Below are 57,268 nucleotides of genomic sequence, written 5' to 3' on the forward strand. Positions count from 1 at the left end.
GGACACTTCCCCCTTGGGGCAGTCCTATTTATAATATCATACTCTTCTTGCGCACAAAATGCAAGAGCAAAGAAGGATCAGATAAAGAAAAGAACCGCACGCTGCGGCCCTTTTTTCTTACACACGTGTCCAGTCCAGCGCATCCCACCGGGGCACGAACTGGCTGCAGATGCGGCGCATCTCCGGCTCGTCGGCGGCAGAGGTGCGGTCTGCAATGCCAATGACGTAATACCCGGCCTTGTGGGCGGTGGCGGCGGCGTATACGGCATCCTCGCACACGGCGCAGGCGGCGGGGTCTGCACCGCCCAGACGGCTCATGCACTCAAAGAACACCTCCGGGTGGCTTTTGTGCAGCACGCCCCGCGCTTCCACGATGAAGGAGAAATACTGCGCGATGCCAAGCCGGGTAAGCACGGTGCGGCACTGTTCGGCCCAGGTGTTGGAGCAGATGCACATGCGTGCGCCCTCGGCCTGCAGCTTTGCCAGCATCGTGCGCACGCCGGGTTTCAGCTCCACGGTCTCGTACAATTCGGCGATCACCTCGCGCATCACGGAAAAATAGCTTTCCTCGGTCAGCGGCAGGCCGTACTCCCGGATCAGATACTGTGCGCCCTCCTGCATTCCCATGTTCAGCAGTGTGGCGCGCAGATCCCCCCGCGGGGTGCGGCCATAGCGGCGCAGCAGTGCGTCGGGGGCACCCTCCCACACCACGGTCATGCTGTCGGTCAGGGTGCCGTCCATATCAAAGATCCATTGCTTGCAGTGCATGAGAATGCCTCCTTTTGAGATCCTGACAAGTATACCATGTTTCTTTGCCGGGAGAAAGGCATCAATTTACAAAAAACGGAAGAAATTTCTCTGGAAATATGCTATAATCTGAACAAAACCGGAACCAATCAAAGGAGGCGGATGCAATGGATGAACGCAGTGCTCCGTGCAAAGCTCTGGTGCTGGCGGGCGGCGGAGCCAGGGGCAGCTATCAGGTGGGTGTGTGGCGCGCGCTGATGGAGCTGGACTGGCACCCGCAGATCATTACCGGCACCAGCGTTGGCAGCCTGAACGGTGCCATGTTCGTGCTGGACCAGTACGAGACGGCCCGCGATATGTGGCTGGCCATCCGCAGCAAGGATGTGATGGAGCTGCCGGAGGAGGATGCCGACCTTTCGGCCCTGCACCAGTTCCTGCGCAGCGTGGTGAAAGCCGGCGGCATGGATGTGACCCCGCTGGAAGAGATCGTGGAGCGGGTGCTGGACGAGGATGCCCTGCGCGCGGCTCCCATCCGCTTCGGCCTTGTCACGGTGGAGCAGCGGGGCTTAAAGCCCCGGGAGCTGACGCTGGACGAGATCCCGGCAGGAAAGGTCAAGGACTACCTGATGGCCTCCGCTGCCTGCTTCCCGGCGCTGCGTGCGCGGGAGATCGACGGGGTCAAGTTTCTGGATGGCGGCTACAGCGACAACATGCCCACCGGTCTTGCCAAACGCATGGGCGCGGATGAACTGGTGTGCGTCGATCTGGAAGGCGTGGGCATCACCCGCCCCAACCTCACCGGCCTGCCCACCGTGATGGTGCGCAGCTACTGGGAGCTGGGCGATATCCTGCACTTTGACCCTGACACCGCCCGCCGCAACATCGAGCTGGGCTACTATGATACCCGCCGCGCTATGGGATATCTGCGGGGGTGTGCCTATGCTGTCTCCTGTGATGCCCAGAGCTGCGCGGACGCTGCTGCGTTCCACGCAAAATTTGAGCGGGTGCAAAAGGCCGTGCGGGAGAAATACCCGGTCACCCTGACGGCGGATGCGGCCCTGCTGCTGGCCAAGATGAAGGATGCCGACCTTGCCCCGCTGGAAGCCGCCGCGGAAGATGCCGGTGTGGACCCAGCCCATTACTACACCACCCATACTTTGTGCGATGCATTCCTTGCAAAGTGCGATCAGGCACGGATGCAGAGCTTTGCGCCGCTGTTTGAGGGCAGTGCCGATGCGGCGCGGGCCGCACTGGCCGCGCTGCTGCCCAATACCTTTTTGCAGGCGCTGGTCTGGCGCACCCTGACCACGCCGGAAGCCGAGCTTTTGCCGGAGGTGACCGAACATGAAAGTGTATAAAGGTTCCTGCGCTTCTCCCGGCCTTGTGCTGGGGCAGGTGAGCCGTCTGGAGCACCATGTGGAGACCACGACCGTGGGCCCCTTTAAACCGTCCCGGGAGCTGCAGCTGCTCACCGATGCCATCCGCACCGCACAGGACGAGCTGGAATCCATGGCAGACCGTGCCGCACCCAGCGAGCAGGCCATCTTCCAGTTCCAGAGCATGATGCTGGACGACGAGGGCATGATGAACGAGGTGCGCTTCTGCATCAATGCGGGCATTGGCGCGGCAGCGGCCATGAATCAGGTGGGCCAGCGCTACGCCGACCAGCTGGCCAACATGAAGGATAACCCTTACATGCAGCTGCGCAGTGTGGATATTCTCGACGCAAGCCGCCGGGTCATCAACATCATCACCAACCGCCCCCGCATGTGGCTGGCGCTGGACCACCCGGTGATCCTTGCGGCAGAGCGGCTGATGCCCACCGACCTGTTCAGCGTGCCCTCCGGCATGATCCTTGGCATCATCACGGCAGAGGGCAGCGGCCAGAGCCACGCGGCCATCATTGCCCGGGCAATGAATATCCCGGGCATCGTGCAGGTGGGCCGGGATTTTCTGGACGACTGCGACGGCCGCACCGTCATTCTGGACGCCACCGGGGGCCAGTGCACGCTGGACCCGGACGCTGCCGCCCGCCAGCAGGCCGAGACCCGCATCTGCGAGCTGCAGCGGGAGAACGAAGAGATGGGGCAGCTGCATGCTCTGCCCAACAGGACAAAGGACGGCCAGCCCTTTGAGCTGCTGGCCAACTGCTTTGGGCCGGAGGACATCGACACGGCCATGCAGTCCGGTGCACAGGGCGTGGGCCTGCTGCGCACCGGCTACATGATGCTGCCGGGCCGCATCCTCGATGAGCAGGAACAGTATTTCTTCTACTGCTCCTGTCTTGCTGCCGCCAAGGGCTGCCCGGTAACGGTGCGCACCTTCGACTTTGGCTCAGACCGCACCATTTCCGACGCCTATCAGGGCCTGCAGTCTTCCAAGCTTGGCCTGCGGGGCATCCGCAACAGTCTGCGCCAGCCCCACCAGTTCGAGACGCAGCTCTGTGCGCTGCTGCGCGCCGCCGCCCGCGGCCCGCTGCGGGTGATGTTCCCCATGGTGACGAATGTGGAGGACTGGGACGCAGCCATGCGTGTGGTGGAGCGCTGCCGCGAGCACCTGCGGGAGCGCGGCGTGGCGTTCAACGAAGATACAAAGTTCGGCGTGATGCTCAGCGTACCCGCTGCCTGCCTGACCGCTGAGGAATTTGTAGAGCACGGGGTCGATTTTCTTGTGGTCGGCACCAACGACCTGACCCAGTACACCCACGCGGCAGACCGGGAGCTTGCCAGCGCCGAGCACTACTACCGCCCGGCCAGCAGCGCCATGAAAAAGCTTATCACTATGGTGCTGGATGCCGCAAAGGTGCGCAATGTGCCGGTGACCATCTGCGGCCTTGCGGTGGGCAACCCGGCCAACACGGTGCAGTATCTGCAGCTGGGCCTGCGCAGCTTCTCGGTGAGCCCGCAGAACCTTTTGAATGTGAAGAAAGCCCTGCTGGAGCTCTGACGCTCCAAACCATTTTTGACACAGCAGCCCGGAACGATCTGTGGGTCGTTCCGGGCTGTTTTTCTGCGGCTGCAAAAGTATTTTCTCTTCCGTTTTTGTGCAGAACACACCAAAAAACATGGGGGGGGGGTACAAAAGCTTCGTACAGGATGAAGATTGCACTTTGTTGTGGGAATGTTATACTTTAGGTGTGTGAACTGTGCGGGCGGGCGAAAAAACAGCCTGCCTTCATGAAAAAAGCGAAACATGAGAGGAGTCATAGCATGAAAAAATTTGGCACACGGCTCATCAGCGCGGTACTTGCAGGCTGCATGATGGCTTCTGTCCTTCCGGCAAGTGCATTTGCCGCTGGGGGGACAGGCTCTGAAACCGGCGTGAGTGTGCAGGCAAGCGAGAATCAGGGAAGAATATTGAAAGACGGCGAGGAGATTACTAAATCGGGAACCTATAGCATGAGCGGTCCCTATACACAGACGGTTACCATAAACGTGCCGGATGGAAATGTGGTCATCAATATTACTGGGCCGGTAGAAAATTCTAACCTCGGACCTACCGACAATGCTCTGCTAATCAGCAATGGCACGGTCACAATCAATAATCTGCAGAACAATGAGTTCTCTGTTACCAGCGGAAGGTGCATCCGTGTGCATGTGGATGTGGAACACGGGAGCGAAAGCAACAGTAACTATGAACGGCGGTATATATAAGTCCAGCGGACATGAAACTCTATTCAATTTTTATGGGACAGTATATCTGCACGATGTAACATCGTTCTCTGAATTTGATAATGCGCTTAACAACTGGGGAACGGCATATGTTTACGGTGGAAAATACGAAAGCAAGAGCCCGGGGGCTCCGACAGTGTACAATCGTACTGGTACTTCAAGAATCGAATTGAACGATGACGTAGAAGTAAGCAATGAGAGTGGTTGTCCTGTAACGAACATTGGTACAGCCGATATCAACGGAGGCCGCTACACTTCCCAAAGCACCTCCTTGTGCATAAATACAACAGCAAATAGTACTACAAACATTCATGGTGGTACTTTTGAGGGTAAGGGAACGGTGATTTGTAATCGTGGCAAAATGACGATTGATGAAACCAAGGGTAAAACAGAAATTCGTGTTGCCGGAAATCAAACCGACCTTCCAAGGTCGGGTGTACGAACGGAGGCGAATGCTATTACCGACATCCATAGTGCTACGATTGAAAATGCACAGTATGGCATCTGGAATAAAGAGAATGCATCAAGTGTCACCCTAAAAGATGCGGCTTTCAAGGATAACGAGAACGATGTTTATCTGGAAGCAGGACAATACATTACCATCGAAGATACCTTTACCGACACTGCGACCGTAAAGGTGGCAGACAGCCCCATTGCCACCCCGCGCCAGATCACCACGGCGGATGCGACCGGGCAGGAAAAGCTGAACCTTGTCAGCAACGATAAGGATGCAGAGGGCAAGACCTATTTTGTGGCCTACGATGCGGTCAACAACTACCGCTACCTGACCCCGCGCACCGGCTACACGGTGGATGCCGAGAATGCCAAAGCGACTGTGGACGGCACGACCGTGCTGGATAAGGTCACGCAGGTGCCGGTGGGCACCCCGGTCACCCTGACCGCAGACCCAGCCCCCGATGGACAGAAGTTCGCAGTCTGGTTCGTGAAGGTGAACGGCGTTGTACAGAATGACCTGCGTGACCTTCTGACCTTCCCCAATGAGGAGGACCAGACCAAGGCGATCCTTAAAATGCCCAAAGGCAACGTGACGGTCAGAGCCGTGTACGAAGCCGTGGACCCCGTGGAGCCGCCTGTGGACCCGGTAGACCCGGTGGACCCGGTGGGCCCCGTGGACCCCGTCCTGCCCGGTGTCATCATCGGCGGCGCTGTAATCCTGGGTGCCTATGAGACCGGCACCGGCATCTACCGTATGATGAACATGCAGGGCCTCCCCCTGCCTTCCAACCGCATCGAGCTGGCAGAGCTGGTCTGGGAGCGTGCAGGCAAGCCGGAGCCGCAGAACATGACCGATGAGGACCTGTATGCGGACATTGACGCCGCCGATACCGATGCCCAGAAGGCTGCACACTGGATGGTGGAGCAGGAGCTGATGAAGTTCGACGAGGACAACAACAAGTTCCATCCGTGCTTCCCGGTCAGCAAGCTGCGCGTCTGCCTTACCTGGCAGAATGCAAAGGACAAGGGTCTCATTGACTGATCTGCCCTGCGTCTGCACAGCGGAACAATAAAAAAACAAGGGGCCGCTCCTTTCCGGGAGCGGCCCCTTGTTGCTGTCCGGAAGGCCCGCAGGCGCTGCCGGGCAGCACAAAGCATTATTCCAGATTCCCCGTCAGGGTCATTACCGAAGCAAGCACGGCCAGCGGGGCGGTCTCGCACCGCAGGATGCGGGGGCCAAGGCCCACCGTTCGGGCACCGGCCTTTGCGGCCATCTCGGCTTCCTCGGCGGCAAAGCCGCCCTCGGCTCCGGTCACGATGGCGATTTTCAGTTTTTCACCATCGGCGGGCTTTGCTGCGGCCAGCAGGTCGCGCAGGGGCGCGCCGCCGCACTCGTAGCAGAACAGCACAAGATCGTACTGTGCAAAGGTGCGGCACACGGCACCAAAGTTTGCCAGCGGCAGGGCCACATCCGGCAGAATGCCCCGGCCGCACTGCTTGGCGGCTTCCACCGCAATACGGTTGTAGCGCTCGTTCTTCTGCTCCTCTTTTTTGGGGGCCGCCACGCAGTACCGGCTGAAGAAGGGCACGATGTGGGCTGCGCCCAGCTCCACGCCGTGCTTGATGATCTGCTCCAGCTTGTCCTGCTTGGGGTAGCCGGCCAGCAGAGTGACCTCCACGCTGGGTTCGGCGGCGCTGGGATAGCCCGGCTCCACCCGGAACTCCACACACTCATCGCCAAAGCCGGTGATGGTGGCGGTGTATTCCACGGCATTGCCGTCGCATAGAATGACAGTATCGCCCAGCCTTGCGCGCATCACGCGGGCAAGATGGTGGGCATCGGCCCCGCGCAGGGTGGCGGTGCCGTCAGAGATCTCGGTGGTAAAATAACGGTGCGGCATAGTGGTTCTCCTTAAACGTCCTCGCCCTCTCAGTCGCTAACGCGCCAGCTCTCCCAAGGGGAGAGCCCTTGGCATGGCGGCAAAGTTTACGGTTTTGCCAAAGGCTCCCTCTTTGAGGGAGCTGGCGCACGAAGTGCGGCTGAAGGAGTATTTCAGTTACGGACTCCTTCCGTCAAGCCCTGACGGGCTTGCCACCTCCCTCATGGAGGGAGGCTTTTGGCAGTGCGGCAGACTTTCCGGTTTTGCCAAAGCGACGGAGAGGGCAAGCCAGCTGAAAGAAATCATGAAAGCTTCTGTAATTACGCCTTCTTGCAGACGATGCACTCCCAGCCGCGCTTCTCCTTGACTTCCACAACGGCAAGGCCGGCTTTTTCCAGCCCGGCGATCACTTCGTCCTTGCGGCTGTCGATGATGCCGCTGGCAATAAAGGTGGCACCCTCCGCCATCAGGCCGGGCACAGCCGGTGCCAGACTGAGAATGGCGTTGGCCACGATGTTGGCGGTGATGATGTCGTATTTGCCGCTGGCCTTATCGGAAAGGTCGCCCACCAGCACGGTCAGCTTGTCCTGCACGCCGTTCAACGCGGCGTTCTCGCCTGCGGTGCGCACGGCCACAGGGTCGATGTCCACGCCCTCGGCCACGGCAGCGCCCAGCTTCAGCGCCGCAATGGCAAGGATGCCGCTGCCGGTGCCGATGTCCAGCACCCGCTCGCCGCCGGTCACCCGCTCGTCCAGCGCTTCCATGCACAGGCTGGTGGTCTCGTGGCCGCCGGTGCCGAAGGCAAGGCCCGGGTCAAGGATCAGCTTTACCCGGTCGGTGTCGTACTGCTGCCACGAGGGCACCACGGCCAGCCGTTTTCCGATCTCCAGGGGGTGATAATACTTGCGCCAGCCGTTCTGCCAGTCCTCCTGCTCCACGCCCTCGGTCTCTACGGTGTAGGCGATGTTTGCAGCTTCCATGCGGGCAGCAATGAGGGCCAGCGTTTCCACGGGGGAAGCGCCCGGCTCCAGATACATATGGATGATAACGGTATCGCGGGGCTTGTCCAGCAGCTCCTGCTCGATCAGATCCACATGGGCGATCTCGGCCACCTGCTGCTCGATGTCGCTGTAGTCTTCGATATAGATGCCGCCCTCGGCGATCATGGTGGCAACGGCTTCGGCGTTGTCGGCATCGGCCTTGGCCACGGTCAGGCGGATATCAGTCCATTCCATAATGCTGTCTCCTTTTATTTTGCATCCTCGCCCTCTCCGTCATTGCTTGCGCAATGCCACCTCCCCCAAAGTGGGAGGCTTTGGCAGTCCATGCAAAGTTTGCGGTTTTGCCAAGGGCTCTCCCTTTGGGAGAGCTGGACGCGAAGCGGCCTGAGAGGGCGCATGTTCTTTATAATAGTATAGTACCCGATTCGGCTGTGGGATGCAAGCCTTTGGGCAAAATGTACGTAAAAAGAAAAGAATTTTCAACACAAAGACGACCCTTGTGCGGAAAACCCAAAAATTATCGACTGAAAAACTGCCAAATGAGGACTTTTGATGCATTTTGATAGAAAAAAGGCGAAAGGGACTTTCTTTTTTTGCGGAAATATGTTACTATTCTATTACGGAATTATGGACGGCCTGCAACCAGAGGCGTCTGTAAACACAAACATTTCTTAAGGAGGAATGTGCTTTATGATGAAGTATCTCCAGAAACTGGGCAAAGCTTTGATGCTTCCCGTCGCGGTCCTGCCGATCTGCGGCATCCTGATGGGTCTTGGTTATGCCCTTGCTCCGGGCGTTATGGGCGTTCCCGGTGCAGCAACCTCCGGCGCAGCTTACACCGTTGGCTTCCTGCTGGTCAAGGCAGGCGGCGCTCTGATCGATAACATGGCATGGCTGTTTGCCATTGGTGCCGCTGTCGGCCTTGCTGACAACGACGGCACCGCAGGTCTGGCCGGTCTGGTCAGCTTCCTGATGATGCAGCAGCTGCTGAACCCCGGTGTGGTCGGCATGGTCCGTCACCTGGAAGAAGGCACCGCTACCTACATCGCCTTCCAGAAGGTCGCCGGCAACTCCTTCATCGGCATTCTGGCCGCTGTTGTGGGCGCTGCCTGCTACAACAAGTTCAAGGATATCCAGCTGCCTGACTGGCTGGCATTCTTCTCCGGCAAGCGCTTCGTTGCAATCGCTACCGGTCTGATCTCCATTCTGGTGTCCGTTGTTCTGCTGTTCGTCTGGCCCGTCATCTTCGACGCTCTGGTCGCAATCGGCAACGGCATCGCAGGCATGGGCGGCATCGGCGCTGGCATCTACGCCTTCCTGAACCGTCTGCTGATCCCCACCGGCCTGCACCACGCTCTGAACAACGTGTTCTGGTTCGATACCATCGGTCTGGGCGACCTGTCCCACTTCTGGGCTGGCGAGACCTCTGCTGATGTGGGCTGGAGCCTTGGTATGTACATGTCCGGCTTCTTCCCCTGCATGATGTTCGGTGTCCTGGGCGCTGCTCTGGCTATGGTCAAGACCGCTAAGAACAAGAAGGCTGCCATCGGCCTGGTTCTGTCCGCTGCAATCTGCGCCTTCGTCTGCGGCGTTACCGAGCCCTTCGAGTTCGGCTTCATGTTCCTGTGCTTCCCCCTGTACGTTGTGTACGCTGCTCTGTACGGCATCTTTACCGTCATCACCTACTACTCCGGTTTCCGTGCCGGCTTCTGCTTCTCCGCAGGTGCCACCGACCTGGTGTTCTCCGCTTCCCTGCCCGCAGCTGCCAAGACTTGGATGATCATTCCTCTGGGCATCGCAGCCTTCGTGGTGTTCTACGCAGTGTTCTACTTTGCCATCACCAAGTTCGACCTGAAGACCCCCGGCCGTGAGGACGAGGACGAAGAGGCCGAGAAGAAGGTCGTTCTGGCAAACAACAACTATACCGAAGTCGCTTCCGCTGTTCTGGCTGCTGTCGGCGGCAAGGAGAACGTGAAGGAAGTTGGTTACTGCGCAACCCGTCTGCGCTTTGAGGTCAAGGATAACGCCAAGGTGGACGAGAAGGCTGTCAAGGCCGCTGGTGCTGCCGGTGTCATCCGCCCCAGCAAGAACGCTTGCCAGGTGATCATCGGCACCAAGGTCCAGTTCGTGTACGACGAGCTGAAGAAGATGCTGTAACGCACACAGCATTCTGAACGGAGTTTGTGCGGGAGACTGGTTGCTCCTGCATTCCCATAAAAGCCGCCGGGAGAAGGGCAGAACCTGCCGCTCCCGGCGGCTTTTTGCGTTCCCGCGCGGAGTGTGTTATACTGGTTCAAAAGGCAGATACGGGAGGAAAAACCATGAGCAAAGTGTACAGCTGGCGGAAACTGAACGAAAAAGAACTGACGCGGGTCTATCTGGACGAAATGCGGCGGGACTTTCCGCCCACGGAGCTAAAGCCCCTGAGCATGATCCTGAACAGCGAAGCGGACGGCACCGCCCACACATGGGGCGTGTTCGACGGCGAAACACTGGCGGCGTACCTGCTCATGGTGCGCCCGGCAGGCAGCAGGGTGAGCCAGCTGGATTACTTTGCCGTGCTGCCGGAATACCGTTCTGCAGGGCTGGGCGCGCAGCTGCTGGCCGACCTGCCGCAGCACGAGCGCGGTGCGCAGGCCATCCTCATTGAGGCCGAATGCCCGGATAAGGCGGAGGACGAAGCTATGGCTGTGCGGCGGCTGGGCTTTTACTCCCGGTGCGGCGCGCGGGACACCGGCTTCACCGAGCACCTGTTTGATGCATGGTTCCGCATTCTGGTGCTGGACTGCCCGGGTGCCGGTACCTTTGCGGACCGGCAGGCCGTGGATGCCCTGGTGGACTGCTACCGCCGCACCATCAGCGAGACCGAGTGGCAGAAGTACGTGCAGTTCTACTGCCCGGACGGAACAAAATACTGCTGAGCAGAAGGCGCTCTGTGCAAATTATGTGTACAGAGCGCCTTTTTGTCATATTTTTGTTGACAGACTCCCAAAAAGTGGTACGCTAAAAGCACAGAAAAACGCTTTTAGAGGAGGGCAATATTATGGCAGAAAAAATGACCCGGCGTACCTTTATGAAGAGCGCAGCAGCAGCGGCTGCAGCAATCTCTTTGTCCGGCGTGCTGACCGGCTGCGGCGGCAGCGGTCAGCTGGCAGACGACGAGGTCCAGATCGGACCCTTCACCGTGAAGGTCTTTGGTCTGGATGTGGATCTGGGCACGGAATCCGGCACGGACAAGGGTGCCATCACCGGCAAGGTGAGACTGCGCTATGACGCCGGCGGCGGCAGCTGGCAGGGCGGACAGTACGGCGACATGTTCCAAGCTTCCGTGGGCGAAGCAAAGCTGAAGCAGGTATCCCCCGCCGGGACTTTCTTTGTCTCCGACACGCTGTTGGGTAAGCCCTTTGCCACAGAGGAAAAAGATCTGAGGCTGAACTTCCCCGATGCAGAAATCAAGGAAGCTTACCGGAATGGTCAGCCTGCGGTGCTGAAGATCGTCATCAACGGCATCAGCGAGACGTTGTTCCTTGTCAAGAAGAATGGCGGCTATGCAGCCACCAAGACTCTGCCTTCCCTTACCACGGTTTGACCCGCAGACCCTTTTGCCCCGAGCATTCTTTGAAAGAGTGCCCGGGGCTTTTTGTCGTTTTGCCCAGCCGGAAAATGGCATTTTCGGCATATTTATCCTGTTTGTAAAATTTGAGTACAGGCTTTTCATGCCGGCTTTACGCAGGCTTGACACAGCCGCCGGAGCCTGTGCAAAAGCTTTACCTCCATTTTGCGCGTACATGGTCGCAGCGCGCACGGCGGTGCGGTACAATTAGGCCGTTCCCAAGGAAAACACAAGAAAACATCGGCCGGAACGGCGTTCCGGCATTTATTGGAGGAAAAGGGTTATGAAAAAGATCACTCGTCGTTCGTTTATCACTGTCTGCGGCGCTGCTGCTGCAGCGATGGCTCTGACCGCCTGCGGCGGTGCAGCCTCTTCCACTGTGGCATCCTCTGCTGCGGAGTCCACCTCTTCTTCTGCCGCTGCTGAGACCGCTGCAGGCACCCTGTCCGGCAATGTGGCTACCGGCGGTTCTACCTCTATGAAGAACGTCATCGCAGCCCTGACCGAGGGCTTTGCCGAGGTGGAGCCGGGGGTCACCGTCAGCTACGACCCCACCGGTTCCGGCGCAGGCATCACCGGTGCTACCGATAAGACGCTGGACATCGGCCTGTCCTCCCGCGCCCTGAAGGACGACGAGAAGAACGACGTGGACGGCACCACCGTGGCTCTGGACGGCATCGCCATCGTTGTCAACAAGGCCAGCAAGGTGGCAGACTTGACCGTGGACCAGCTGAAGCAGATGTTCACCGGCGAGATCACCAACTGGAAGGATGTGGGCGGCGACGACGGCGAGATCGTTCTGGTGGGCCGCGAGGCCGGTTCCGGCACCCGCGATGGCTTTGAGAGCATCGTGGACGTGAAGGACAGCTGCAAGTACGCACAGGAGCTGACCGCTACCGGCGCTGTCATCAGCGCTGTGGAGGCCAATCCTCTGGCCGTCGGCTACGCTTCCCTGTCCGCTGTGGGCGACACCGTCGCCATGGTCACCGTGGAGGGTGTGGAGTGCAGCGAGGATACCGTCAAGGACGGCAGCTACAAGATCCAGCGTCCCTTCGTGTTCGTCACCAACAAGAGCGTGACCCTGTCTGAGCAGGCACAGGCCTTTGTGGACTTTGCCACCAGCAAGGACGCTGCCGACCTCATCCGCACCGCAGGCGCTGTGCCGGTGAACGAGTAATTACCGGGTGGTTTGCCGGGGAAAACTCCCCGGTGAACCGCCTGCCCCGCATCTGAACAAGAAAACTGCCGCGTCGGGCTGCCGTTTCTGCGGGCCGACGCGGCTTTTATAAAGGATTTCAGCTATGAACAAAAAATCCTATCTGAGCCGGGTGCGGCTGCCCCGCACACCCGCCGAATGGCTGGAAGCGGTGATGAACTTCATCTTCTTCCTGTGCGGTATGCTGGCGGTGGGCTGCGTGGTGCTCATCTCGGTGTACATGGTGATCTCCGGCGTGCCGGCCATCCACAAGATCGGCCTGTTCCAATTCCTGCTCGGCACAAAGTGGGCCTCCACGGCAGCCCAGCCGCTGTTCGGCATCCTGCCGTTCATCCTTTCCAGCATCTACGGCACGCTGGGCGCTGCCATCATCGGTGTGCCCATCGGCCTGCTGACGGCGGTGTTCCTCTCCAAGGCCGCCGACCCCAAGCTGCGCACCGTGGTGGTTACTGCCATCGAGCTGCTGTCCGGCATCCCCAGCGTGGTGTTCGGCCTGCTGGGCATGCAGGTGCTGGTGCCCGCCGTGGCAAAGACCTTCGGCAAGGCTTCCGGTGCCTGCCTGCTGAGCGCAATCGTGGTGCTTTCCATCATGATCTTGCCCAGCATCGTGTCCGTGTCGGTCACGGCGCTGAACGCCGTGCCGCCGGAGTATGAGCAGGGCAGTTTGGCACTGGGTGCCACCGACACCGAAACATGGTTCAAGATCAGCATTCCGGCAGCCAAAAGCGGCATTGCCGCAGGCATTGTGCTGGGCATCGGCCGTGCCATCGGCGAGGCCATGGCGGTGATGATGGTGGCAGGCAACAGCCCCAACATGCCGGACAGTCCCTTCCGCAGCGTCACCTTCCTGACCACCGCCATCGCCAAGGAGATGAGCTATGCCGGCGGTCTGCAGCGGCAGGCGCTGTTCAGCATCGCGCTGGTGCTGTTCGTCTTTATCATGATCATCAATGTTGTGCTGAACGTTGTGCTGAAGGGAGGAAGCCGGGATGAATAAGGGCCTTTCGCCTTCCCGTCAGATGTGGAACCGGGTCATGACCGCACTGGTCTGGGCCAGCGCCGTTCTGGTGATGGTTCTGGTGGCCGGTATCATCGGCATGGTGCTGGTGCGGGGCATCCCCCACATCAGCTGGAAGTTCCTTTCCACCACCGCCAGTGTGCTGAAAAAGACCGACGGCATCCTGCCTGCCATCCTCAACACACTGTATGTCATTGTGCTGACATTACTGATCGTACTGCCTCTGGGCGTGGGCGCGGCGGTCTACCTGACCGAGTATGCCTCCAACCGGCGGCTCATCGAGGTCATCGAGTTCACCAACGAAACGCTGGCGGGCATCCCCAGCATCATCTACGGTCTGGTGGGTATGCTGGTGTTCAGTCAGGCGCTGGGCTTCCAGACCTGTCTGCTGTCCGGTTCACTCACGCTGGTGGTCATGAACCTGCCCACCATCATCCGAACCACGCAGGAATCCCTCAAGACGGTGCCGCAGGGCTACCGGGAGGGTGCCATGGGCTTGGGTGCAGGCAAGTGGCACATCATCCGCACCATCGTGCTGCCCTGCAGCATCGACGGCATCGTGACCGGCTGCATTCTGGCTGTGGGCCGCATCGTGGGCGAAAGTGCCGCCCTGCTCTTCACCGCCGGTGCCGCAGAGGTCATTGCCAAGAGCGTGGCCAAAGCCTACACCTCCAACGGTGCCACCCTGTCGGTGCTGCTGTACCTGCGTGCCTTTGAGGACGGCGATTTCGCTTCCGCATGGGGCATCGGTGCGGTGCTGCTGGTGCTGGTGCTGGTCATCAACCTTGCGGCGCGGCTGGCAAAGACCAAGCTGAAACAGAAACAGTAAAAAGAGAAGAAACCCTCTCAGTCATTGCTGCGCAATGCCAGCTCCCCCAAAGGAGGAGCTAGAGTGGTGCTGACCGGCAGATGATCAAAAGCTCCCCCTTCGGGGGAGCTGGCACGCCATCAGGCGTGACTGAGAGGGTTCGTTCCAATTCAACAATGAGGTACTCTATGGAAAACACGAACATGCCGGTGATATCGGCAAAAGACCTGAACCTCTGGTACGGCGACTTCAAGGCGCTGAAAGGCATCTCGCTGGACGTGGGCGAGCGGGAGATCACCGCGCTCATCGGCCCTTCCGGCTGCGGAAAGTCCACCTTTTAAAGACCCTCAACCGCATGAACGACCTTGTGCCGAATGTGCGCATCGAGGGCGATGTGCGGCTGAAGGGCGAGGACATCTTTGCCCGGGAAATGCAGCTTACCGACCTGCGCCGCCGGGTGGGCATGGTGTTCCAGAAGGCCAATCCCTTCCCCATGAGCATTTACGACAATATCACCTACGGCCCCAAGCTGCACGGCGTGCGCAATAAGGCTGAGCTGGACGAGCTGGTGGAAAGCAGCCTGCGGGGCGCGGCCCTGTGGGACGAGGTGAAGGATCGCCTGAAAAAGAGCGCGCTGGGCCTTTCCGGCGGCCAGCAGCAGCGTTTATGCATCGCCCGTGCACTGGCGGTGAAGCCCGAAGTGCTGCTGATGGACGAGCCCACCAGCGCATTGGACCCCGGCTCCACCATGAAGGTGGAGGAGCTGATGAGTGAGCTGAAGAAGAACTACACGGTGGTCATCGTTACCCACAACATGCAGCAGGCGGCCCGTATCAGCGACCGCACCGCCTTCTTCCTGCTGGGCGAGCTGGTGGAAGTGGGCCCCACGGCCCAGATCTTCAGCGCACCGCAGGATAAACGCACCGAGGACTACATTTCCGGTCGGTTCGGTTAAAGGAGGAAACAGCTATGAGTATCCGTAAACAGTACGACACCGATCTGGAATCGCTGAAAAATTCGCTGACCGAAATGGGCCGCAACTCTGCCGATGCCGTGGAGAACGCTCTGGAAGCGCTCTGCGTTGCTGATGCCGATGCGGCTGCGGCCATCGTGAAGGAGGATGCCCGCATCAACAATATGGAGCGGGATATCGAGCACCGCTGCATGACATTGCTGCTGCGTCAGCAGCCGGTGGCAGGCGATCTGCGCCGCATCTCCACTGCCATGAAGGTGGTCACGGACATCGAGCGCATCGGCGACCATGCCGCCGACATCGCCGAGATCATCCCCCACCTTGTCACCGTCCGCAAAGAGGGCGACGCGGCGGTAAGTCAGGCCATTGCCATGGGCAAAAAGGCTCACCAGATGATCCTGAATGCCCTCGATGCCCTGACGGCAGAGGACGAAAATGCCGCCCGCAGGGTGATCGCCGCAGACGACGAGGTGGATTACGACTTCAACGCCATCAAGCATCAGCTGGCGCAGGAGATCGCCGAAGATCCCGGCAAGGTGGATGCAGCGCTGGACCTGCTGATGGTCATCAAGTATCTGGAGCGCATCGGCGACCACGCCGTGAATGTGGCCGAGTGGGTGCAGTTCGTGCGCACCGGCCGCTATAAGGACGAGAGCATGTTCTGAGTATTTCCCTTCCTCATTTTTTGAGGGTTCGTGTTTTCTTTATTTCTCCTGAAAAAGGCCGTTTCTGCCCGGTGCGGAAGCGGTCTTTTTCTGTAAGACGAAAACCCTCTCAGGCTCACTGCGTTCGCCAGCTCCCCCGAAGGGGGAGCTTTTAAGCATCTACCGGTTCGTGCCGATAAAGCTCCCCCTTCGGGGGAGCTGGCACGCCGTTAGGCGTGACTGAGAGGGGTCTGACTCCTACAACGAAAATTGACTAAAAATTTTTTAGCTTTCTGCAATATTCCGGTGCGTCGGTTCGTATCTGAGGTGTAGGGCGGCAGGAGCCGCCATTCCCTGTGCGGCGGGCGTCCGACATCCCCCAGTCCCCGCCCGCCGCACCCTTTACGGAGGAAACGCAGATGACACAGACGAATCCTATCCTGCCGGAAGTCAGGGCCGGAACGGTCAGCCGCGAAGCACTGGTGCAGGCAGCACTCAAAGAGATCACCCAGAATTACCGCGAAGCAAGCCTTTCCAACGTGGCACGGGAGTACGGCGTTTCGCTGGCATATGTCAGCGAGTGCGTGCGTGCCCAGACCGGACGCACCTATAAGGAATTGCTGCAAAAGCACCGTATGGAGACCGCTGCCCGCATGCTGCGCCGCAGCGACATGAACATCCAGCAGATCATTTCTCTGGTGGGCTACGAGAACACCAGCTATTTCTACCGCCTGTTCCACGAGCGGTATGGTCTCAGCCCGCGGGAATACCGGCTGGTGCGCACCGGCCATGGCCGCGCCAGCGCATAAGGTACTTGCTCTAACAGCAGGGACTGCTGCACATCGTTTTAGCCGAAAGTGCAGCAGCCCCTGCTTTTTGCCGTTTTGGAGCATTTTAAGGTACTTTGGTGCGGGAACTGGATTTTTATGGTAATTTGTAGTACAATAAGAACAATTCTCAAAGTACTGTGCCGGACCGAGCGCAGCGCAGAAAAGACGAGGTGGAATGAATGTTTCGTGGAGCAGTGAGAGGGGATCTGCCCCAGATCCTGAAGATCTACGCCCATGCACGTGCAGTCATGAAGGCATCTGGCAACCCGACCCAGTGGGGGGATAATTTCCCGCCGCAGGAACTGCTGGAGGAGGATATCGACTCGAACCGGTTGTTCCTCTATGTGGTCAACGGCCAGATCGAGGCCGTATTTGCATTTATTCTGGGGGCGGACCCCACCTACGCCGCCATTGAGGACGGCCAGTGGCTGGACGATACCCTGCCCTATGGCACGGTGCACCGTCTGGCATCGGCCGGAAAGCACAAGGGCGTGGCATCGGCAGTGCTGGACTGGAGCATGGAGCACTGCCAGAGCCTGCGTGCCGACACCCACGCCGACAACAAGATCATGCAGCATCTGCTGGAAAAGAACGGCTTTACCCGCTGCGGCATCATCCATGTGGCAGACGGCTCGCCCCGCTTTGCCTACCAGAAGCTTGCCCCCACCCAGCCGCTGGGTTGAAACAGAATACACCCCCAAAGAGCCCCGGTCTGCGGATGCAGAGCCTGCCATGCAGGACTGCGCACGCAGGCTTTTTTGTTTGCCCCCGCTCGCTCCGCCCTGCGCCGCTCGACGGTGACGGAGAGAACGAAGCCGCGAACGGTTAAATCTGTCCTTGCTGCAAATACAGATCAACGGAAAACCCCCATGGGCACCGACCTGAATGCAAATTTGTGAACGAAAAATGTCTGAAAACGCTTTCATTTCTCTGCCGTATGTGCTATAATAACACCCGTCCTTGTGTAAGAGACAGGAAGCTGTACGCCATTGGCGTACAATAGGAAAGAGGAGTGTCTATATGAAAACGTTGAATAAGGCAGTTGCCCGTTACAACGGCATCAGCCTGATCGTTCGCATTCTGATCGGCCTGATCATTGGTGCGGTGCTGGCTCTGGTGGCCCCCGGTGCAGGCTGGGTGGGTGAACTGGGCAGCCTGTTCGTTGGCGCACTGAAGGGCATCGCCCCGGTGCTGGTGTTCGTGATTGTGGCAAGTGCTCTGGCACAGGGCTCTTCCAAGCTGGACCGCCGCTTCGGCACGGTCATCTGGCTGTACATGCTCACCACCTTTCTGGCTGCGGCCATCGCAGTGGTGACCAGCTTTATGTTCCCGGTCACGGTCGTGCTGGCAGACGCTGCCCAGTCGGACGTGGTGCCGCAGGGTCTGGGCGAAGTGATGGGCACTCTGCTCACCAACTTTGTGGCAAACCCCGTCAGTGCCATCATGAGCGGCAACTACATCGGCATCCTGTTCTGGGCCTGCATGTTCGGCGTGGCCATGAAGAAGATCGGCTCTGACACCACCAAGACCTTTATGGCAAACACCGCCGATGCGGTCTCCCAGATCGTGCGCTGGATCATCAATCTGGCACCCTTCGGCATCATGGGTCTGGTCTACACCAATGTTTCCGGCAACGGCCTTGCCATCTTTACCCAGTACGGCAAGCTGCTGGCTCTGCTGGTGGGCACCATGCTGTTCATGGCCCTCATCGTCTCCCCCTTCATCATGTTTATCTATCTGGGCTGCAACCCCTATCCGCTGGTGTTCCGCTGCCTGCGCGAGTCCGGCCTGACCGCCTTCTTCACCCGCAGCTCCGCCGCCAACATCCCCGTGAACATGGCCCTGTGCGAAAAACTGGGTCTGGACAAGGATATGTACTCCGTCTCCATCCCGCTGGGTGCCACCATCAACATGGACGGTGCCGCCATCACCATCACCATCATGACGCTGGCCGCTGCTAACACCTTGGGCATTCAGGTGTCTCTGCCTGCAGCCATCGTGCTGAGCGCTATGAGCGCTCTGGGTGCCTGCGGTGCTTCCGGCGTGGCCGGCGGTTCCCTGCTGCTGATCCCCATGGCCTGCTCCCTGTTCGGCATCTCCAACGATGTCGCCATGCAGATGGTGGGTGTCGGCTTCATCATCGGCGTGGTGCAGGACTCTGTTGAGACTGCCCTGAACTCTGCCGGTGACGTGGAGTTCGCTGCTACCGCCGAGTATCATCAGTGGCGCAAGCAGGGCAAGCCCCTGCCGGAGTTTTTAACTGGTAAGAAGAACTGAAAAATTTAAAAATATAGAAAAGGGCTGTTGCCAAACTCCTTCCGACATCGCTTACGCGATGCCACCTCCCTCAATGAGGGAGGCTTCACAGCTTACCGTCATGTCAGGCTCCCTCCGTGAGGGAGCTGGCGCGGCGAAGCCGTGACTGAGGGAGTTCTTGGCAACAGCCCCTTCGCTTTTTACGGGAAAAGATGTAACGGGCAGCAGGGCGTTTTCATTACGGCCCCTCCCGTGAAAAAACAGAAGAGCAGCGGCCGCAGCCGCTGCTCTTCTGTAATAATAAAAATAAAATTTCCGCTGTTTATGCCCAGAGCAAAGCGGAGGGCAGCCTAAATAGTAAGTCAATCCATGAACTTTGCCTTCTGCAGAGCAATCAGAATCAGCGGGATGAGCACCAGCTGAGCCACGATGCCCGGCACAGCGGTGAGCAGCGCACCGGACAAAAACGCGCTGAACGGGAAGCTGGAACCGGTCAGGCCGGCCAGCACAAAGCGTACTGCACCCCAGACCAAACGGCCCGCCACCATGGCGGTGACAAGAGAAGCGTACATCATGGACACGGTATGCTTCACCTTGTGCCAGAGCACGCCGGACACAAGGCCGTAGGCGGCCAGCTCAAAGGCCATGGAGATGGCGATGGGGAACATCGGCGGCATGCCGAACAGCACCGACCGCACCAGCGGAGCAATGAAGCCCACGGCAAGGCCCCATGGGCCGCCCAGCACAAAGCCGCACAGCAGAATGGGAAAGTGCATCGGGCACAGCATGTTGCCCACCTGCGGCACATGGCCGGTGATCATGGGCAGCACGAAGGCCAGTGCAAGGAACAGTGCAGCCAGCACGAGGCTGCGGGTGGTGGAATGAGGGTTCGTTTTCATAAAAAGCTTCCTCCTTTGGCCAGACAAAAAAGGGGTCTGCCCGGCTTACAAGCCAACGGCAGACCCCTTCGTGGTGTCTATAGCAGCAAAAATAAGATGGCAGAGCGCAAAGGCCCCCTGTGGGCTTTGCGCTGCACCGCTGCGTAAGCGCAGCGGTAGATAAAGGATGGAGAACACGGGCTTCTGTCCGCACACCCGGCTTCGTACCGGAATCTGTGAAAATTATAGCAGATGCCTCTGGCTTTGTCAAGATACGGCAAAAAGCCTGCAATTTAACCAAAAAGCGGCAAATTTCCATGCATATTTCCCCGCGTGTGTACATTTTGCATGAAGAAGCTTGACCTTTTTGCATAGAATAGCTAATATAAACTTGAAAAAGAGCGCGCTGCGGGCAGCAGGACTGCACCGGCGCTGACGAAAGGCTTTTTTGAACATGTGCAAATCTGAGGTTCATACGGGAGGACCATCATGACAAATGCAGAAAAATTTACTCTGGCCAAGCACGCCTGCCACATCCGCATGGGCGTGATCGAGGGCACGCACAGCGCAAAGTGCGGCCATCCGGGCGGCAGTCTGGATATCGCCGAGCTGCTGAGCTACCTCTATTTTGTGGAAATGAACATTGACCCGAAGGACCCCAAGAAGGCCGACCGCGACCGTCTGGTGCTGTCCAAGGGCCATGCTGCACCGGCACTGTATGCAGCGCTGGCAGAGCGCGGCTATTTCCCGGTGGAAGACCTTAAGACCCTGCGTAAGATCGGCAGCTATCTGCAGGGCCACCCCAACATGAACGAGACCCCGGGCGTGGATATGTCCACCGGCAGTCTGGGTCAGGGCGTGTCTGCCGCCTGCGGCATGGCACTGGGTGCCAAGCACGCCGGTAAGCCCATCAACGTCTACACCATCCTGGGCGACGGCGAGGTGGAAGAGGGCGAGTGCTGGGAAGCCTTCATGTTTGCCGCACACTACGGCCTTTCCAACCTGTGCGTTGTGCTGGACCGCAACCACCTGCAGATCGACGGCACCACCGAGACCGTGATGAACAGCGCCCCGCTGGAAGAGAAGCTGAAGGCCTTCAACTTCAATGTTGTTACCATCGACGGCCACGACTACGACCAGATCGAAGCCGCCATGCAGGCATTCCATGCAGAGACTGCAAAGCCCACCTGCATCATCATGGACACCACAAAGGGCAAGGGCGTTTCCTTTATGACCAACTCCGTGGACTGGCACGGCAAGGGCCCCAACGATGACGAGTACAAGATCGCAATTGAGGAACTGAACGCCGCATACGCCGCGCTGGAGCAGGAGGAAAACTAAGATGGCAGATGTGAAGAAGATCGCTACCCGTGAAAGCTACGGCAACACCCTGAAGGAGCTGGCCGCCGAAGGCCACGAAGATCTGGTGGTGCTGGACGCAGACCTTGCTGCTGCCACCAAGACCGGTATGTTCCGCAAGGCTTACCCGGATCGTCATTTTGACTGCGGCATTGCCGAGGGCAACATGATGGGCGTGGCTGCGGGCCTGTCCACCATGGGCTACGTGCCCTTTGTTTCCAGCTTTGCCATGTTCGCCGCCGGCCGTGCCTTTGAGCAGGTGCGCAACTCTATTGGCTATCCCCACCTGAACGTGAAAATCGGTGCCACCCACGGCGGCATCTCGGTGGGCGAGGACGGCGCTTCCCATCAGTGCTGCGAGGACTTTGCCCTCATGCGCAGCATCCCCGGCATGACCGTGATCTGCCCCGCCGACGATGTGGAGGCCCGCGCCGCTGTGCGTGCTGCCTACGCAATGGAAGGCCCCGTCTATCTGCGCTTTGGCCGTTTGGCTGTGCCTGTGTTCCACGACGCCGAGAACTATCACTTCGAGATCGGCAAGGGCGAGCAGATCACTGAGGGCAGCGACATTGCCATCATCGCCACCGGCCTGATGGTCAACGAAGCCCGCATGGCTGCGGAGCAGCTGGCCGCTGAGGGCATCCACGCCCGGGTCATCAACATCCACACCATCAAGCCTCTGGACGAGGAGATCGTCCTCAAGGCTGCAAAGGAGTGCGGCAAGGTCATCACCGCCGAGGAGCACAACGTCATCGGCGGTCTGGGCGAGGCCGTCTGTGCCGTGCTGAGCGAAAAGCTGCCCACCCCTGTGCGCCGCGTAGGCGTGCAGGACGTGTTCGGCTGCTCCGGCCCGGCATGGGACCTGCTGAAGTTCTACGGTCTGGATGCTGCCACCATCTGCAAGACTGCCCACGAAATGCTGGGCAAATAAGCGCTTCTCCCACTGTATCTGCGCCGCCGCGTCATTTGCTGACGCGGCGGCGTTTTTGCATGCCGCAAATTTTTTTGCCAAATACTGCAGGATATGATATGCTTACAGAAAAAGCGGAAGGGAGAATCGCAATGCTGATCGTGGACAAACTTGCGTTTCAGGAAAAACTTTCGGAAGGGGAAAAAACGCTGGCCGCCTATATTTTGGCGCATGGGATGGAAATTGCCAAATATTCCACCCGCAGTCTGGCAGAAGTGACCTACACCTCTCCGCCGACCGTCCTGCGCCTTTGCAAAAAGCTGGGTTTTACCGGCTTTGATGACTTCAAGCAAAATTTTGTGCGTGAACTGGAATATCTCGACCAGCAACAGGGCAAGGTGGATTTCAATTTTCCCTTTGCTGAAAACGACAGCCCCATGCGGGTGGCGCAGAACATCGGCGAGCTGTACGAAGAAGCCGTCAAGGACACTATGCAGCTTCTCCGGTACGAAGACCTGCACAAAGCGGTGCTCCTGCTCAAATATCACGAGGAAATCCACATTTTTTCCGCCGGGACGGCCATCAATCAGGCCGAATCCTTCCGAGAAAAGATGCTCAAGATCGGCAAGCGGGTGGTCATTTTCAACAATCTGAACTACCAGCGGTATCAGGCCTGCTGTCTGTCCGAGAGGGACCTTGCCATGATCATTTCCTATTCCGGCGAAACGGCGCAGATGCTGGAGATTGCCCGGCAGTGCAAACGCTCCGGAACACCCATCCTTGCGCTGACCAGCTTTGGCGAAAACAGCCTGACCTGTTATGCGGATTGCAAGCTGACCCTTTCCACCAAAGAAAGCATCTATCAGAATCTTGGGGACTATGCTTCCCATCTGTCCATGACCCTTCTACTGGACATCTTGTATTCCGAGTACTTCCGGCAGAACTACCAGAAGAATTATACCTACAAGCTGGAACGCGCCCGAGAGCTGGAACAGCACCGCACCTCCACCAATCCTATTTTGTTGAATCTGCACAAAGAAAATGCGGAATGAAACACTGTTCCGTTTTTGATCGTGCAAAAAGAAACAGAAAAATTAACACTGTACCAATAAGTTTAAAAAATATTGCACAAAAACCTCCCTGCAAGTATTCTATACCTGCAAGGAGGTTTTCAAGCTTATGGAGATGCCAAAAAAGTTCCTGTGGGGCGGTGCGACCGCCGCCAACCAGTACGAAGGTGCCTACCAGACGGATGGCAAGGGCCTGAGCATTGCCGACGTGGAAAAAGGTGCACGCCACGGCGTCCCGCGCGAGATTCATACACAGGTCATGGAGGGCAACTACTACCCTAGCCATGAAGCCGTGGATTTTTACCACCATTACAAAGAGGACATCGCGTTGTTTGCCGAGATGGGCTTCAAGTGCTTCCGAATGTCCATCAACTGGCCGCGCATCTTTCCGCAGGGCGATGAATTGCAGCCGAACGAGGCCGGGCTTGCTTTCTATGACCGTGTGTTCGACGAGCTGCACCGCTACGGGATCGAACCGGTGGTCACGCTTTCGCATTACGAAACGCCGCTGTATCTGGTGCAGCACTATGGTTCCTGGCGTAACCGAGCCCTGATCGATTTCTTTGCCCGGTACTGTGAAACGGTGTTTCGGCGTTACAAGGGAAAGGTCCGGTACTGGATGACCTTCAATGAGATCAACGAGACCATGAACCAGAGCGAGCCATACCATCAGGCAGGCGTGCTCTTTGCCGAAGGCGAGGAGCACAACGCTGTCAAAGCGCTGGTCAGCCACAACATGTTCCTTGCCAGTGCAAAGGCCGTGCAGATCGGGCATGCGGTCGACCCGGAAAATAAAATCGGCTGCATGATCCAGTATCCCACCACCTACCCGCGCACCTGCGCACCCAAGGATGTGCTGGCACAGAGATTCCAGATGATGCCGAACTATTATTACACCGATGTGATGTGCCGCGGACACTACACCAGCCTGTGCACGGCACAGCTGCGACGCATGGGCACTTCGGTAGAGATGCAGCCGGGCGATGCCGAGCTGCTGGCCGCAGGAACTGTGGATTACATCGCATTCAGCTATTATTTTTCTTCAGTTGCCCGTGCAACGGAAGATACGGATTGCTGTGTAGAACGCAGCAATCCGTATCTCCAGCGTACCGACTGGGATTGGCCCATCGATCCGGACGGCCTGCGCATCGCACTGAATGAGCTGTATGACCGGTATGAACTGCCGCTGTTCGTTGTGGAAAATGGTCTGGGTGCCATCGACACCGTAGAGCCGGATGGCAGCATTCAGGACGATTACCGCATCCGTTTTCTGGGCAGTCACATTGATGCGCTGCGGCAGGCCATTGAGCTGGATGACGTTCCGGTGATCGGCTACACCTGCTGGGGTCCCATCGACATTATTTCGGTGGGCACCGGCGAGATGCGCAAACGGTACGGCTTCATTTACGTAGACAAGAAGGATGACGGCAGCGGCACGTTGGCCCGCAAAAAGAAAAAGTCGTTTGCATGGTACAAAAAAGTCATTGCAAGCAACGGCGCAGACACCGCCCTGTAAGCAATGCATTTTTTAGGATATTGAAGGAGGCAAAACAAATGGATGCAAAGAAAACTGCCCAGCAGGTGCTGGAACAGGTCGGCGGCGCAGAAAATGTTACATTTCTGACCCACTGTGTCACCCGCCTGCGGTTCAACCTCAAGTCAATGGACGGCGTGGACGAGGCCAAGGTCAAAGCCGTACCCGGCGTGGTGGGTGTCGTGAACAAAGGCGGCCAGTATCAGGTCATCATCGGCAACGAAGTGGCTGCCGTGTACGATGAACTGATGAAACTGGGCGACTTCGGCGGTAAGGAAGTCAAACAGCCTGCCGCCCCGGCCGAGGAAAAGAAGAGCAGGGTCAGCATCATTCTGGACACGCTGGCCGGTGTGTTCACCCCGCTGATGCCGTTGATCGCCGGTGCCGGTATGATCAAGGCTCTGCTGTCTGTGCTGACCCTCTTCGGCTGGATCGACAAGAGCGGAAATCTGTACTATTTCCTCAACTTCATCGCAGACTCTTCCTATTACTTCCTGCCGATCTTCCTGGCCAACTCCGCGGCCAAAAAGTTCGGCTGCAACCCGCAGATGGCCATGCTGCTGGGGGCCATCCTGCTGCACCCGAACTTCATCGCCCTGAAAGCCGATGCCGATGTGGTCCATGTGCTGGGTCTGCCGGTGAAGATGGTAACCTATTCTTCCTCAGTCATTCCCATCTTCCTTATCACGCTGGTACTGCCATACGTGGAACGATTTGTCAATAAGGTCGTGCCCTCTGTGGTCAAGTTCATCCTGCGGCCGGTGCTCACCATCCTCATCATGGCTCCCATCTCCCTGTGCGTGCTTGGCCCTCTGGGCAGCATCATCGGCGATGGTCTGGTCAACGTCCTGCTGGCCATTGAAAAGGTCTGCCCCTGGGCACTGCCCACCGTCATCGGTGCCTTTATGCCGTTCCTGGTCATGACCGGTATGCACTACAGCCTGCTGCCCGCTTATGTCAACTCTCTGTCCATGCTGGGCTATGAGACGGTCATCGGCCCCGGTAATCTGCCTTCCAACATTGCACAGGGTGCCGCAGCCCTCTGCGTTGCCATCAAGACCAAAAACAAGAACTTCCGTCAGCTGGCCGTTTCCGGCGGTGTGACCGCTCTGCTGGGCGTGACGGAGCCTGCTCTGTTCGGCGTCAACGTCCGTCTGCGTAAGCCTCTCATCGCCACAACCATCGGCGGTGGTCTGGGCGGCCTGTATGCCGGTTTGACCGGTGTGCGCCGTTTTGGCGGCGGTGGTGCCGGTCTGGCAGCCATCGGCCTGTATGTCGGTGAAAATCCCATGAACGTGATCAACGCACTGATCTCTGCCGCGATCGCCTTTGTGGCCACCTTTGCGATCCTCTGGTTCATCGGTTTTGATGATGTGCCGGAAGAAGCCTGATCTCTTCTGAAACAAGCAGCGCCGGAACGATTTTGCCGTTCCGGCGCTGCTTTTTACGCCTCTCCCAGCAGCTTTGCACGGCTGGCGTATACAGCGGTAAATACCTCCCGCAGCCGTTGGATCTCGGGACGCGGGTCGTCCCGCAGGGTCAGCAGACAGGTGTCCGGCAACGGCAGCTGCAGCGGCAGATACCATGCCGCCGGAAAGGCCGGGTATTTCATCGGGCACAAAAACATGCCGCGCCCGGCAAGCAGATCGTTGTAAACACACTCGTAGTTTTCCACCATGTGCCAGCTTGGTGCGGAAAACGGCAGGCCGGGCTGAACAACGGCAAGATCCACCATTTCCTGATACAGCGGCTCATAAAACAGCTGCTGCCCGGCAAGATCGGCCAGCGCCAGAGTGCTGCGCCCTGTGAGCGGGTGCTCCGGTGATACGATCAGGTAAAAGGTGTTGTGCAGGATGGGGGTGCGCTCGATCTCCGGCTGCAGCGGCCCAAAGGGCAGATAGAGGGCTGCGTCTGCCTCGCTGCAGAGCATTTCGTGGGGATTGCGTGACACGGGCCGAGTGTCCACCGCAAACTCATATCCCGGCAGCGCGGCGTGCAGCCGTGCCATCAGGATGGGATAAATGGGGTCCCGCTGCAGCAGCACCGGCGGCAGGCGCAGGGTCAGTGTGCGCCGCCGGGCAAAGCCCTTCAGCGCGGTGCGGGCGTTCAGGATGCTGCGATAGATCCCCTCTGCCTGCGGCACAAAGGCCCGGCCCGCTTCGGTCAGCGCCACGCGGGTGGTGCTGCGCTCAAACAGGGCCAGATCCAGCTCCTTTTCCAGACTGCGGATCTGGTAGCTGAGGGCGGGCTGGGTGCAGTACAGCTCCCGGGCGGCTGTGGTAAAATTCAGGGTCCGGCTCACGGTGAGAAAACACAGCAGCTGGTGGTCGTTCATCCGAAAAAAGCTCCTTTCTGTGCAGGGGAAGATCCGTCTGCTCTCAGTATAGCATGGTGGGAGATGGTTATAAACACTTTTTATTAGGATGGCAAAATTTTTTTGTTTCCCTTTTACTTCGTTATATTTTATACTAAGTGCAGCGCGGGAAAAACTCCCGCAGAGACGAAGAGAAATTGATGAGAAGAAAGAGGAAATCCAAATGGAAAAGATCTCCCGCAAAGGCTTTTTGAAGGTCGCCGCCGCTGCCGCCATGAGCGGCGTCACCGCCGGTGCGCTGGCTGCCTGCAACTCCGCAGCTTCTTCCAGCACCGCCGCTTCCGGTGATGCCATCTACACCGCCGGTACCTACACCGGCACGGCCACCGGCATCGGTGAGGTGAAGGTGACCATGACCTTCAGCGAGACCGCCATCACCGAGGTGGTCATCGATGCTTCCAACGAGACCGAGAGCATCGGCGGCGTGGCCGCGCCCACCCTGCAGGAAGCCATCATGGCCGCACAGGGCACCGAGATCGACAACATCTCCGGTGCTACCGTCACCACCAATGCCGTCAAGAAGGCGGCTGCCAGCTGCATCGAGCAGGCCATGGGCGTAAAGACCGAGACCCCCGCCGCAGAGCAGACCGCCGACACCGGCGAGGACTGGCTGGGTGAGGAGCCGGATGTGCAGGCCGCTGAAACGCAGGACTTTGATGTGGTCATCATCGGTGCCGGTCTGTCCGGCATCTGCGCCGCCCGCGCCGCCGCCGAGGAGGGCGCAAAGGTGGCTATCGTGGAGAAGAGCGCCTCCTTCAACTGCCGCAGCGGCGAGTATGCCCTGCTGAACGGCAGCCTGAACAAGCGCTGGGGCCGCGAGAACATCGTGGACGAGGATGTGGTGGTCAACCGCCTGATGCGCGAGTGCACCTACCGCAACAAGCGCTCCATCCTGAAAAAGTGGGCCAGCCATGCACACGAGGTCATGGATTGGTTCATCGAGGCTTATCCTGAGCTGACCATCTGCGACACCACCCGTCAGGTGGTCACGCAGGAGCAGTTCGACAAGGGCATTCTGGTGCCGCTGGCATGGCCTCAGCCCGAGCACTACGACTACCGCAACGAAGAGTTCCCCACCTTCCCCTCCAGCATGGAGTTCCGCTCCTCCCGCAAGGATCAGCAGGGCTTTGTGGTGGAAGCCAACCTGAACAAGGCCATCGAGGCTGGTGCCAAGACCTTCTACGGCTGCTTTGGCACCAAACTGCTGAAGGACAGCGACGGCCGCGTGACCGGCGTGATCATCCGCGATGCACAGAACGGCAATAAGTACATCCAGCTCAACGCTGCCAAGGGCGTGATCCTTGCCACCGGCGACAACTCCGGCGATGAAAAGATCATGAAGCATTTCGCTCCCGAGATCGTAGAGAAGAATATCGCCAACATGGGCGCTATGGGTATGCTGGGCGTTGACGTGGAAGGCAAGACGGTCGAGACCGGCGACGGCCTGCGCATGGGCGCATGGATCGGCGCAAAGGTGCAGGATCACCACGCACCTATGACCCACCACATGGGCAGCGGCATGGGCGTTACCCCTTCCTGCAGCTCAACAAGCGCGGCGAGCGCTTTATGAACGAGTGCATCCCCGGCCAGCAGCTGGAAAACCAGATCGAGCTGCAGCCGGAGTGCGCTTCCTTCCAGCTGTACGACGCCAAGTGGGGCGAGCAGATCCCCTATATGCCGGCCAACCACGGCGGCCTGTGCTATATCATCCCGGAAAATGAGGATGAGTCCAACCCCAACTACACCGACCGTCAGTACACCAAGATCAGCGCCAAGGCCGAGGCTTACCAGTTCAAGGCCGATACGCTGGAGGAGCTGCTGACCCAGTGCGGCTACGAGGGCGAGGCGCTGGACACCGCACTGGCCTCGATCCAGCGCTACAACGAGCTGGCCAAGGCCGGCTCCGATGACGACTTCGGCAAGCCTGCAAGCCGGATGTTCGCACTGGAAAATCCCCCGTACTACGCCTGCCAGTGGGGCACTACTGCCATGCTGGTCTGTGTGGGCGGTCTGGAAAGCGACGAGAACTGCCACACCTTCACCGAGGAAGACCCTGCCAGCCCCAAGCGCGACATCATCAAGGGCCTGTATGTCTGCGGCAACGTGCAGGGCAGCCGTTATGCGGTGGAGTACCCCATCTGCATGCGCGGCATCAGCCACAGCCTGTGCGTCTACTATGGCTACATTGCAGGCAAGAACTGCGTGGCCGGTGTCTGATGACCTGCCCCTGCAATAACTGAACCATTCCCCGCCCGGAGCAGTATTCTTTCTTCCTGCTCCGGGCTTTTTTGCGCCCCAATGTGACCCGGTTACGGAAAAACCCCGGCGTTTTGGGTATACTGATGCCATAAGAACAACCACGAACGAACCCTTTCAGGAGGTAGAAATATGGCAGTTGTTACGATCACGAAGGAAAATTTTGAGCAGGAGGTACTGCAGAGCGCAAAGCCTGTCCTGCTGGACTTCTGGGCCAGCTGGTGCGGCCCCTGCCGCATGCTCAGTCCCGTTGTGGACGAGGTGGCCGAGGAGCGCACCGATGTGAAGGTGGGCAAGGTGAATGTGGACGAGCAGCCGGAGCTGGCCGGGGAGTTCGGCATCATGAGCATTCCCGCCCTGCTGGTGTTTGAGCAGGGCAAGCTGGTGCGTCAGGCCGTGGGTGCCCGCCCGAAGGCCAGTGTGCTGGAGCTGCTTGGGTAAATATGCGTGCTGAAAAGGAGCTGTTGCGCCATGCAACGGCTCCTTTTCTTCTTTTCCCTGTACAAACGCACAGAAAAATCGTATCATTGAGTTGAAAACACCGTCACTTTCCTACTTTACAACTTTACCGAGATAAAGTAAAATAAACTCAAGTAAGAAATGGGGGAACCGACAATGGAGTTCAGCATTGCAAACCTGCAGCCCAAGGAGCGCGCCTCCTTTGCGCTGCGCGCCTTGTACGAAGCGGCGGGCTGCCGCAAGTATCATATGGGCCGGTTTGAGGAGTACGGCCTGTATCAGGCCAACCGCAGTTTTTTGTCGTCCGAGCAGGTCATCACCTTTACCGATCTGGATGGCCGTCTGCTGGCCCTCAAGCCGGACGTGACCCTCTCCATTGCCAAGACGGCGCAGCCCGCCCCCGGCGAGACCCTGTGCTACTACTATCACGAGAACGTCTACCGCCCTTCCGCCGAGAGCCACACCTTTAAAGAAATCAGCCAGATGGGCCTTGAGATGCTGGGTGCGGTGGGCGAAGCACAGGTGCAGCAGGCGGTGTGTCTGGCGGCGCGGTCGCTGGATGCACTGGGGGCCGAGTGGGTGCTGGAAGTGAGCCACATGGGCTACCTGTTCGGCCTGTTCGACGCGCTGGGCGTGCCGGATGCCGCCCGCGCAAAGCTGCTGGAAAAGCTGCGGGAGAAAAACGCCCACGAGCTGCGGGCTGCAGCCGGAGCAGCCGGTCTTGCCGATGCCGCCGATACCCTGTGCAGCGTGCTGAACCTCTGCGGCAGCTATGCCGATACCCTTGCAAAGGCTGCTGCCCTGTGCCGCAACGACGCCATGCGCGCGGCGGTGGCCGAGCTGGAAGCGCTGGCTGTGCCGCTGGAAAAGGCGGGCGGCGTGATCCGGCTGGACATGACGCTGGCCGGTGAGATGGAATACTACAACGGCCTTGTGTTTCAGGGCTACCTGAAAGCCCTGCCCCGTCCCCTGCTCAAGGGCGGCCGCTACGACCTGCTGATGCAGAAGTTCACCCCCGGTGCCGGTGCCATCGGCTTTGCGGTCTATCTGGACGAGCTGGACCGCCTGAGCGCCCCGCTGCCGCCGGTGCAGAAGAACAGCACCGACAGGGTGATGCTGAACGTGGCTCTGCCCAAGGGCCGTCTGGGCGATAAGGTGTATAACCTGCTGGCGGGCATCGGCTACGGCTGCCCGGAGGACTACAACACCACCCGCAAGCTGGTGGTGGAAAACCCGGAGGCCGGCATCCGCTACTTCCTCGTCAAACCCAGCGATGTTGCCATCTATGTGGAGCACGGTGCCGCCGATGTGGGCATCGTGGGAAAGGACATCCTCACAGAGGCTTCTGCCGATGTGTACGAGCTGCTGGACACCGGCCTTGGCAAATGCCGCATGTGCGTTGCAGCCCCGGCCGATTACAAGGACGACCCCAGCCGCCCGGTGCGGGTGGCCACCAAATTCGTCAACATTGCAAAGAGCTACTACGCATCCATGGGGCGGGACATCGATATCATCAAGCTGAACGGCTCCATTGAGCTGGCCCCCATTCTGGGCCTTTCGGACGTCATCGTGGATATCGTGGAGACCGGCACCACCCTGCGGGAGAACGGCCTGAAGGTGGTCACCGAGTTCATGCCCATCTCGGCCCGGTTCATTGCCAACAAGGCCAGCTACCAGTTCAAGCACGCCGAAATGGACACCATGCTGGAAAAGCTGCGGGCGGAACTGCAGAACAAGGAGGAAGCAAAATGATCAAGCTGTATAACTTTGACGAGCTGAAGCCCGAAGAGATCCTGAACCGCGATATCCGCGCGGAAAAGAACGTGGAGGACGTGGTGGACGGCATCATTGCCGATGTGCGCGCCCGGGGCGACGATGCCCTGAAGGATTATGCGCTGAAATTTGACGGTGCAAAGATCGATGCCCTGCAGGTGACGCAGGAGGAGATCGACGAAGCCTTTGCGGGCATGGACCCCTACTTCCTCGAAACGCTGCGCGAAGCCGCCGCCAACATCGAGAGCTTCCACCGCCAGCAGGTGCACAAGAATTTTGTGGTGAACGACAAGCCCGGCATCGTGCTGGGCCAGAAATATACCCCCATTGAAAAGGCCGGTGTCTATGTGCCCGGCGGCACGGCGGCCTATCCCTCCACCGTGCTCATGGACGTGATCCCGGCAAAGGTGGCAGGCGTGTCCGAAATCGTCATGACCACCCCCGCCGGAAAGGACGGCAGGGTGAACCCGGTCATCCTAGCCGCCGCTGCCACCGCAGGCGTGACCAAGATCTTCAAGACCGGCGGCGCACAGGCTGTGGCGGCTCTCGCCTACGGCACCCAGAGCATCCCTGCGGTGGATAAGATCGTTGGCCCCGGCAACATCTACGTTGCCACCGCCAAGCGCAAGGTGTTCGGCAAGGTGGGCATCGATATGATCGCAGGCCCCAGCGAAATTCTGGTGCTGGCCGACGGCGGCTGCAACCCTGCATGGGTGGCGGCAGACCTGTTGAGTCAGGCCGAGCACGACAAACTGGCAAGCCCGGTCCTCGTCACCGACAGCCCGGAGCTGGCCAAGGCCGTGCAGGCGGAGCTGGAGGTGCAGATCCCGCAGCTGCCCCGTGCCGCCATCGCCCGCGCCAGCGTGGACGACAACGGCAAGATCATCCTCTGCACCGACCTGCACAAGGCCATTGAAGCCTGCAACATCATTGCACCGGAACATCTGGAAGTGTGCGTGGAGGACCCCTTCGGCGTGCTGAACGAGATCAAAAATGCAGGCAGCATCTTCCTTGGCCGCAACGTGCCGGAAGCGCTGGGCGATTACTTTGCAGGCCCCAACCACACCCTGCCCACCAGCGGCACCGCCCGCTTCTCAAGCCCCTTGGGCGTAGACGACTTTGTAAAGAAGTCCAGCTTCCTCTACTACACCCGGGAAGCGCTGGGCGAAGTAGCCCCCCGCATCGCCGATTTTGCCGAGCGCGAGGGCCTGCACGCCCACGCCCGCAGCGTGACCATCCGGTATGAAAAGTGACCCTCTCAGGCGCTTGCGCGCCAGCTCCCCCGAAGGGGAGCTTCATGAGAGGGAACCGTAAGATGCAAAAAAGCTCCCCCTTTGGGGGAGCTGGCAAAGCCGTAAGGCTTTGACTGAGAGGGTTTTTATATGAGTCGTTTTCTTTCTCCCACGCTGGCCGCTGTCACCCCCTACACCCCGGGTGAGCAGCCGCAGGATCAGCAGTACATCAAACTGAACACCAACGAAAGCCCCTATCTGCCCTCCCCGGCGGTGATCGCTGCCGTGAGCGAGCACGAGGTGGAAAAGCTGCGCCTTTACTCCGACCCCGCCTGTGCCGACCTGCTCAAGGCGGCCGCAGCCCACTTCGGTTTGCAGCCGGAGCAGATCATGCCCGGCAATGGCAGCGACGAGAACCTCTTCTTTGCGCTGCGTGCCTTCTGCGACGCAGACCACCCGCTGGCCTATGCCGACATCACCTACGGCTGCTACGGCGTGTGGTGCGGGCTGATGCACATTCCCAGCCGCATCATCCCGCTGAAAGAGGATTTCACCCTTGACCCGAAGGACTACTACGGCCTGAACCAGACCATCGTCCTTGCAAACCCCAACGCCCCCACCGGCATTGCACTGCCCCGGGCGGAAATTGAGGGCATCTTAAAGGCAAACCCGAACAATGTGGTCATTGTGGACGAGGCCTATGTGGACTTTGGCGGCGAGAGCTGCGTGCCCCTCATCGACCAGTACGAGAACCTGCTGGTGGTGCAGACCTTTTCCAAGTCCCGGCAGCTGGCCGGTGCGCGTCTGGGTCTTGCCATGGGCAATGCAAAGCTCATTGCCGACCTGAACCGGGTCAAGTTCAGCCTGAACCCCTACAACATCAACCGCCTGACCCTGAAGGCCGGGCAGGCCGCGCTGGAAGATACCGCTTATTTTGACAGGACCCGCGCCGCCATCGTGGACACCCGCGCATGGACAAAACAACAGCTGGAACAGCGCGGATTTGCCGTGCTGGACAGCCGTTCCAACTTCCTGTTTGCAAGTACCAACAGGAAAGACGGCAAGACACTCTACAAAGAGTTGAAGGAAAACGGCATTCTGGTGCGCCACTTCGACGCGCCCCGCATCCAGAACTGGCTGCGCATCACCATTGGCACATCGGAACAGATGAAGATATTCGTGAACACACTGGATAAGATCATGGAGGAATGAACCATGCCGAACCGAATGATCTCGCTGGAACGCAACACCAATGAGACCCAGATCGACCTGACCCTTGATTTGGACGGCACCGGCCGCTACGAGGTGGACACCGGGTGCGGCTTTCTGAACCACATGCTGGAGCTGTTCGCCCGCCATGGCCGGTTCGATCTGGTGCTCACCTGCCACGGCGATGTGCAGGTGGACTACCACCACACCACCGAGGATGTGGGCATTGCACTGGGTCAGGCCTTTGCACGGGCGCTGGGCGATATGCGCGGTATCCAGCGCTACGGCAGCTTTTATCTGCCCATGGATGAAGCGCTGATTTTGTGCGCCGTCGATCTTTCGGGCCGCTGCACCCTGAACTGGGACGTCCAATGCAGCACCGAAAAGGTGGGCGATTTTGACGTGGAGTGCGCCAAGGAGTTCTGGCTGGGCTTTGCCCGCAGCGTGCCCGCCACGATCCACTTTGTACAATTTGCGGGAGAAAATACACACCACATCCTCGAGGCCTGCTTCAAGGGCGCAGGCCATGCACTGGGCGCGGCCGTGAAGATCGACGAAGCCCACAAGGACGAAATTCCTTCCACGAAAGGACTGCTGGTATGATCGCAATTATCGATTATGGCGTGGGCAACCTGTTCAGCCTGAAGTCCAGCCTGAAGCAGCTGGGACTGGAAGCCGTTGTGACTGCGGATGCGGACACCATCCGCAAAGCCGACCGGCTCATCCTGCCGGGCGTGGGCGCTTTTGCCGATGCCATGGCCAAGCTGGAGGCGACGGGCCTTGTACCGGTCATGAAAGAAGAAGCCGAAAGGAAGCCGCTGCTGGGCATCTGCCTTGGAATGCAGCTGCTGTTTGAAAAGAGCTACGAGTACGGTGAGCACGAAGGCCTTGGCTTTGTGAAGGGCGAGGTCTGCCCGCTGGAGCCCGACCTTGCGGACAAGAGCCTGAAGGTGCCGCAGATCGGCTGGAACGCCTTGCACATTGTAAAGGACGACCCGCTGTTCAAGTACATCCGTGAGGGAGAATACGTCTATTACGTCCACAGCTACTACGGCAAGAACTGTACGGAGAGTACACTGGCTGTGAGCGACTATTCCATTCCTGTCACCGGCGCGGTGCGGGCGGGCAGGGTGTATGGCACCCAGTTCCACCCGGAAAAGAGCGGGGATACCGGCCTGCGCATTCTGAAAGCATTTGCGGAGCTATAACCCTCTCAGTCAACGCCTGCGGCGTTGCCAGCTCCCCCGAAGGGGGAGCTTCTAAAGAGTGAACCGCAAAATGCAAAAAGCTCTCCCTTCGGGAGAGCTGGCGAGCGAATGCGAGCCTGAGAGGGTTCGTTTCTGAAGGAGATTCAAATGCAATTATTTCCAGCCATTGACCTGCGGGGCGGCAAGGTGGTGCGCCTGACGCAGGGCGACTACAGCCGCATGACCGTCTACGGCGAGGATCCCTGTGCACAGGCGCGGGAGTTCCTTGCAGCGGGGGCCAAAAATCTGCACGTCGTCGATCTGGACGGCGCAAAGGACGGCACCCTTTCAAACTACGATACCATTGCCGCGCTGGCAAAGCAGGGCGGTTTGTACATTGAGGTGGGCGGCGGCATCCGCACCGAGGAACGCATTGAAACATACCTCTCCCTCGGCGTGGGCCGCTGCATCCTGGGCAGCGTGGCGGTGACGGATTTTGCCTTTACCGCCCGGATGCTGCAGAAATACGGCGATAAAATTGCCGTGGGCGTGGACGCAAAGGACGGCTATGTGGCCATCCATGGCTGGAAGGAAGTGAGCGCCGAGCCGGGCGTGGACTTCTGCAAGCGGCTGGAAGATGCCGGATGCACCGCCATCATCTACACGGACATTGCCTGCGACGGTGCCATGAGGGGCACGAACCTCGGCCTGTACCGCACGCTTGCCAAAGAGGTGCCCGGCGTGGCCTTTACGGCCAGCGGCGGCATCTCGTCCGAAGCAGAGCTTCTGGAACTGAAAAAAATGGGCACTGCCGCTGCCATTTTAGGCAAGAGCCTGTACACCGGCGCACTGGACCTTGCGCGCTGCGTGCAGCTGGTACAGGAGTGAACGGAGGGAAAATGACATGATCACCAAACGCATTATTCCCTGCCTTGATGTGCGCAATGGCCGCGTGGTCAAGGGCACGAACTTTGAAGGCATCCGGGACGTGGCCGACCCGGTGGAAATGGCCCGCATGTACAACGCTGCCGGTGCCGACGAGCTGGTGTTCTACGATATCACCGCCAGCTTCGAGGGCCGGGCACTGTTCACGGATATCCTGACCCGCGTCGCCAGCGAAATTTTTATCCCGCTCACGGTGGGCGGCGGCATCAACACGCTGGAAGACTTCGACCGGGTGCTCAAGTGCGGCGCGGACAAGGTCAGCGTCAACTCGGGCGCACTCAAAAATCCCGACCTTATCCCGGCGGCAGCACAGCGCTACGGCAACCAGTGCGTGGTGCTCTCTGCCGATGTGAAGAGGGTGGACGGCCAGTTCCGGGTGTTCGCCAAGGGCGGGCGCGAGGACACTGGCCGGGATGCACTGGACTGGATCAGCTGGTGCGTGGACCACGGCGCAGGCGAGATCTGCCTGAACAGCATCGACACCGACGGCGTGCGCAGCGGCTTCGACCTTGAGATGCTGGATGCAGTTGCGGCGCGGGTGAACGTGCCCATCATTGCCAGCGGCGGCGCAGGCAAAAAGGAAGACTTTCTGGAGCTGTTCCACCACAAGGGAATCGACGCAGGCCTTGCGGCGGGCATCTTCCACCAGAAGCTGCTGACCATCCGCGACCTGAAGGAATACCTCAACGCAAACGGCGTGGAGATGCGGCTGTAACGCCGGGGTATTTCTCTCCGGCGCGGGGAGAAGCCGTAACGCGAAACTGGATTTCCGCAAAAACAACCCGCAAACTCTTGCGTTTGCGCACCGAATACGCTAAACTAGTAATATCCCCATCCGGGGAGGGAGAACCGTTATGAATCTGAAATTTGATGAAAAGGGCCTGATCCCTGCCATCGTGCAGGACCACTACACCAAAGAGGTGCTCACCCTCGCTTACATGAACGCCGAGACGCTGGCGCTCACCATTGCCGAGGGCCGCACTGTGTTCTGGAGCCGCAGCCGTCAGGAGATCTGGCGCAAGGGCGAGACCAGCGGCAACGTGCAGCGGGTGGTGTCCATCACCGCCGACTGCGATGCCGATGCTCTGGTGGTGGAAGTGGTCAAATCCGGCCCCGCCTGCCACACCGGTGCCGAGAGCTGCTTCTTCAACGAAGTATACGTCTCGCCGGAGCTGAAGCAGTTCAGCTGGCAGGGCCTGTACCAGCTCATCAAGGGCCGCAAGGATAGCCCCAAGGAGGGCAGCTATACCACCTACCTGTTCGAGAAGGGCAAGGAGAAGATCCTGAAAAAGGTGGGCGAAGAGTGCACCGAGGTCATCATTGCGGGCGAAAAAGAGGATAAGGAAGAGACCGTTTACGAGATCAGCGATCTTGCCTACCATGTTCTGGTGCTGATGGTCAGCGCCGGCATCACGGTGGAGGATGTGACCCGTGAACTGGAAAAACGTCACGTCATTGACCACAAGGTCAAACAGGAAAGGATGCAGTGAATTATCTATGGCAGATTATAAGAAGTCCAGTGTCCATTGCCACTCCACCATGTGCGATGGCAAAAATACCTTGCAGGATATGGCAAGTGCTGCGTGTGCGCAGGGCTTGACCACGCTGGGCTTCACCGGCCATAGCTACACCCAGCGCGACCGCGAATACTGCATGAGCCCCAGCCGCACCGCCCAGTACAAGGCCACCATTGCCAAGCTCAAGACCGAGTACAAGGGCAAGGTGGATATCCTGTGCGGCATCGAGTGGGATATCCTGAGCGAGGATAAGCGCACCGGCTACGATTACTGGATCGGCAGCGCACACCACCTGTACGGCAAGAACACCGGCAAGTATTACGAGATCGATTTCCGCCCGCAGGACCTGTGGGACTGCATCAACGATGATTTTGACGCAGACCCCCTTGCCGCTGTGGAAGCCTACTTTGCCGAGGTGGAAAAGGTGGCTGCCCTCAAGCCGGATATTCTGGCCCACATCGACCTCATCAAGAAGCTGAATGCGAACGGCGAGTTCTTCGACGAAGAGTCGCCCCGCTACAAGGCCGCTGCCCTCAAGGCCCTGCAGGCCGCAAAGGCAAACGACTGCCTGCTGGAAGTGAACACCGGCGGCGTGTACCGCGGCTACCGCAAGGACTTCTACCCCGGCCCGTGGCTGCTGGGCGAGTGGCAGAAGATGGGCGGCAAGGTCATCATCACCTCTGATTCTCATGATATCAACAGCCTGACCTACGGCTTTGACGAAGCTGCCGCCGCCATCAAGGCTGCAGGCTTTACCAGCGTGCAGGTGCTTACCGGCAGCGGCTTCGAGACGCAGGAACTGTAAAAAATTGGAGATAACCCTCTCCGTCAATGCTTCGCATTGCCACCTCCCCCGAAAGGGGGAGGTTTTGCTGTTTCTTTTACGCAGCATAAAAGCTCCCCCCTTCGGGGGAGCTGGCGAGCGTCAGCGAGACTGAGAGGGTTGTTTTGCGGTAAAAATAGAACTTTGGAGGAACCCTATGACCCACGCGCAGCCCCAAAAGAAAAGCTTCTTCAACATGAACGTAGACCTGATGCACGGGCCTATTTTAAAAAGCCTGCTGCTGTTCATGCTGCCCATTCTGATTTCCAATCTGTTCCAGCAGCTCTACAACACGGTGGATACCATGATCGTGGGCAATGTGCTGGGCGATACAGCCCTTGCCGCCATTGGCTCCTGCGGCTCGATCTACGAGCTTTTAGTCGGCTTTGGCATTGGTATCGGCAATGGCCTTGCCATCGTTGCAGCGCGCTCCTACGGCGCGCAGGACGAAGACCTGCTCAAGCGCACGGTGGTGGGGTCGGTCGTCATTGGCCTGATCGCCTCGCTGGTCATTACAACGGCAGGCTTTTTCGGCCTGCATGCCCTGCTGCAGCTGCTGGATACCCCGGCAGAAATTCTGGAAGATGCCTACAGCTACATCATCGTGATCGACCTTGGCGTTGTGGTCATGTTTATGTATAACCTGTGCGCAGGCCTGCTGCGCGCCATTGGCAACAGCGTAATGCCGCTGGTGTTCCTGCTCATCAGCTCGGTGCTGAACGTGGGGCTGGACCTGTGGTTCATTGCCGGGGTTGGCATGGGCGTGCGGGGCGCAGCGGTGGCAACGGTCATTGCACAGGGCATCTCGGTGGTGCTGTGCGTTCTGTACGTGCTGGCAAGGGTGTGCATCCTCATCCCGGAGAAAAAGCATTTCGCCGTGGGCAGTCATCTCTACTGGGAGCTGTTCAGCCAGAGCATCTCCATGGGCCTGATGAGCAGCATCGTGTCTGCGGGTTCGGTGGTGCTGCAGTACGGCATCAACGGGCTTGGCACCCTGACCATTGCGGGGCACACCGCTGCCCGCAAGCTGTTTGCCTTTACGGAGATGCCGCTCATCTCCATGGCGAACGCCGGTTCCACCTTCGTTTCCCAGAACCGCGGCGCAAACCAGCCCGACCGTGTGCGCAGGGGAATGCGGCAGATGTATCTGTACTCGGTGGTGGTGATGGTCGCCGCCGTGGTGCTGATGAACTTTGGCGCGGAATGGATGGTGCAGCTGATCTCCGGCTCCACGGAGCCCATCGTGCTGGAAAACGGTGCGCGGTACCTGCTGTGGAACGCACCGTTCTATGCGGTGCTGGGGGTGCTGCTGTGCACCCGCTACGCGCTGCAGAGCCTTGGCCAGAAGGTGCTGCCGCTGTTCTCCAGCGTGATCGAGCTGGTGGGCAAGGTGATCTTTGTGCTGGTGTTCATCCCGAAATTCCAGTACAATGCGGTCATCCTGTGTGAGCCCATCATCTGGTGCTTCATGACGGCATATCTGGTGGCGGTGTACCTGCACGAGCCCTTTGTGTTCCCGAAAAAATAACCCTCTCAGTTATCGCTGTGCGATGCCAGCTCTCCCGAAAGGGAGAGCTTTTTGCATTTTACGGGAAGCACAAAGAAAGCTCCCCCTTTCGGGGGAGCTGGATGCGAACAAAGTGAGCAGACTGAAAGGGGTTACAGCGCCGAATAGCCAAAGCTGTTCACCAGCGCATCGATGTGCTGGCCGGCCTTGCACAGGGGGCAGTCGCGGCTGTCAAAGCTGGCGTAGTCCGGCAGGCTGGCGGGGTCAAAGATGGAGGTGACTTCATAGCCCATGCACTCATGGGTGGTGGCAAAAATAGCGGAAAGGCCTGCCACGGTGCCGCCGTAGTAGTTCACGGCCTCCACAGCGGCCTGCACGGTGTAGCCGGTGGTGATGGAAGCGGACAGAATGAGCACATGCTTGCCCTTGACCATGGGGGCCAGATTGTCGCGCAGGATGATCTGGCTGCCGGTGGTGTACTCCGGGGTGATCACATAAATGGTCTGGTGGGCGTTCATGTTGGCAAAGCCGTCCTTGGTCAGCTCGTTGGCAAGGCAGGTGCCGATCACCTGCGTGCCGTCCAGACAGAGCACGGTGTCCACAATGGTGCTGTGCTGGTAAGCGGCCACCAGCTCCTTTGCCACGGCCTTGGCCTCGGAAAGGCGGGACTTCTGGGTGGTGACATCGATGTAATAGTTGATATGGCTGTGGCTGGTAGCAAAGTGGCCCTTTGCTACGCGCAGGAACAGGTTACTTTTTTTGGTGGGAAGCTTTACCATATTGATCATCGAAACAACACTCCTTTTCAGGTTTTCCGGGTTGCCCCTCAAATGCAAAAAGCACCGCATCGCTGCGATGCTCCTGCACATTTTTATAACCCTATTGTACCGGAAAAGAAACCTGTGCACAAGGCATAAATCCACTAAAAAACTTTGTGCATTTTACATGATATCGCCCAAAACTTGGATACAAATGGCCCGCATACGCAAAAAGACCCGCACCACAGGGTGCGGGCCTTTAATGCAAAAGTAAAATCAGTCCACAATCGTAACCTTGATGGCATCGGTGATGTCCCAAGTGGCATAGATATCACTGTAGGAATCAGTGATGCTACCGTTTGCGTACATCTTCGGAATGTACAGCACCTGAACCTTGGATGCGCTGGTAAGGTTCTCAATACCGGAAACCTTCAGCGTAGGAGTCACAGTAGTCTTCGCATCGACACTGGCGTTGGAACCACCTACCAAATCAATCGTGACACCGGAGACACCCTGATAATAAGTATGCAGCTTATTGTCAGCATCGGTAACATTTACCTGGAAATGCTGCTGGTTGACCTGCAGGCTCACCTTGGTATAGATCTCAAACTCGCAAGTGAGCGTAGTACGATTATAGGTGGCGCTCTTCAGCGTGGCTTCACAGATGCCGTCGCCCGGCTTCAGGGTGCTGCCGATCGTGCCGACAGGACGGTTCGGGTTGGAGCAGCCGGTCAGCATGCCGGAGCCTGCAATGGCAACAGCGGTAAGAGCGGTATATTTCATAAAGTCACGGCGGGAGAATGTATAGGACATGTTCGTTCCTCCTTTAAAAAGCAGATCAGTACGGCCTTGCGGCATTACCTATAAGATAGGCGAAACCGGGCCGGATGTCAATGCCTTTTGGCAAAATAAAATGATGAAATTTTGAGCTGTGACGTTGTTTTGCGACGAAATTTCGTCCTGTGCGGGCCGCGTATCAGGCGCGGGTCACGTCTGCAGCGGTCATGACGAAGGTCATGGTCTTATCCGCTGCAAAGGTGGGCATGTAAGTAACGCTCAGCTGCTGCCAGCCCTTGGGGACCATCAGCATCAGCTGCAGATAGCCGGTACCCTGCGGGGGCAGATTGGTGGAATCCGAGAAGGTCTGAGAGTTGGAGTTGTACAGCGAGATGTTGGCACCGCACTCCACGCTCTGGCCGTCGCAGGAAGCAGAGAAATCGGTAGAAGCTGCTGCCAGTGCGTGGAAGTTTGCATCCACATTTTCCTGCGGGGGTACGGGATAAGCAGCATTGATCTCGGCCAGATTCTGTGCGCCGATGTTGAAGGTCTGGTTCTTGGTGCGGTTGACCACGGTGACCAGAACAGCAATGTATTCGTAACCGGCCTGTGCAGGTGCGGTATCAATGTTGAACAGGCTGGTCAGCTGAACGCCAAGGCCGTTCCAGTTGCTGACCTTATCACCGACCTTGACATCCACGATGGTGGCGCTGCCATTCTGCTGGCAGCCGCCCAGCAGGCTTGCTGCGCCCAGAGCAGCAACGGATGCGCCGGTGCACTTGAGGAAGGTACGGCGGGAAATGGAGTTGGACATAAAATAAATCCTCCTTTTGATAGGAAAAACCGTATTCCAGAATGTTCTATTCTGTTTATACCCTTTCTGTCCGAAAGATGCAAGGGTTTGGGGGCTGAATTTACAGCTTTTTCACAGGAATATCACCCTTCGTGGGTAAGGCCCTTCACATGTGTTTCGCTGGTTTTGACCAGATTTAACAGGCTGGGCGTATAAAGCGGGAACTCGCGGGTCAGGCTTTCTGTGGTCATGGTCAGGCAGGCCGGGTCCTTTACGCCCTCGCCGCCGTTCACATCCTGTCCGTCCAGCAGGGCTTCCACATTGGCTTCGGACATGCGCATCACGGCATCGGAGCAGCCGCGCCAGCGGATGGGATCGATGCTGAACATACTGGCGGCGTTGTGCGGCTCGGCCGAGTACAGCAGGCGGAACATTTTGGCTACGGCCATCATCAGGTAGGCGCTCACCTCGGTGGTAAGGGCCTTGCTGTGGCACTGGCCGATCTTGGCGTACAGCACGTTCAGGCCGTTGGAGATCAGCTTTTTGTTCATGGTGGGCAGCACGCTGCCGTGGTAGATGTTGTCCTTCATCTTGTCCGGGTTCGGAAGGTCTTCTGCCGAGAGCATCATGCCGTTGCGCTCTGCACTGCGGCCCAGAAGATAATCGCAGGAAACATTATAATAGTCTGCCACGCGCACCACAAAGTCCAGGCCGCATTCGCGGATGCCTTTTTCGTAGTGGGACAGCAGCGCCTGCGAGACGCCAAGATCCTCGGCGGCCTGCTTCTGGGTGATGCCGCGTTCCTTGCGCAGCAGCTTGATGATACGGTTGAATTCCATGATTTTTGGCTCCTCAAAGTTCGATATAGGGGGACATCCTTGTTTTTGGTTTACAGCAGGTTGATTATACACAACGGAAAACCTTTTGTAAAGCAAGAAAAGTGACGATATTTTTCGTTGATTTTCGTCATTTTTGTCAAAAGACTTGCTCTGGACACCATATCTATGCTAAACTATAGGTATTAACGCATACATTTTGTGGCGTGCGCGGGGCCGTAGCTGCCGCCAAAGAGCAAAAAATCTGGCAGACGACACGTTTTTCTGCCAGATTTTTTCTCCGCAGCGGGTTTTGCCGCCCGTTCCCGTGCCGCCGCACAGCGATAAAGAGAGGCACTATCCATGAAAACGTTCAAGCTTCATCTCATCCGCCACGGCATGACTGCAGGCAACCTGCAGGGCCTGTACATCGGCAGCGGCACCGACATCCCTCTGTGCGACGAGGGCCGCGCGCAGCTCAATGAGCTGAAAGAGCGGTTCGAGTATCCGCAGGTGGATACCGTGTTCTCCTCCCCGCTGCTGCGCGCGGTGGAAACAGCCAACATCCTGTTCCCGGATGCAAAGCACACCTTTACCGTGCACGACCTGCGGGAGGCCGGCTTTGGCAAGTTTGAGAACAAGCCGGTCAAGGAGCTGGTGCACGACGAGGACTTTAAAAAGTGGATCACCCCCGGCTCCGGCTATGTGCCCGAAGGCGCAGAGCCTACCGACCAGTTCCACGCCCGCTGCGCCGAAAGCCTGATGAAGCTGTTTGAGTATATGATCCGCATGGATGTGACCGAAGCAGCCTGTGTGACCCATGGCGGCGTGATCATGAGCATGCTCAGCCAGCGCGCCGTGCCCACCCGCCGCCCGGAGCAGTGGATGGCAGACCCCGGCTGCGGCTACACCGTGCAGACCGATGTGCAGCTGTGGATGCGGGACCGTCTGGTGGAAGCCATCGACATCGTGCCCTTTGGCTATGCCGATACCCTGCGCGGTCAGGCCGAAGCCGAGGAGAACGAAGCCTTTGAGTAAGGATTCGGTTACAGTTACGGCCCATCCCTTGACAGAAGCGGCGCAATCCTTTATTGTATAAGGGAACGATTATTTTAGGAGGAAGTTCCATGTCCCAGTCCATTTCCCGCCGGTCATTCCTGAAATGTGCCGGCTCCGGTGCGGTCAGCCTTGCGGCAGCGCTGCTCACCGGCGTACCTGCAGCGGCACAGCAGCCGCGTCTTGCAGGCGAACCTGCCCTGCTGGACGGCAAAGCTGCCGTGGAGCTGCTGGGCTATGCCCCTGCGCAGGAAATGGGCAATGTGCTGGTGTACCTCTCGGTGGAGAACCTCTCCGCATCCACCCTGCCGGTGGGCGCAAGCTATCTGCAGAGCCGTGAGGTGTGCACGCTTGGCGACCTGTACAGTATGGGCACCGGCGTTACCGCGGTGTGCGATGGCAAGCCGGTGCGCTGCGGCAGCTTTGCTGCGCCGCTCTACGGCGAGAACGCGGCGGATGCTTCGGTGTTCACCCTGAACCTGACGGCAGGCCGCGGCGCGCTGCTGCACTGCTTCTGCGCAGTGCCGGACAACTGGCAGACGCTGGAGCTGACCTATCACCCGGATTTCGCGGCGGGCCGCAGCGTGACCTTTACGGTCAACCGCAGCACTGACCACGCCGTGCTGGGCGTGGTGCCCACCTCTCCTGCCGAGGTCGGCAGCGTGGTGGATCTGTAACTCCTTCAGTCTCGCATACGCTCGACAGCTCCCTCGGAGAGGGAGCCTCTGGCGAAAAGGAAAACTTGGCCGTATTGCCAAAGCCTCCCTCCATGAGAAAGACTTCCCCCGGCCGGGACAGATTCTCCCCGCGCCGGGGAGAAATGTCACCGCAGGTGACAAAGAGAGGAGCAGATGTCACGCAAGTGACAAAAAAGGGAGCAGTGGCATCGCGTCAGCGATGACGGAAGGAGTTCCTGAACGTAATAAAAGACCATCTGAGATGCAGTTAAAAATGCCTCAGATGGTCTTTTTTTGTTTTGTCAATTCAGCACATTCTGCCCGGCGGAATCCAATACCGTCAGCTCCTGCCCGGTCACGCTGGAGACCAGCGCAATGTAGCTGCGTCCGGTGCGGATGCTCAGCGGCCTGCCGTCGGCATCGTAAAAGGCAAAGGTGGAGTCTGTGCCCTGCGTCCATGTGATGTGCCACAGCTGGCTGCCGTTCAGCCAGACACCGCCGCCAAGGGACAGGTCGTAGTCCAGCGTGGTGCCGTCGTCCCGCAGGCTGGAAGCGGAGTAAAGGACCAGCAGATTGTCGAATTGCGCCTGCGCGCCGGTGTTGGCATCCAGCTGGGCGGTGCCGTCGGCGCGGAGCATCCCGTAGGTGCCGCTGGCCGCATCGTAGGCAAAGCCGGTGGTGCTTTGGGGCGCAAAGTTGATCTGCACCTGTTCGGCATCCCGGGAACCGGGCTCCGGCAGGCGGGGCTCTTTGGCCTGCGGCAGCAGGGCGGGCAGAGCGGAAATGGCAGAGCTGTCCTCGGCAGTGCTGGCCGAGGAGGAAGCGCTGCTGCCGTGGTCGCCCAATGCGCCGGAAAGGTTCAGGCTGCCCAGCACGGAAGCGACCTCCCCGCCGCTGGTATGCCACAGCGGCGCGCCGCTCCAGACATCATCGCAGGAAAAGGCGTTGCGGCCCACTTCCAGCGCGTCCACGGCCCGCAGGTTATAATAATCCAGATAGTTGCGGGCAAACTGCCCTGCACCCCGCTGGATGGGCAGTACTTCCTGCCCGCTGAGCAGCCGCCAGTAAAGGTCCTGCCCAAGGGTCACTGGGCCGACGGTTGGCATAGCCGATACCGAAGGATAAGCCAAGCACAGGCTGGTGGGCTGGCCGCTCTCGGTCAGGGCTTCCAGCACCACCGATGCGCTGCCAATGCCCCACTGTGTGGTGCTGGAAGCGGCGTTGTCGATCACCACGGCAGCGGTGCGTTCGCCGGGATACTGCAGCTCCTGCCCGGTCAGCGGGTCGGTGGGCGCTGCACTGTCCGGGGCAGTGGGGCCGGACAGTGCACACCCGCACAGCAGGGCTGTGCACAGCACCGCCGTGCCAAGGGCCAGATTCCAGATGCGTTTCATGCGGTTCCCTCGTTACTGATAGCTGAAGCTGGACCACTCGTCGTCGTCCACGATGGCAAGATAGGTCTTGCCGCGGTTGAAAAGCATCTGCGCACCGGTCTTGTCGTAGACCAGCAGCGGATGCTCAGGCGAAGCCTTTTCCCAGCGGCCATGCTGTACAGCGCCGCGGCTGAAATAATAGGCATCGCCGCCGGAGATGTAGCTTACCTGCTGCACATCGCCGGAGTCGCCGGAATAGCGCTCGATGGGAGCAAAGCAGACCAGCAGATTGTCAAAGCTCAGCTGCTTTGCGTTCAGCTCGTCCACGGTGTTTTCAAACTTGCCGGAGATGCGGCTGTACATCTGCATTTTATAGGTGCGGGACTGCGGATCATAGCGGAAGCTGGTCTTGTAGTGGTCCGAGTGGGTGATGCTGACCGTCCTGCCGGAGGAAGCACCCTGCATGGCGTTCTCCTCGCCGGTGCGGTAGTCCGCAAAGCGGAAGAAGGTGGTGTCGTAATCGTATTTCAGGCCGATGCCCGCGTTGGAAGCGGCCTGCCGGATCTCCTTGCCGGAGGTGAACTCGGTGTGTTCATAGGCCACATCCCGGCCCCGGCTGTCGCGGTGAGCCACATGCGGATGGGTGGGAGTATTAAAGTAGCTCTTGCCGCCGATGTTCAGGCCGGAATAGTTGTATACGCTGATGAATTTGGTGCAGGCGGCGCTCTCACCGTCGTGGTAGTACAGCGCCTGATAGGGCATCAGCAGCTGCAGGAACTGGTCGCGGCCAGAGCGCAGCGGGCCGATCTCCGGGATGGAGTCGGCATCGTGGAACACCGCGCAGAAGCGGGTGATGCCGCCCTCCACCTTGCACTCGATCAGCAGATCGGCAGAGGAAAGACCGCGCTGCGGACGGGCGTTCTGACGAGAGGTGTTGGAGATGTTGTTCACCATCACGCCCACGATACGGCCATTGCTGCGCTTGGCCTCACCGGTCAGCGGATCGGCATCGTAAGCGGGCAGTGCGGCAACACTGGCAGCGGGCTGCTCGGCTGCTGCCAGCGAGGAAGCAGCCATGTCCTCCGAGGATGCAGCAGAAGAAGCTGCGCCGGAAGAACTGATGCCCAGTGTCTGCTGGAGCCAGCTGGAAAAATTGCTGCCCAGAATGGCACTGCCGGAAGCACTGCAGCTGGAAAGCGCCAGCGAAGCGGCAGCGGCACCGGTCAGGCGAAGAACAGTACGGCGAGTGATCTTCATAGGAAAAACCTCCTGCAAAAAACGTATCGGCGCGGCCCGGCAGAATGCCAAAGCCGGGAAAAAGTTTGCGGGTGCAGCGCGGCGGGGCGCATACTGCCGGGCAGTAAAACGCAGCGCACTGCAGACGGATTTGATTTGATTGTAACGATTCTTGCCGGGTTTGTAAAGAGGAAGTTATCGGGATGAAGCCCCTTCCGCTGCCGACACCGGAGCATCTTCGATCTGCTGCGCGGATAAAAAGCGGGAGCCCACACCGATGCAGGAGCTTTTTGCGCCTTTTTGCCCGGGAACCCTTGCATTTTTGCGCAAGTTGTGGTAATATTATTCGGCAGTATGTTCACTGCGGAAATATGCGCTCGTAGCTCAGCCGGTAGAGCATCTGACTTTTAATCAGAGGGCCAGGGATTCGAGTTCCCTCGAGCGCACCAAAATCCCACGAAGAATCGCAAGATTCCTCGTGGGATTTTCTTTTATACGCCATTTGCACGGTCTATGCACGGTTTTTGCACGGTCCGCATTTTTCGTGTCAGATGGAGTAAGTCTGTGAATTACTCTGCAATTCGTGCTATTTTTTGCAATTCAGGTCAGCAAAGCCAAGCGAAGCTGCGCTTTTACAGAGGGGTCTGCGTCCTTCAGAAGCTCCAACAGTGCCGACACGGAGATGGTCGGTTCTGCTTCAACCGGGGCAGCCTGCACAAGTGTTGCTCCCTATACGGCTTTCACATCACCGCCGGAGATCATCAGTTGGCAAGCAGAGCGCAGGCTGCGCGATGGAATCGCTGAATAGCACAAAAGCATGTTGGAGTCCAGATGTAAAGAAAAAACGGTAAAGCAGATAAAATCCACTTTACCGTTTTATAGCAATTCAACTTCTTCATGCAACAGCAATAGCGTTGAATTGCATATCGCAAATTGCTGTTTTAACGTTCCACTAACTTTTTGCCTTGCAATCAAGAAAGCACTTCCGCTAAACACTCTACGTTGAAAATGCAATCGTACACTGCTATAATAAAATTGTGATATTATCACCAAAAAATCAAGATGAAAAGCGTTTGCGATTGGCAAACATTCAGGAGGAACGCATGGTAACAGGAGCCATTAAAAATAAGGTAGACAAGATCTGGACGGACATCTGGGCAGGCGGCATCACCAATCCGCTGACCGTCATTGAACAGCTGACCTATCTCATGTTCATCCGGTCACTGGACGAGAAAGAGCTTGCCACCGAAGATTTTGAGAACATGGCGGGCGAAAAGATGGAGCACATCTTCCCGGCCAGCGAAGCAGGACAGTCTATGCGGTGGAGCCGCTTCAAGGATAAAGATTCCCGCGAAATTTTCCTGACCATGCAGCAGCGGGTGTTCCCTGCCATCAAAAAGATGAAGTATGGCCGTCTGCCGGACTTTGACGCAAACGGCGAGCTGGTGGAGATCGCAGACGACCCCACCCGCCCGGATGAGGGCAACACCGCCTTTGCGCGGTACATGGACGATGCCATGTTCCTGATCCCCACGCCGCAGGTGCTGCAAAAGATCATCACCGGGCTGGAGGATCTTTACACCCACGACATTGCCGACCTTGATATGCAGGGCGACCTGTATGAGTATATGCTGGGCAAGCTGGCAACCGCAGGGCAGAACGGCCAGTTCCGCACGCCCAAGCACATCCGCGACATGATGGTGGAACTGGTGCAGCCCACGCCGGACGACTTCATCTGCGACCCCGCCTGCGGCACGGCGGGCTTTCTGGTGTCCAGTGCGCAGTACCTCCGCGCCCACTACGAGGACAGCATGACCCCGGAGCAGTGGCAGCATTTTGCCGGCCCGATGTTCACCGGCTTTGACACGGACCGCACCATGCTGCGCATTTCGGCCATGAACCTGATGCTCCACTCCATCACGAACCCGGAGATCGACTACAAAGACAGCGTTTCCAAGCAAAACTCCATTTGCAGCAAGTATACCGTCTGCCTTGCAAACCCGCCGTTCAAGGGCACCGTGGATGCCGAGAGCATCAACGACGACCTGAAGGCCGTCACCAACACCAAAAAGACGGAATTGCTTTTCCTTGCGCTCTTCCTGCGGATGCTCAAAACCGGCGGACGCTGCGCCTGCATCGTGCCGGACGGCGTTTTGTTCGGTTCCAGCAAGGCGCACCAGAGCATCCGAAAAGAACTGATTGAAAACCACCAGCTGCGGGCGGTCATTTCCATGCCCTCCGGCGTGTTCAAGCCCTACGCAGGCGTGTCTACGGCGGTGCTGGTGTTTACCAAGACCGGCGCGGGCGGTACCGACAGGGTGTGGTTCTACGATATGAAAGCTGACGGCCTCTCGCTGGACGACAAGCGCACCGAGGTGAAGGAAAACGACATCCCGGACATCATCGCCCGGTTCCAGAACCTCAACGCCGAAACTGACCGCAAGCGCACCGAGCAGAGCTTCTTTGTGCCCAAAGCGGAAATTGCCGCCAATGGGTACGATTTGTCCATCAATAAGTACAAAGAGACCGAGTATGTGCCGGTGGAGTATCCCTCGACTACGGAGATCCTTGCTGACCTGCATGAGCTGGAAATGGAGATCACCAAGGGTCTGGCAGAGTTGGAGGAGATGGTGTGATGGCGAAGTTGGGAGAGGTTTGCTTAATTAACCCCAAGAGTTGCACATTAAGAGATGACACTGAAGTTTCCTTTATTCCAATGACAAAAGTTGGTGAGCACGGGGAGTTCGATGCATCTGAAATTAAAAATTATTCAGAAGTAAAGAAAGGCTTCACAAATTTTCAAAATGGCGATATTTTATTTGCGAAAATTACACCTTGTATGGAAAATGGAAAAGGTGCAATCGCCCATAATATGAAAAACGGAATTGGCTTTGGAAGCACTGAATTTCATGTTTTGCGTCCTGATACAGACAAAATAACGAGCGAATGGCTGTATTATTTGACCACATGGAAGACTTTTCGCAAAGAGGCTGAGAAAAACATGACCGGAAGCGCAGGTCAAAAACGTGTGCCAAAAACTTTCTTGGAAAATTATGTCGTGAACTTGCCAGATATTGATACCCAAAAAAGCGAAAACAAAATTTTGAGAAAAGTGGACGATTTGATTTTTCTTCGCAAGCAGCAACTTGTCAAGCTGGACGAGCTGGTAAAGGCACGGTTTGTGGAAATGTTTGGGGATGTGTTGCTAAATTCTATGCAATGGCCTGAAAAAACGCTGGAAAATATGGCCGACATTGTTTCTGGGATTACGAAAGGCCGTAAAACAGCAGAAGCAGATTTGCAAGAAGTGCCATATATGGCGGTTTCAAATGTAAAAGACGGTTATATTGATTGGACAACTGTAAAGACGATTCTGGCAACAAGACAGGAAATTGAGCAATACAGACTGATGCCGGATGATATCTTAATGACTGAGGGCGGTGACCCTGATAAAGTCGGGCGGGGTGCCATAATCAAAGTGCCATTGAAAAACTCAATTCATCAAAATCACATTTTCCGTGTGCGATTGGATGAACAAGAAATTTTACCCTCTTTCTTTGCCGAATACTTACGTCATCAAAAAGCCAAGCGTTACTTTTTAGGGTGTGCAAAGCAAACCACAGGCATTGCAAGCATCAACATGCGACAGCTTAGAGCATTACCTACTCTTGTTCCACCACTTTCTCTTCAAAAACAATTTGCCGCCTTTGTAGAGCGCGTAGACCAGCAGAAGCAGACCGTACAACAGGGCCTTGAAAAGCTGGAATTGATGAAAAAAGCGCTGATGCAGGAATATTTTGGGTAACTCCCCAGTCGCCTAGCGGCGACAGCTCCCTCAAAGAGGGAGCCTTAACGTGGCCGCAAGGCAAAAGCCTTCCTCTTTGAGGAAGGTGGCACGGCGCAGCCGTGACGGAAGGAGTGGGACAGCAGGGCTTAGAAAAGTTGGAATTGATGAAAAAGCACTGATGCAGGAATATTTTGGGTGAAGTGTTATACTATTGAAAGATTGTGCGGTATAATGATAGAAAAACACTGGAGGTTTACATGAGCGATTTGAATGGAATTAACATTTCTGATCTTTTGGGATTATCTGAACCATTACAAAAACTTGTAGAAACTGTCTCCTGTGGTATAGGGAAATTGTATGAACCTATACATGTAAGACGTATGGCTAATGCGAAAGCGGCTGAAATCAAAGCTATAGGCGACCAAATTTCGGATATTTCAGAAATTCCCATTAAGTATGACAATGGAAAAGTTCTTGTGGACGGAACAGACTACACAGAGTTGGTGAAGCGTACACAAAGTCGCATAGCATTTCAGGAGCTAAAAAAGCAACAGAACATAGATTATGCTGTTGCTTTTGCGGCGCAAGAACTTGCAGGTGAGCTTAAGGTAAGCAAGGAACCGGTAGATGAGGATTGGGTTTCCCGATTCTTTGATTCTGTTTCGTGTGTAAGCGAAAAAGAAATGCAACTGATTTGGGGGAAAATTCTGGCAGGTGAAATTAAGGAACCGGGCAGTTTTTCGATGAGAACGCTCAATGTAGTTAGAAACTTGAGTAAGAAAGAGGCAGAGTGTTTCTTGAAAATCTTACCATGCGTAATGAGTTCTGACGGGGATTATTTTATTTCATCAGATGAGAAGATAATAAATGTGGCTAATATCACATTCTATGATATCTTAACATTAGACGACTGCGGATTACTTTATGCGGATGGAACGATGCGGATGAGCTTTACCGTAGCAAAAAATGATCCTGCTATAATGTATAGTGATGATTATGCAATTAATATGACCAGAAGAAAAGATGAGCCTTATAACGGCTCAGTGGGTGTATATAAATTAAAGACGGCTGCACAGGAACTGTATCCTTTACTAAGGAAACAAACCAATGAAGAGTATGTGATGCTTTGGGCCCGTGAACTTTATAATAAGAACTTCAATAGGTGCAGTGTTGATGTATATAAAGTAGATGGAATTGATAATGGTACGCCCAATTGTCAACCTGTGCCACTAAAAAACTGGAAAGAAAATTAAGCCCTAATCCTAATATTGAAAGGAGCCCTCCTCATGTCCAACTTCTCCTATCTCTCCACCCGCCCCGAATACTCCCTCTTCGCTAATTCCGCCATCGAGGCCGAGAAAGTGTTCTCCACCTCTCCGGCGATGTGCGCGGTGGGGTGTCGGAAGGCGTTGGAGCTGGCGGTGAAGTGGGTGTATGCGGCAGACAAAACCATCACGATGCCCTACAAGGACAACCTGCAATCCTTGTTGCACGAGCCGAGTTTCCGGTTCGCAGTGGACCGCAATGTGTGGAGCGCGCTGCCCAGCATCGTGAAGGCGGGCAATCTGGCGGTACATACGGGGCATAGTGTGTCGGCGGCGGATGCAGTGTTCAGCCTGCGGGGGCTGTTCGACTTCATCCAATGGGTGGATTACTGCTACGGCACGGACTATGTGGAGCGCTCCTTTGATGAAACAGCCATCCCCGGCGAAAAGGTAACGCTGGACGAAAAGAAGATCCGGGAGCAGGAAAGTTTACTGTCCCAGAAAGATGCCGAGCTGGAAGCGCTGCGCAAGCAGGTGGAGAGCCTTTCGGCGGCGTACACGGCCAGCAAACAGCAGAACCAGCAGAGCCGCAGTTTCACCGCCGCCGACCTGACCGAGGCCGAAACGCGGCAGAAGATCATCGACATCGACCTCAAGGCCATGGGCTGGAAATTCACCGGGCCGGACGCCGATGTGCGCACCGAGTACGAAGTGGACAACATGAACGGCGTGCTGGGGCAGAAGGGCTATGCAGACTATGTGCTGATGGGCAAGGACGGCTTGCCGCTGGCGGTCATTGAAGCCAAGCGCAGCACCAAAGACCCCAACATCGGGCGCAAGCAGGCTCAGCTTTATGCAGACTGTCTGGAGCAGAAGTTTGGCCGCCGTCCGATGCTGTTTACCACCAACGGCTACACCACCTATTTCTGGGATGAGCAGAGCGGCCCGCAGCGTGCCGTGAGCGGGGTGTTCTGCAAGGACGACTTGCAGAAGCTGATGAACCGCCGCACCGAGAAAAAGCCGCTGGACACCATTGAAATTGACGATAAAATCACCGACCGCTACTATCAGAAAAACGCCATCCGGGCAGTCTGCGCCCATATTACGCAGGGCTTCCGGCGCAATCTGCTGGTCATGGCAACGGGCACAGGCAAGACCCGCACCGCATCCAGCCTGACCGATGTGCTGAGCCGGGGCGGTCATGTGACCAACGTGCTCTTTCTGGCGGACCGCACTGCGCTGGTCAAGCAGGCAAAGGACGACTTCAAAAAGTATCTGCCCGACCAGTCGTTGTGCAACCTCTGCTCCTCCAAGGACGATAAGACCGCGCGCATCGTGTTTTCCACCTATCCCACCATGCTCAACGCCATCGACAACGCCAAGACCAAGGACGGCGTGCCGCTGTTTTCGCCCGCCCACTTTGACCTTATCATCGTGGACGAGAGCCACCGCAGCATTTTCAAGAAATACCGCGCCATTTTTGATTATTTCGATGCGGTTCTGGTGGGTCTGACCGCCACCCCGAAAACCGATGTGGACCGCAACACCTACGACTTTTTCGAGATGGAACACGGCATCCCCACCTACGCCTACGATTACGACACGGCGGTCTACACCGACCATGTGCTGGTGCCTTACTACAACTACGAGGTCAAGACGAAATTCACAGAAGAGGGCATCCACTACGACCAGCTTTCACCGGAGGATAAGGCCCGCTACGAGGACGATTTTGCCGAGGACGACACCCTGCCCACCTTCATCCCGTCCGAAAAGCTGAATAAGTTCATCTTCAACGCCAACACCGTGGACACGGTGCTGCAAGACCTGATGGAACGCGGCATCCAGACGGCGGGCGGTGACCGCATCGGCAAGACCATCATCTTTGCCCAGAACAAGCGCCATGCGGAGTTTATCCGGGAACGTTTTGGCAAGCTCTACCCGCAGCTGGAGACCCAGTACCCGGGATTCATCCAGCGGGTAGTCTGCGATGACGCCTATGCACAGTCCATCATTGACGACTTCAAGCAGCCGGACAAGCCGCCGTTTATTGCGGTCTCGGTGGATATGATGGACACGGGCATCGATGTGCCGGAGTGCGTGAATCTGGTGTTCTTCAAAAAAGTGCGCAGCAAAACGAAGTTCTGGCAGATGATCGGCCGTGGTACGCGGCTCTGCCCATCCCTTGCCTGCGTGGATGCCATCGACGGCGAGTATACGGGCAAACGGCGTTTTCTGATCTTCGACTACTGCGGCAACTTTGAATTTTTCCGTCAGAAACCCAACGGCTACGAGAGCGCGGACACCAAAAGCCTGTCCGAGAGCATTTTCTGCAAGCAGGTGCGGATTGCCGCCGCGCTGCAGGATGGAGTCTATGCGGACGAAAACTACCAGAACTGGCGCAAGATCTTAACAGAAACCTGTCGTGCCGAAGTGGGAGCGCTGAATCCGGAGCTGGTATCCGTGCGGCTACACCGACAGGCTGTGGAACACTATCAAAAGCCGGAAGCCTTTGTCAGCCTGACCGAAACGGACAAGGGCACGCTGATGAAAGAGGTGGCACCGCTCATCTCGCTGGACGATAAGGACGAGGCCGCCAAGCGGTTCGATAACTTTGTGTATGGCTTGCTGCTCTGTGAACTGGAAGGTCTGCCGGGGCTGGGCCGCGCCCAGAAACAGCTGCGCAATACAGCGGCAATGCTGGAAGGAAAGGCTACCATCCCGCAGGTGCAGGCAAAGCTGCCCCTCATCCGGGAGGTGCAGACAGACGAATTTTTGACCTCGCATGACCTTCTCCGCTTTGAGGAAATGCGGCAGGAGCTGCGGGAGCTTATCAAGTTTCTGGTGGACGGTGTAGAGGGGCAAAAACCTGTCTACACGGCCCTTGCCGACCCGGTACTGGAACAGACCGAGGGCAAAGCGCTGGATTCCGGCTACGATTTCGGCGAGTACCGGGAACGTGTGAACCGCTACATCATGGAGCACCGCAGCGATACGCTGGCCATCCACAAGCTGACCCAGAACATTCCGCTTTCCCGGGGCGACTATACCGAGCTGGAACATATCTTCACCTGTGAGCTGGGCAGCAAAGAGGACTATGCACGGGAGTTTCGGGATACACCCTTTGGTCTGCTGGTGCGTAAAGTGGCAAAGCTGGACCACGATGCTGCCATGCAGGCATTTTCCAAGTTCATCAACGACGAATCGCTGAATGCGAAGCAGATCGCGTTCGTGCAGAAGGTCATTCATTACATCGAGCAGAACGGTTATGTGGAAAGCAAAGCGGTGCTGATGAAACCACCCTTTGACCAACCCATCCTGTTTACCCGCCTGTTTGATGGAAAAACAGGGAGTGAACTGATGGATACGATCAATTCGGTGAAAGAGAATGCCACCCATGTGACGGCATAAAGTAGTGGAATGTAATGATAAAAACCGGTATAATTCAGGACTATCGAAAAATGAATATCCTGCAACGCAGTATGGCAAGTCAGGGAATTTTGAACGATACGCAAACGACTCTGGCTGATTACCTGATGAGCATCGCACAAATTTCCGTGGAGGATGCCGGAGCGATTTATATCGAGTTGAGCAGCATCCGCGGAAATTTTATGGCAAACATCATTCTGCACATGATTGAAAATTATCACTTCCTGCCTGATATGGCGTGGAAACTGAAAAACAAACAAGCACTGGTGGAAAGCGTAATTGCAAATGAACAGCTGGAGCCTTCCATTACGTTGTCCATCAAAGATGTGTATGATGACCTTGTCAACAGCAAACTGGATATGATCGAGGGCTTCGTGCCGATCTCTGCCATCCAGTATGATGCTAAGATGCAGGAAGCAGAAAGACTTTAAGGGGATTGCGACTTGTAGGATTGCTTTAAATTATCGAGTTAATCCGCAGGCTGAATAGATTCACTCGAATCGAATGAAAACGAAAAAATGCCCGCTCACCGTGGAGATCCGACTCCATCGGTGGGCGGGCATATCCAATAAAATACCAGGATACGATTATGTTTTTCGTACTTCAGCTGGGATCTTGTTCTGGCTCAGATATCCCACAGGGAGGGCGCAGAGGTGGAAACTGCGGCGGCACCTGCGCGCATGGCGGCCATGACGTCGGCTTTGTCCCGCAGCAGGCCGCCTGCAATGACAGGCACCTGTGTGCGGGCGCTGATCTCGGCGATGACCCGGGGCATGATGCCGGGAAGGATCTCGACAAAATCCGGCTTGCCCTGCTCCAGCTGGCCGGACAGGCTGGTCAGCGAGAGGGAATCCAGGATGAATGCCCGCTGGACGGTCAGCAGGCCGCGGTGGCGCGCCCGGCGGATCAGGGTCGGGCGGGTGGAGATGATGCCGTCCGGGTGGCACAGGGCGTTGAGGGAGTCCACCGCGATCTCCCGCGACGAAAGGCCGTCCACAAGGTCGATGTGAACCACGGCCAGTTTTCCGGCATCATGTATGCGGTGCACCAGACCGTCTACGGTGAGCAGGGTGCTCGCCAGCAGAAAAACGGCACTGCAGGGCGAAGCCAGCGCAGCAGTCAGGGCTTCGTCCGTTTTCACAGCGGCGATCACCGGTTC

At 57.6% G+C, this 57,268-nt stretch carries 51 protein-coding genes, 1 tRNA gene and 1 pseudogene (1 of these 53 cut by a window edge); 41 read left to right on the top strand and 12 right to left on the bottom strand.

Annotated elements, in window-relative coordinates; genetic code table 11:
* Window positions 1-117: 117 nt before the first annotated feature.
* A complete protein-coding gene (locus PXT33_RS01325; protein WP_120080426.1) occupies window positions 118-768 on the bottom strand; it encodes an HAD family phosphatase in 651 nt (216 codons plus the stop codon).
* 146 nt (window positions 769-914) lie between these two features.
* Between PXT33_RS01325 and PXT33_RS01330 the strand changes: the two genes are divergently transcribed.
* From PXT33_RS01330 to PXT33_RS01345, 4 genes are all read left to right on the top strand, one after another.
* Complete coding sequence (locus tag PXT33_RS01330) at window positions 915-2,105, top strand: patatin-like phospholipase family protein (protein WP_097774552.1); 1,191 nt, start codon at window positions 915-917, stop codon at window positions 2,103-2,105.
* Complete coding sequence (locus tag PXT33_RS01335) at window positions 2,092-3,693, top strand: phosphoenolpyruvate--protein phosphotransferase (RefSeq protein ID WP_154255749.1); 1,602 nt, start codon at window positions 2,092-2,094, stop codon at window positions 3,691-3,693. Before PXT33_RS01330 ends, PXT33_RS01335 begins: the two co-directional genes overlap by 14 nt.
* Window positions 3,694-3,956: 263 nt before the next feature.
* Window positions 3,957-4,400, top strand: a complete 444-nt coding sequence (locus PXT33_RS01340) for a hypothetical protein (protein ID WP_347070430.1) — start codon at window positions 3,957-3,959, stop codon at window positions 4,398-4,400.
* Window positions 4,401-4,779: 379 nt separating this feature from the next.
* A complete protein-coding gene (locus PXT33_RS01345; RefSeq protein ID WP_332375800.1) occupies window positions 4,780-5,916 on the top strand; it encodes an InlB B-repeat-containing protein in 1,137 nt (378 codons plus the stop codon).
* A 115-nt stretch (window positions 5,917-6,031) separates the two neighbouring features.
* Here the strand turns inward: PXT33_RS01345 and PXT33_RS01350 are convergent, their stop codons facing one another.
* Window positions 6,032-6,775, bottom strand: a complete 744-nt coding sequence (locus PXT33_RS01350) for a 16S rRNA (uracil(1498)-N(3))-methyltransferase (RefSeq protein ID WP_097774554.1) — start codon at window positions 6,773-6,775, stop codon at window positions 6,032-6,034.
* A gap of 299 nt (window positions 6,776-7,074) precedes the next feature.
* Complete coding sequence (gene prmA, locus PXT33_RS01355; protein ID WP_005943732.1) at window positions 7,075-7,989, bottom strand: 50S ribosomal protein L11 methyltransferase; 915 nt, start codon at window positions 7,987-7,989, stop codon at window positions 7,075-7,077.
* A 456-nt stretch (window positions 7,990-8,445) separates the two neighbouring features.
* On the opposite strand from prmA, the gene PXT33_RS01360 reads away from it, so the two are divergent.
* From PXT33_RS01360 to sstT, 11 genes and pseudogenes are all read left to right on the top strand, one after another.
* Window positions 8,446-9,912, top strand: a complete 1,467-nt coding sequence (locus PXT33_RS01360) for a PTS transporter subunit EIIC (RefSeq protein ID WP_249235354.1) — start codon at window positions 8,446-8,448, stop codon at window positions 9,910-9,912.
* Window positions 9,913-10,076: 164 nt separating this feature from the next.
* Window positions 10,077-10,676: a GNAT family N-acetyltransferase gene (locus PXT33_RS01365; protein ID WP_120080412.1), complete on the top strand. Its 600-nt coding sequence runs from the start codon at window positions 10,077-10,079 to the stop codon at window positions 10,674-10,676.
* A gap of 122 nt (window positions 10,677-10,798) precedes the next feature.
* Window positions 10,799-11,344, top strand: a complete 546-nt coding sequence (locus PXT33_RS01370; protein WP_005943722.1) for a twin-arginine translocation signal domain-containing protein — start codon at window positions 10,799-10,801, stop codon at window positions 11,342-11,344.
* Window positions 11,345-11,651: 307 nt separating this feature from the next.
* A complete protein-coding gene (locus PXT33_RS01375; RefSeq protein ID WP_082210864.1) occupies window positions 11,652-12,545 on the top strand; it encodes a phosphate ABC transporter substrate-binding protein in 894 nt (297 codons plus the stop codon).
* Between the two features lie 124 nt (window positions 12,546-12,669).
* On the top strand, window positions 12,670-13,581 hold the full coding sequence (pstC, locus tag PXT33_RS01380) for a phosphate ABC transporter permease subunit PstC (RefSeq protein ID WP_332375801.1): 912 nt from the start codon (window positions 12,670-12,672) through the stop codon (window positions 13,579-13,581).
* Window positions 13,574-14,431 (top strand): phosphate ABC transporter permease PstA, encoded by an 858-nt coding sequence (gene pstA / locus PXT33_RS01385; RefSeq protein ID WP_005943708.1) that lies wholly within the window; start codon window positions 13,574-13,576, stop codon window positions 14,429-14,431. The genes pstC and pstA overlap by 8 nt, the downstream gene beginning before the upstream one ends.
* Before the next feature lie 182 nt (window positions 14,432-14,613).
* A pseudogene (pstB, locus tag PXT33_RS01390) lies at window positions 14,614-15,365 on the top strand (phosphate ABC transporter ATP-binding protein PstB).
* A gap of 14 nt (window positions 15,366-15,379) precedes the next feature.
* Window positions 15,380-16,048 carry a phosphate signaling complex protein PhoU gene (phoU, locus tag PXT33_RS01395; protein ID WP_332375802.1) on the top strand — a complete coding sequence of 223 codons (669 nt, stop codon included), beginning with the start codon at window positions 15,380-15,382 and terminating at the stop codon, window positions 16,046-16,048.
* Between the two features lie 398 nt (window positions 16,049-16,446).
* A complete protein-coding gene (locus tag PXT33_RS01400; protein ID WP_097776900.1) occupies window positions 16,447-16,836 on the top strand; it encodes a helix-turn-helix transcriptional regulator in 390 nt (129 codons plus the stop codon).
* Between the two features lie 200 nt (window positions 16,837-17,036).
* Window positions 17,037-17,540, top strand: coding sequence for a GNAT family N-acetyltransferase (locus PXT33_RS01405; protein ID WP_097774563.1), 504 nt, complete (start codon window positions 17,037-17,039; stop codon window positions 17,538-17,540).
* Between the two features lie 346 nt (window positions 17,541-17,886).
* Complete coding sequence (sstT, locus tag PXT33_RS01410; protein WP_343252045.1) at window positions 17,887-19,134, top strand: serine/threonine transporter SstT; 1,248 nt, start codon at window positions 17,887-17,889, stop codon at window positions 19,132-19,134.
* A gap of 341 nt (window positions 19,135-19,475) precedes the next feature.
* On the opposite strand, the gene PXT33_RS01415 is transcribed toward sstT, so the two are convergent.
* Window positions 19,476-20,012, bottom strand: coding sequence for an ECF transporter S component (locus PXT33_RS01415; protein WP_291012586.1), 537 nt, complete (start codon window positions 20,010-20,012; stop codon window positions 19,476-19,478).
* 468 nt (window positions 20,013-20,480) lie between these two features.
* On the opposite strand from PXT33_RS01415, the gene PXT33_RS01420 reads away from it, so the two are divergent.
* The 5 genes from PXT33_RS01420 (at window position 20,481) to PXT33_RS01440 (ending at window position 26,255) form a co-directional block, all read left to right on the top strand.
* Window positions 20,481-21,332 carry a transketolase gene (locus tag PXT33_RS01420; protein ID WP_291012589.1) on the top strand — a complete coding sequence of 284 codons (852 nt, stop codon included), beginning with the start codon at window positions 20,481-20,483 and terminating at the stop codon, window positions 21,330-21,332.
* 1 nt (window position 21,333) lies between these two features.
* Window positions 21,334-22,281, top strand: a complete 948-nt coding sequence (locus PXT33_RS01425; protein WP_005943680.1) for a transketolase family protein — start codon at window positions 21,334-21,336, stop codon at window positions 22,279-22,281.
* Window positions 22,282-22,379: 98 nt separating this feature from the next.
* Window positions 22,380-23,312: a MurR/RpiR family transcriptional regulator gene (locus PXT33_RS01430; protein ID WP_242960040.1), complete on the top strand. Its 933-nt coding sequence runs from the start codon at window positions 22,380-22,382 to the stop codon at window positions 23,310-23,312.
* A 127-nt stretch (window positions 23,313-23,439) separates the two neighbouring features.
* Window positions 23,440-24,846 (top strand): 6-phospho-beta-glucosidase, encoded by a 1,407-nt coding sequence (locus PXT33_RS01435; RefSeq protein ID WP_005943672.1) that lies wholly within the window; start codon window positions 23,440-23,442, stop codon window positions 24,844-24,846.
* 38 nt (window positions 24,847-24,884) lie between these two features.
* Window positions 24,885-26,255: a PTS transporter subunit EIIC gene (locus PXT33_RS01440; protein ID WP_097781149.1), complete on the top strand. Its 1,371-nt coding sequence runs from the start codon at window positions 24,885-24,887 to the stop codon at window positions 26,253-26,255.
* Between the two features lie 53 nt (window positions 26,256-26,308).
* On the opposite strand, the gene PXT33_RS01445 is transcribed toward PXT33_RS01440, so the two are convergent.
* Entirely contained in the window at window positions 26,309-27,199 is an 891-nt protein-coding gene (locus PXT33_RS01445; RefSeq protein WP_347070431.1) for a LysR family transcriptional regulator, read from the bottom strand.
* 202 nt (window positions 27,200-27,401) lie between these two features.
* Here PXT33_RS01445 and PXT33_RS01450 point away from each other — a divergent pair, with 202 nt between their 5' ends.
* From PXT33_RS01450 to PXT33_RS01510, 13 genes are all read left to right on the top strand, one after another.
* Window positions 27,402-28,808, top strand: a complete 1,407-nt coding sequence (locus tag PXT33_RS01450) for an FAD-dependent oxidoreductase (RefSeq protein ID WP_347070432.1) — start codon at window positions 27,402-27,404, stop codon at window positions 28,806-28,808.
* A complete protein-coding gene (locus tag PXT33_RS01455; RefSeq protein ID WP_347070433.1) occupies window positions 28,805-29,455 on the top strand; it encodes an FAD-binding protein in 651 nt (216 codons plus the stop codon). The genes PXT33_RS01450 and PXT33_RS01455 overlap by 4 nt, the downstream gene beginning before the upstream one ends.
* 171 nt (window positions 29,456-29,626) lie before the next feature.
* Window positions 29,627-29,935: a thioredoxin gene (gene trxA / locus PXT33_RS01460; protein WP_332375805.1), complete on the top strand. Its 309-nt coding sequence runs from the start codon at window positions 29,627-29,629 to the stop codon at window positions 29,933-29,935.
* A 174-nt stretch (window positions 29,936-30,109) separates the two neighbouring features.
* Complete coding sequence (gene hisG, locus PXT33_RS01465) at window positions 30,110-31,705, top strand: ATP phosphoribosyltransferase (RefSeq protein ID WP_332375806.1); 1,596 nt, start codon at window positions 30,110-30,112, stop codon at window positions 31,703-31,705.
* Window positions 31,702-32,979 carry a histidinol dehydrogenase gene (gene hisD / locus PXT33_RS01470; RefSeq protein WP_097774578.1) on the top strand — a complete coding sequence of 426 codons (1,278 nt, stop codon included), beginning with the start codon at window positions 31,702-31,704 and terminating at the stop codon, window positions 32,977-32,979. The genes hisG and hisD overlap by 4 nt, the downstream gene beginning before the upstream one ends.
* Before the next feature lie 129 nt (window positions 32,980-33,108).
* Window positions 33,109-34,170, top strand: a complete 1,062-nt coding sequence (gene hisC / locus PXT33_RS01475; protein WP_332375807.1) for a histidinol-phosphate transaminase — start codon at window positions 33,109-33,111, stop codon at window positions 34,168-34,170.
* Between the two features lie 3 nt (window positions 34,171-34,173).
* Complete coding sequence (gene hisB, locus PXT33_RS01480; protein WP_332375808.1) at window positions 34,174-34,770, top strand: imidazoleglycerol-phosphate dehydratase HisB; 597 nt, start codon at window positions 34,174-34,176, stop codon at window positions 34,768-34,770.
* Window positions 34,767-35,375, top strand: coding sequence for an imidazole glycerol phosphate synthase subunit HisH (gene hisH / locus PXT33_RS01485; RefSeq protein WP_005943646.1), 609 nt, complete (start codon window positions 34,767-34,769; stop codon window positions 35,373-35,375). Before hisB ends, hisH begins: the two co-directional genes overlap by 4 nt.
* 147 nt (window positions 35,376-35,522) lie before the next feature.
* Window positions 35,523-36,242, top strand: coding sequence for a 1-(5-phosphoribosyl)-5-[(5-phosphoribosylamino)methylideneamino]imidazole-4-carboxamide isomerase (gene hisA / locus PXT33_RS01490; RefSeq protein WP_332375809.1), 720 nt, complete (start codon window positions 35,523-35,525; stop codon window positions 36,240-36,242).
* A gap of 16 nt (window positions 36,243-36,258) precedes the next feature.
* A complete protein-coding gene (hisF, locus tag PXT33_RS01495) occupies window positions 36,259-37,014 on the top strand; it encodes an imidazole glycerol phosphate synthase subunit HisF (RefSeq protein WP_005943642.1) in 756 nt (251 codons plus the stop codon).
* A gap of 139 nt (window positions 37,015-37,153) precedes the next feature.
* A complete protein-coding gene (hisIE, locus tag PXT33_RS01500; protein WP_005943640.1) occupies window positions 37,154-37,789 on the top strand; it encodes a bifunctional phosphoribosyl-AMP cyclohydrolase/phosphoribosyl-ATP diphosphatase HisIE in 636 nt (211 codons plus the stop codon).
* A gap of 7 nt (window positions 37,790-37,796) precedes the next feature.
* Window positions 37,797-38,621, top strand: a complete 825-nt coding sequence (locus PXT33_RS01505) for a histidinol-phosphatase HisJ family protein (RefSeq protein ID WP_118527621.1) — start codon at window positions 37,797-37,799, stop codon at window positions 38,619-38,621.
* Between the two features lie 175 nt (window positions 38,622-38,796).
* Entirely contained in the window at window positions 38,797-40,167 is a 1,371-nt protein-coding gene (locus PXT33_RS01510; RefSeq protein ID WP_332375810.1) for an MATE family efflux transporter, read from the top strand.
* Window positions 40,168-40,298: 131 nt separating this feature from the next.
* Here the strand turns inward: PXT33_RS01510 and PXT33_RS01515 are convergent, their stop codons facing one another.
* From PXT33_RS01515 to PXT33_RS01530, 4 genes are all read right to left on the bottom strand, one after another.
* Window positions 40,299-40,934: a phosphoribosyltransferase gene (locus tag PXT33_RS01515; protein ID WP_044953901.1), complete on the bottom strand. Its 636-nt coding sequence runs from the start codon at window positions 40,932-40,934 to the stop codon at window positions 40,299-40,301.
* Between the two features lie 246 nt (window positions 40,935-41,180).
* A complete protein-coding gene (locus PXT33_RS01520; RefSeq protein ID WP_332375811.1) occupies window positions 41,181-41,717 on the bottom strand; it encodes a twin-arginine translocation signal domain-containing protein in 537 nt (178 codons plus the stop codon).
* A gap of 163 nt (window positions 41,718-41,880) precedes the next feature.
* Window positions 41,881-42,495, bottom strand: coding sequence for a twin-arginine translocation signal domain-containing protein (locus tag PXT33_RS01525; protein WP_005943633.1), 615 nt, complete (start codon window positions 42,493-42,495; stop codon window positions 41,881-41,883).
* 122 nt (window positions 42,496-42,617) lie between these two features.
* Window positions 42,618-43,313 (bottom strand): helix-turn-helix domain-containing protein, encoded by a 696-nt coding sequence (locus PXT33_RS01530; protein WP_005943631.1) that lies wholly within the window; start codon window positions 43,311-43,313, stop codon window positions 42,618-42,620.
* Window positions 43,314-43,652: 339 nt separating this feature from the next.
* Between PXT33_RS01530 and PXT33_RS01535 the strand changes: the two genes are divergently transcribed.
* Entirely contained in the window at window positions 43,653-44,327 is a 675-nt protein-coding gene (locus PXT33_RS01535) for a histidine phosphatase family protein (RefSeq protein WP_118527631.1), read from the top strand.
* Between the two features lie 89 nt (window positions 44,328-44,416).
* The gene (locus tag PXT33_RS01540) at window positions 44,417-45,022 is read left to right on the top strand and encodes a Tat pathway signal sequence (RefSeq protein ID WP_097774587.1); all 606 of its coding nucleotides are present in this window, start codon (window positions 44,417-44,419) and stop codon (window positions 45,020-45,022) included.
* A 302-nt stretch (window positions 45,023-45,324) separates the two neighbouring features.
* Here PXT33_RS01540 and PXT33_RS01545 read toward each other — a convergent pair whose 3' ends face one another.
* Window positions 45,325-46,416, bottom strand: coding sequence for a DUF3048 C-terminal domain-containing protein (locus tag PXT33_RS01545; RefSeq protein ID WP_332375812.1), 1,092 nt, complete (start codon window positions 46,414-46,416; stop codon window positions 45,325-45,327).
* A 12-nt stretch (window positions 46,417-46,428) separates the two neighbouring features.
* Window positions 46,429-47,652: a DUF3048 domain-containing protein gene (locus PXT33_RS01550; RefSeq protein ID WP_332375813.1), complete on the bottom strand. Its 1,224-nt coding sequence runs from the start codon at window positions 47,650-47,652 to the stop codon at window positions 46,429-46,431.
* Between the two features lie 352 nt (window positions 47,653-48,004).
* Here PXT33_RS01550 and PXT33_RS01555 point away from each other — a divergent pair.
* The 6 genes from PXT33_RS01555 (at window position 48,005) to PXT33_RS01580 (ending at window position 56,540) form a co-directional block, all read left to right on the top strand.
* Window positions 48,005-48,080 (top strand) — tRNA-Lys (locus tag PXT33_RS01555).
* Between the two features lie 654 nt (window positions 48,081-48,734).
* Entirely contained in the window at window positions 48,735-50,267 is a 1,533-nt protein-coding gene (locus tag PXT33_RS01560; protein ID WP_332376664.1) for a class I SAM-dependent DNA methyltransferase, read from the top strand.
* Window positions 50,267-51,436 (top strand): restriction endonuclease subunit S, encoded by a 1,170-nt coding sequence (locus PXT33_RS01565; protein WP_332375814.1) that lies wholly within the window; start codon window positions 50,267-50,269, stop codon window positions 51,434-51,436. Before PXT33_RS01560 ends, PXT33_RS01565 begins: the two co-directional genes overlap by 1 nt.
* 239 nt (window positions 51,437-51,675) lie before the next feature.
* Entirely contained in the window at window positions 51,676-52,671 is a 996-nt protein-coding gene (locus PXT33_RS01570; protein WP_332375815.1) for a DUF2806 domain-containing protein, read from the top strand.
* 33 nt (window positions 52,672-52,704) lie between these two features.
* A complete protein-coding gene (locus tag PXT33_RS01575; RefSeq protein WP_332375816.1) occupies window positions 52,705-56,091 on the top strand; it encodes a DEAD/DEAH box helicase family protein in 3,387 nt (1,128 codons plus the stop codon).
* 50 nt (window positions 56,092-56,141) lie between these two features.
* Window positions 56,142-56,540, top strand: a complete 399-nt coding sequence (locus PXT33_RS01580) for a hypothetical protein (RefSeq protein ID WP_332375817.1) — start codon at window positions 56,142-56,144, stop codon at window positions 56,538-56,540.
* Window positions 56,541-56,734: 194 nt separating this feature from the next.
* Here the strand turns inward: PXT33_RS01580 and PXT33_RS01585 are convergent, their stop codons facing one another.
* Window positions 56,735-57,268, bottom strand: partial view of a glycerol-3-phosphate responsive antiterminator gene (locus PXT33_RS01585; protein WP_154260009.1) — the 3' portion only. 30 nt of this gene lie beyond the right edge of the window; the window shows 534 of its 564 coding nt (coding positions 31-564); its start codon lies beyond the right edge, outside the window; the stop codon is at window positions 56,735-56,737.

The organism is Faecalibacterium taiwanense, from assembly GCF_036632915.2.
Taxonomy (GTDB): Bacteria; Bacillota; Clostridia; order Oscillospirales; family Ruminococcaceae; genus Faecalibacterium; species Faecalibacterium taiwanense.

Excerpts from the sequence above, each read along its gene's own strand:
- PXT33_RS01325 (WP_120080426.1), bottom strand. The coding sequence starts at position 768 with ATGCACTGCAAGCAATGGATCTTTGATATGGACGGCACCCTGACCGAC.
- PXT33_RS01330 (WP_097774552.1), top strand. The coding sequence starts at position 915 with ATGGATGAACGCAGTGCTCCGTGCAAAGCTCTGGTGCTGGCGGGCGGC.
- PXT33_RS01335 (WP_154255749.1), top strand. The coding sequence starts at position 2,092 with ATGAAAGTGTATAAAGGTTCCTGCGCTTCTCCCGGCCTTGTGCTGGGG.
- PXT33_RS01340 (WP_347070430.1), top strand. The coding sequence starts at position 3,957 with ATGAAAAAATTTGGCACACGGCTCATCAGCGCGGTACTTGCAGGCTGC.
- PXT33_RS01345 (WP_332375800.1), top strand. The coding sequence starts at position 4,780 with ATGACGATTGATGAAACCAAGGGTAAAACAGAAATTCGTGTTGCCGGA.
- PXT33_RS01350 (WP_097774554.1), bottom strand. The coding sequence starts at position 6,775 with ATGCCGCACCGTTATTTTACCACCGAGATCTCTGACGGCACCGCCACC.
- prmA (WP_005943732.1), bottom strand. The coding sequence starts at position 7,989 with ATGGAATGGACTGATATCCGCCTGACCGTGGCCAAGGCCGATGCCGAC.
- PXT33_RS01360 (WP_249235354.1), top strand. The coding sequence starts at position 8,446 with ATGATGAAGTATCTCCAGAAACTGGGCAAAGCTTTGATGCTTCCCGTC.
- PXT33_RS01365 (WP_120080412.1), top strand. The coding sequence starts at position 10,077 with ATGAGCAAAGTGTACAGCTGGCGGAAACTGAACGAAAAAGAACTGACG.
- PXT33_RS01370 (WP_005943722.1), top strand. The coding sequence starts at position 10,799 with ATGGCAGAAAAAATGACCCGGCGTACCTTTATGAAGAGCGCAGCAGCA.
- PXT33_RS01375 (WP_082210864.1), top strand. The coding sequence starts at position 11,652 with ATGAAAAAGATCACTCGTCGTTCGTTTATCACTGTCTGCGGCGCTGCT.
- pstC (WP_332375801.1), top strand. The coding sequence starts at position 12,670 with ATGAACAAAAAATCCTATCTGAGCCGGGTGCGGCTGCCCCGCACACCC.
- pstA (WP_005943708.1), top strand. The coding sequence starts at position 13,574 with ATGAATAAGGGCCTTTCGCCTTCCCGTCAGATGTGGAACCGGGTCATG.
- phoU (WP_332375802.1), top strand. The coding sequence starts at position 15,380 with ATGAGTATCCGTAAACAGTACGACACCGATCTGGAATCGCTGAAAAAT.
- PXT33_RS01400 (WP_097776900.1), top strand. The coding sequence starts at position 16,447 with ATGACACAGACGAATCCTATCCTGCCGGAAGTCAGGGCCGGAACGGTC.
- PXT33_RS01405 (WP_097774563.1), top strand. The coding sequence starts at position 17,037 with ATGTTTCGTGGAGCAGTGAGAGGGGATCTGCCCCAGATCCTGAAGATC.
- PXT33_RS01415 (WP_291012586.1), bottom strand. The coding sequence starts at position 20,012 with ATGAAAACGAACCCTCATTCCACCACCCGCAGCCTCGTGCTGGCTGCA.
- PXT33_RS01420 (WP_291012589.1), top strand. The coding sequence starts at position 20,481 with ATGACAAATGCAGAAAAATTTACTCTGGCCAAGCACGCCTGCCACATC.
- PXT33_RS01425 (WP_005943680.1), top strand. The coding sequence starts at position 21,334 with ATGGCAGATGTGAAGAAGATCGCTACCCGTGAAAGCTACGGCAACACC.
- PXT33_RS01430 (WP_242960040.1), top strand. The coding sequence starts at position 22,380 with ATGCTTACAGAAAAAGCGGAAGGGAGAATCGCAATGCTGATCGTGGAC.
- PXT33_RS01435 (WP_005943672.1), top strand. The coding sequence starts at position 23,440 with ATGGAGATGCCAAAAAAGTTCCTGTGGGGCGGTGCGACCGCCGCCAAC.
- PXT33_RS01440 (WP_097781149.1), top strand. The coding sequence starts at position 24,885 with ATGGATGCAAAGAAAACTGCCCAGCAGGTGCTGGAACAGGTCGGCGGC.
- PXT33_RS01445 (WP_347070431.1), bottom strand. The coding sequence starts at position 27,199 with ATGAACGACCACCAGCTGCTGTGTTTTCTCACCGTGAGCCGGACCCTG.
- PXT33_RS01450 (WP_347070432.1), top strand. The coding sequence starts at position 27,402 with ATGGAAAAGATCTCCCGCAAAGGCTTTTTGAAGGTCGCCGCCGCTGCC.
- PXT33_RS01455 (WP_347070433.1), top strand. The coding sequence starts at position 28,805 with ATGAACGAGTGCATCCCCGGCCAGCAGCTGGAAAACCAGATCGAGCTG.
- trxA (WP_332375805.1), top strand. The coding sequence starts at position 29,627 with ATGGCAGTTGTTACGATCACGAAGGAAAATTTTGAGCAGGAGGTACTG.
- hisG (WP_332375806.1), top strand. The coding sequence starts at position 30,110 with ATGGAGTTCAGCATTGCAAACCTGCAGCCCAAGGAGCGCGCCTCCTTT.
- hisD (WP_097774578.1), top strand. The coding sequence starts at position 31,702 with ATGATCAAGCTGTATAACTTTGACGAGCTGAAGCCCGAAGAGATCCTG.
- hisC (WP_332375807.1), top strand. The coding sequence starts at position 33,109 with ATGAGTCGTTTTCTTTCTCCCACGCTGGCCGCTGTCACCCCCTACACC.
- hisB (WP_332375808.1), top strand. The coding sequence starts at position 34,174 with ATGCCGAACCGAATGATCTCGCTGGAACGCAACACCAATGAGACCCAG.
- hisH (WP_005943646.1), top strand. The coding sequence starts at position 34,767 with ATGATCGCAATTATCGATTATGGCGTGGGCAACCTGTTCAGCCTGAAG.
- hisA (WP_332375809.1), top strand. The coding sequence starts at position 35,523 with ATGCAATTATTTCCAGCCATTGACCTGCGGGGCGGCAAGGTGGTGCGC.
- hisF (WP_005943642.1), top strand. The coding sequence starts at position 36,259 with ATGATCACCAAACGCATTATTCCCTGCCTTGATGTGCGCAATGGCCGC.
- hisIE (WP_005943640.1), top strand. The coding sequence starts at position 37,154 with ATGAATCTGAAATTTGATGAAAAGGGCCTGATCCCTGCCATCGTGCAG.
- PXT33_RS01505 (WP_118527621.1), top strand. The coding sequence starts at position 37,797 with ATGGCAGATTATAAGAAGTCCAGTGTCCATTGCCACTCCACCATGTGC.
- PXT33_RS01510 (WP_332375810.1), top strand. The coding sequence starts at position 38,797 with ATGACCCACGCGCAGCCCCAAAAGAAAAGCTTCTTCAACATGAACGTA.
- PXT33_RS01515 (WP_044953901.1), bottom strand. The coding sequence starts at position 40,934 with ATGATCAATATGGTAAAGCTTCCCACCAAAAAAAGTAACCTGTTCCTG.
- PXT33_RS01520 (WP_332375811.1), bottom strand. The coding sequence starts at position 41,717 with ATGTCCTATACATTCTCCCGCCGTGACTTTATGAAATATACCGCTCTT.
- PXT33_RS01525 (WP_005943633.1), bottom strand. The coding sequence starts at position 42,495 with ATGTCCAACTCCATTTCCCGCCGTACCTTCCTCAAGTGCACCGGCGCA.
- PXT33_RS01530 (WP_005943631.1), bottom strand. The coding sequence starts at position 43,313 with ATGGAATTCAACCGTATCATCAAGCTGCTGCGCAAGGAACGCGGCATC.
- PXT33_RS01535 (WP_118527631.1), top strand. The coding sequence starts at position 43,653 with ATGAAAACGTTCAAGCTTCATCTCATCCGCCACGGCATGACTGCAGGC.
- PXT33_RS01540 (WP_097774587.1), top strand. The coding sequence starts at position 44,417 with ATGTCCCAGTCCATTTCCCGCCGGTCATTCCTGAAATGTGCCGGCTCC.
- PXT33_RS01545 (WP_332375812.1), bottom strand. The coding sequence starts at position 46,416 with ATGAAACGCATCTGGAATCTGGCCCTTGGCACGGCGGTGCTGTGCACA.
- PXT33_RS01550 (WP_332375813.1), bottom strand. The coding sequence starts at position 47,652 with ATGAAGATCACTCGCCGTACTGTTCTTCGCCTGACCGGTGCCGCTGCC.
- PXT33_RS01560 (WP_332376664.1), top strand. The coding sequence starts at position 48,735 with ATGGTAACAGGAGCCATTAAAAATAAGGTAGACAAGATCTGGACGGAC.
- PXT33_RS01565 (WP_332375814.1), top strand. The coding sequence starts at position 50,267 with ATGGCGAAGTTGGGAGAGGTTTGCTTAATTAACCCCAAGAGTTGCACA.
- PXT33_RS01570 (WP_332375815.1), top strand. The coding sequence starts at position 51,676 with ATGAGCGATTTGAATGGAATTAACATTTCTGATCTTTTGGGATTATCT.
- PXT33_RS01575 (WP_332375816.1), top strand. The coding sequence starts at position 52,705 with ATGTCCAACTTCTCCTATCTCTCCACCCGCCCCGAATACTCCCTCTTC.
- PXT33_RS01580 (WP_332375817.1), top strand. The coding sequence starts at position 56,142 with ATGAATATCCTGCAACGCAGTATGGCAAGTCAGGGAATTTTGAACGAT.